The following is a 57,671-nucleotide window of genomic DNA, read 5'->3' on the forward strand; positions in this document are numbered from 1 at the left end:
ACTCAAATTCTGGAGGGGTTGCTGAGGTGGTTGCGGGAAAGCCTGGAATGGCACCGGTTGGCTCAGTGGTGCAAAAGCCTGCGGGGGAACCGATCCATACTGCTCCGGAGCCACAGGTGCCAGTTGATTTACCGGTTGGCCGATGTAGGTCTGAGGAACGAGGTGTGGCGTAAATTGCGGTGCGGCCTGGTAGGGCAGTAGGTGGTTGAGGCGCGCCAAGTTGTTAAGGAGTTGACCTTGTTGAGGCACGCCAATGTAGTTGCCAAGAGCAGGTGCGGCACGACTAATCAACTCACCGAGGAGACCTTGCGGTGGCAGTTGCGGAGCGGCTTGATAGGGTAAGAGCTGCCCTAGTTGGGCGGCTGCATTGATTAGCTGTGCCTGAGGGTTATTGATGTAATTGGCCAAAACTGGGGCCGCGCGGTTTATCAATTCGCTGAGATAGTTTTGGGGGGCAAACTGATGAGCGAACTGAGGTGGAATTTGTGGAGCAAGCTGTTGAGGAATGTGGGGCGCTAACTGTTGTGGAAGCTGCGGTGCGGCCTGGAAGGGCAGTACTTGGCCCAATCCGCCGAGTGCATTGATCAATTGACCTTGTGGTCCACCGACAATGCCACCAACTACCGGAGCTGCACGGCTAATAAACTCTCCCAGCAATCCTTGTGGTGCTAACTGTTGAAGCGGTAGGTATGGCTGGGGGGGAGTGAGTCCGACGACCGGATTAATCGGAGGTACGGCATAGTTTTGTGGTTGTCCAAAGATCCCTTGAGCATATGCATATGGTTGGTACATGAACGTACTCCTCGAGTAGACCAATGACGATAGGGGGCTATCGCCCAGGTTATTTCATGGTTTACGGGTGAGAATTTTGGAGCTTGATAGAGCCCCGTTTTTAGGGTCAGCCTGCTGATAATAAATCGGTAATGAGCTTTCGAGTTGTTGCATCTTGCGACGGACACTCAGCCGGCTGATCTGAGTATAGAGAAGCTTTTCAGAAGCACAGGGAAAGTTTGAAAAAAAATGGAGCGGGAAACAAAAAGGTAATGGGGGCGCAATTGTAGTCACCATTTTTCTTAAAATTTTGTAATTTTTCGAAAAGGAATATTTTTTAAAAAATAAAGTCTTACTCGGGATTTGCTACTTAAATGAGTGGTTAATATTCTTGTGGCGTGCAGGGTGCTGCTCCCTTGTATTGGTGTTAGGGCTCGGGAAAAGTCCCCTCGGGTGCCCGGTGAAAAATAACGGCACTTGTAGAAATATCCGTAAATAGCGAACTGGAATTTAAAGGTAGTTGTTTATATCGATGCCTTGGAAAGGTAACTTATAGAACTTATCAGTTCGCTTTTATGTAAGGGTCTACTTACTCAAAACATCGAAAAACGATATCTAGTAGCGTTTCAATGTAATTTGTTATGGCCTCGCGCTGTATGCCTCTCTTGGTTTTTTTTGCTCCAAGTTCTGATGTCCTCTGTGGAGAGCTTTGCATTTGTTTATACGTGTGCTCTCAAAACTAAAAGTACTTGATAGTCGTTGAAGATACGTAAATACAAGAAAGAGGATAGAAATAATATCGGTATTTCTTTGGCGACCACAGTTTGCCGTATACGTGAAGAGAGTTTCAGGGAGTGGCTAGATCGGTGGAAAGTGTTCGATCCCAGGGAGAACAAGGGATTGGTTGTTAGTTGGCAGACTAAATGGATGTGTCGGAGATTGGGGCAATTACTAGCAACCGTAAAGCTTGAATCTCCAGTGCAGAAAGAGGCGCTTGGAGCCGGGGAGGTCCAGCTATAATGCGGATTAGACTGCCTTTGAGGACAACTCAAAGACCAGTTGTGTCGGAAAAATGACCTATGATGACAATCGCGCCAAAAATTACTTGATCTTTGAAAAATCGATGAGTAGTATTCGCGGCCTCGGTGAGTAGCGCAGCCTGGTAGCGCACTTCGTTCGGGACGAAGGGGTCGGAGGTTCGAATCCTCTCTCACCGACCATACAAAAAGAAAAAGCCCGCTTTTAGCGGGCTTTTTTGTGTTTATGATTTCATTCCTGGCAGAGCTTTTACTCGAAAGGTTTACATGGGTAATTACAGAGCTGCCTTGAGGGTGTAGTCTCTTGGTTGTTTATCGGTATAAATAGTTAAGTCAGCCATATTCAAAGCCTCGTCGGTATTTCTGAAACCCATTCTTTATTTGTCCCCATCGCATCTGACTTTTGTAGTTTGCTTCCGCATTAGCCCCTGATTTGACGAAGTTGAATAGCAAGTGGTCTAAGGTGGGCCCCCAACAAGGTACAAGTAGGAGTTGCTTGCACTTTTTCCAGGTGCGATGTGCTGAGGGAAAGTAAGGGGCAATCTGAACGGCTTATCGTCAGCTCAAGCTAAAGAGTTCAGGCACAAAAAAGCCCGCTAAAAGCGGGCTTTGAAAATCTGGTCGGTGAGAGAGGATTCGAACCTCCGACCCCTTCGTCCCGAACGAAGTGCGCTACCAGGCTGCGCTACTCACCGTTTTTTGTTTCGCATCATTTGCGAAGGGGCGGCACTATAGCAGCAATTTTTCTGCTGTAAACCACTGATTTAATTTTTTATTTGTCGAATCAGTCCCTCTTGGCAGGTAGACGCTACCAGCGTTCCGTCGCGGGTGAAAATCTGGCCGCGGGTAAAGCCTCTGGCACCGGTTGCCGAAGGGCTATCCGTTACATAGAGAAGCCATTGATCCAGGCGGAAATCGCGGTGGAACCACATCGCGTGGTCAACGCTCGCGGGCATCAATTGGGGGTCGAATAAGGATATGTCGTGCGGTTGTAGGGAGGTACCCAGGAGTCCCATATCGGATGCATAGCAAAGTGCTGCTCGGTGCTCCATCGGGTCGTCCGACATCTCGCCCTCTGCCCGCAGCCAGAACATGCATTTGGCTTCGCGAGTTTCAGCGCCAAAGTAACTTTGTGGGTCGACCGGGCGAAAATCGATCATATAGCGCCGCTGATCGTACTGCGGGCTAACCAATCCAGCTTCCAGGGCCAGCTCCTGGGTGTTTTTCAGACTCTCAGGAGAGGGAATCTCGACACAAGGCAGGTCGGCCTGGTGGTCAAATCCGGGTTCCCGAATTTGGAAGGAGGCGGACATATTGAAGATCGCGCGCCCGCGCTGTTTGGCGACTACGCGACGAGTGGTAAAGCTACCGCCATCGCGGATTGGGTCTACTTCGTAGATCACCGGCAGCTCACTAGAGCCAGGGCGGAGGAAGTAGGCGTGCAGGGAGTGGGGTAGGCGATGCTCAACGGTACGAGTTGCTGCCATCAGTGCTTGGCCCAGAACTTGCCCGCCAAAAAGCACTTTACGATAATTTTCAACGTGATGACGACTGCGGAAGAGATTTCGATCCAGCTCTTCAACATCCAATAACTTACCTAATTTTTCCAACATAAGGGATTTTGCCCGTTACCTATTCCACTTAACAGAGTTTGCAGATGGGGAGCTTTGCGCTCTTAATCAAAAGGATAATAACAGCAAATCCCTTTAACCCCATTCATATTTTGAACGTTAGACTCATTTTGGTCACAGGTGCCTCCTCGTATAGCTATCCAGCTCTATCCCATACACTAGCTACTGATTTTCTCAGTCAAGTTGAAACTCTGTGCTATTGACTATTGCGACTTGTCGAATTCTTACTTATTTCTGTGGTATAAAGCGCCAATAGTTGTTGGGACAGTTGGACTAATTCGTTTGCAGCTATCCAACAAAGATTGAATAAAAGAAGTAGGAGATACCACAGGTGCCACACAACAATATTGATATACGTCCACCACTGAATTTCGGCAAGGTTGTCAGTCGGCACCGTACCGCAAAGGCTGTGGCTGGAGGGGTTGGCTCCGCTGCTTATTATGGGGTGTGGGGTGCACAGACGGCTACAGGTGCCACTCTAACCGGCCTGGCTACCGGTGCAGCGGCTGCGACTTCTGCGACGGGTATTGGTTTGGTTGTTGCTGGAACAGCATTGTCCATTGGTTACGCTGGTTTGGCGGCCCGATCCGCATACAAGACCAATAATCACCTCAATGCTCTAAAAAAAATCTACGAAAACAGGAAGTCGTATAGCTGTCCCTGTAAAGGATCGGTCGCCCACGACTATGTTTCTGGCCAAGTGCTTCCTTATATCATCGAACAGAAAAGCAAAAAGTTGCATCGCAAAATGGTTGAAGCGACTCCGGGAATCGCCTCAGTGGAATATGCGCGCAAGGCAGTAAAAAACCTGTACAAGCGTTCACAGGGTACGCTCGGTAAAAAACGTACCTTTGCTGCAGAGTGGTTGGCGCAGCATTTGATTTCTCATGATTGTGAATTAGCTAATGCGATTGTTGCAGAGCTCTACTCAGAGGAGGAAATGCTCTGGATTCGCACGCAGGACAACGATGTAGTCGCGCCTCTGTTGGAGCTAAAGCTGAAGTCCGTTTAATAGTGGCTTCTTGTGTTCTGGTGTAGTTCTTGATTTCATTCGGAAGTATTGGGGTAATGGACTACCCCGCAATCACTCAATCGTCGAATTTTATGTGTTATGTGCAATGCTTGGGCTCGCCAAGCGTCACCACATGCTAAAATAAAAGGTCTGCTCTCAGCTTAAAATTGGCTCATTTTGGGTAAATTTTGAGCAAAATGGCCTAATATTTTTAATATTAGGCAGTCTAATTCCCCGATTTACTTTTCCAACCGACTTGAATTGCCTATCATTCATGAATGAATAGTCAATTTCAGTCCCCATTTTTACGGGCAAAGAAGGTCGGAAGTATGGATAAGGCAAAAGAGAAGGTTCAGCGGTTCCGCGCGCGGGAGCAGCGTATCCTGGATGCGGCTCTGGAGCTTCTGTTGGAGCACGGTGAAGAGAAAGTCACGGTCGAACAGATTGCCGAGCGTGTGGATATCGGTAAGGGCACGATTTACAAGCACTTCATTTCCAAGACAGAAATCTACATGCGTTTGCTGATGGATTATGAAAAATCCCTCGCTGAACGTCTCAAGACCGCTGTAGCCCTGGCCGAGCAAGGTGATATCACCGCTCCAGCCCGCGCCTATTTTGAATCTCGTATGGCCGATCCTGGCAAAGATAGACTCTTCCAGCGCCTGGAGGAGAAGATTATCGCGTTGAACCTGGCTCCAGAAATGATTGCGGAGCTCCACAATATTCGTAATTCCAATGCCACCTCTCTCAATCGGGTCTTTGAGCGCCGTATGGAGCAGGGCATGCTGAAGAACGTTCCTGCATACTTCTATTACTCAACATACTGGGCGCTTGTGCAAGGGGCGGTAGAGCTTTATCACTCCAAGTCTTTTGCCAATGTAATAGAGGACAGGGAAGGTTTGATGGAGTTTATTATGGATGTGGGTGTGCATATCGGTGATATGTCCTCTCGCAAAACGCCAGAGGGAAGCCAGACAAGCCATCACAGCGATTCTGCGGGGTCCGCCCTTGGCTGAGCCCCTGTTCCAGCAGCTGCAAAAATTACAGGCTGAATTTCATGGGCATCCACCTGTAGAAAGGTGGAACCCAGAGCTTTGTGGGGACATGGATATGGTCATCAAATCTGATGGCCGTTGGATCCACGAGGGAACAGAGATTCGTCGTCATCCTCTTGTGAAACTGTTTGCCAGCATTTTGAAGCGTGAGGGGGATGAATACTTCCTTGTCACCCCTGTCGAAAAGCTGCGAATCACAGTGGAGGATGTTCCATTTGTAATCACTCAGGTGGCCCGCAACCCCGGAAGTACTCATCAGCAGCTACTTTTCACCACAAATGTGGGCGACGTTGTTGAGCTGTCGGAAGAGGGGCAGTGGCAACTGAGAGACTTTGGTGCTCCGCCGCAGCCAATCCCTTACCTGGAGATTCGAGGGGGGTTACAGGCTCGCGTTTCCCGTGATGTTTTTTACCAGTTGGTAGACTGGGCGCTTGAAGGGGGGCGCGATACCGATAAGCTTTTTGTGCAAAGTGACGGAAAAGATTTCCTGCTGGGTTCTTGTAATTAGATAGCTCCAGGTTCCTGCTGGCGGATTCCTCGCGCCTCAGCGCTGATTTGTAGCTGGGGCTTTAATTCATAGCCTTGCTCCTTACTGTTCAAGTTTAGAAAGTACTTGCTTGACCCTATAGCTCCTGACTTTACTCTCTCGACGAACTTTCCTTATTTATATCTTTGGTATCAAACTGTTTAGTGGATGCCACTATCGCTTCTGTATTTTGATTAGCACTATGGGATTTATACTTGATTGTGCCAGTGCTTGCTTGAATCCGGAAGACAGCCCGGGAATATACATGTCCGTACTATTTATTTATGGTGTTGCTGTATTTCATTTCTATTAAAAAAATAGTGTTTGAAATCTTATGGAAATATAAGTGTATTTGTTCTGAAAGAAATAAAATATTAATTCGATAATTTACGGAAATATCTAAATAAGTAACAAATCCGCAACAGTGCATTTCTAAACTTCCCTCCGTCCAAATCGCTACGGCGAAACAAAAAATATAGTTTTTATTAGCTTGGTTGTTGTCATTTATTTTTTTTAAAAATGGCGGAGTTGAAGCAATTAAAGTTTTGGATTGAAATTCCTATAGGGGGAAACATGAAGCGAGTACAGAATAAGCTCTTACTGGCAGCTGCGATTGCTGCGCTATTAGCGGGTTGTGACGGTGGCGGTGTGAGTATCGAGCCGGAAACAGTAGATAACTCGGTGGACAACTCGGTAGATAATTCAGTGACAAATCCTGGCGGAGGTTCCACTGATGAAAATCCATGTGCCACTATAGAAAGTTCAAGTGTACAAGGTGAATTTAGCGGTGGTAACTGCTATTACACAACTGATTTTGTTTCTGCTGCAAACCCATTAACTGAAGATTTATATCTCACTGCGCTGGATAGCAATGGAGCTCATGTCTTTAGCGGCAGTTTGTTTGTTGGAGAAAGTTACTCCAGCGATTCTGACCTAGCAGCAGCCGGTATTTCTGAGGGTGGTGACGGCGTAAAACTGGAAATTGAGGCGGGCGCCACTATCGCTTTTAAAGATAATTCAGCATTTATGGTTGTAAACCGTGGATCGCAAGTCTTTGCTCGCGGTACAGAAACAGCTCCCATCACTTTTACGTCAGAAACTGATGTTCTTGGCACTGTAGGTCCGGAGGATGTTTCACAGTGGGGTGGAATGGTTATTAATGGCTTTGGTGTAACGAACAAATGCCAATATACAGGTTCTATTGGTGGTGGTGATCTGACTCTTGATGGCGAGTGTCACGTAGCTGCTGAAGGATCCACTGATGACAATACCTCCTACTACGGCGGTGACAACAATGCCGATAACTCGGGAGAGCTTTTGTACGTTGTTGTCAAACACACAGGCGCAGAAGTTGCTAGTGGTGATGAGTTGAACGGAATTGCTTTTGATGCTGTAGGTAATGGCACAACGATCCGTAACCTTCAAACATACTCAACTTACGATGACGGTATCGAGTTCTTCGGTGGCGCTGTAGATGTCGAAAATTATGTTGCACTCTACGTTCGCGATGACTCCATTGATATTGATGAAGGTTATCGTGGAAGTATTACCAATGCTTTGGTGATTCAAAGTGAGACTGACGGCAATCACTGTATAGAGGCCGATGGCATCGGTTCATATAGTGATGGAGCTGATTATTCCACCTTGATCAGCCAGGGTCTCAACAGTCGACCAGTAATTGACGGGCTGACCTGTATTGTTTCCGCTCAAGAAGAGGGTACTCATGACCCCGGTGCAGGCTGGCGCCTGCGTGAGGGTATTTATCCAATGATCACTAATTCTATAGTTGTGGCCTCCTTCTTTGCTGATGAGACTGGCGTGGCCGGCGATAACTACTGCCTGCGTATTGAGAGCTCTCAAACTCGCGGCGAAGCATCTGCTGGGACTGAGGTGGCTCTGACTTCCAACATTTTCGCCTGTGAAGATCGCACTAAAACCGATGAAGACAGCTTCAATGTTGAGACTTGGGCTGTGGATAGCGGTAACCAATTTGCCACTATCTCCGGTGAAGTTAATCCAACCTCTAATGCCGATACTGACTTTGTTTTGCTCGGCGGTTCCCCTGCAATGTTCACAGTTGATGCATCTGCTCAAGTGATCGATGGCGTTGCACCTACGGTTTCTGCCGAACTGGGTCGTGCCTATTTGGGTGCGCTTGAGCAGGATGGTACCGATTGGACTCAGGGTTGGACTTACGGTCTTCACCAGGGTGATCGCGCTCAACCTCTCTGGTTTGAGTAATAGATCGAGGTAGCGGTTGGGGATGCTAATCCCAATCAATTAAGGCGCCGCCTTCGCTGATGGAGTCGGCGCCTTATTTGATTTAAGACCGTGATTCTTAGGAATGAAAAGAGGCCTGAGAGATGGTTAAGTGCGAAAGATTTCAAAGGGCGCCGCTTGTTTTGGCGGTAGCTGCGGGCTCCACATTTGCAGCTGGAGTGTATGCACAGGATGCTGAACTGGTTGATAGTGCCACTCCTGGGATTGAAGAGGTTGTAGTCCAGGGGCGGCTGAAGGACTCTGCTGAAGTCCTAATCAGCGAGCGCCTGGAGGAGGAGGTAGTTACGGATATCCTCGGGGCTGAGATGATCAGCAGGGTGGGGGACTCTACCGTAGCCGCAGCGCTGCGACGAGTATCCGGATTATCCCTGGTAAGTGACAAGTTCGTTTACGTAAGGGGCTTGGGTGAGCGATATTCAAGTACAACTCTCAATGGTTCGACGGTGCCATCCCCGGATCTGACCAGAAATGTCATCCCACTAGATCTATTCCCGACCTCTATCGTGGAATCGCTAGCGGTACAGAAGAGCTACTCAGTTGATAAGTCTGCCTCGTTTGGAGGTGGTAATGTCGATATCCGCACCAAAGGGATACCTGATGATCTGACTTACGCTATTGAAGTTGGTACGGGCACCAATAGTGAAGTCAATGGTGATGTGCTCAGCTACAGCGGTGGAGATGATGATATTTGGGGTGCTGATGATGGTACCAGGGCGATGCCGGGTGAGATATCTGCGGCACTGCAGCGCTTCAAGGGTAATATTTCAGTTGCGGATATCCGTGATACCTTGATTGCTGAGGGGAATGAGTATTCAAGTAACCAGGAGGCGGAAAAGGCGGCTCAAGCGCTAAATAGGGAGCTCGCCCTAAGCTTGAATCGTGATATTTCTATTAAAGAGGAATCTAGCGATCCTGACCAAGACTACAAGGCTAGTGTAGGGAATCGCTTCTACTACGGGGATGATTGGGAGTTCGGTTTCCTGGCTGGAGCCTCCTACAAGAGTAAGTGGAGGGAGAGTGAGCGCACTATTCGTGACTACGGTAACCCACAGGAGCAGGTTGACCGTCGAACCGAGTCTACTTACTCCGTAGATATCAGTGGAAATTTAAACCTAGGTATACGTTTTGCGGACGAGCATTCGGTTGAGAGTATCAGTTTGTATTTGAGGAATACGGACGATGAGACTTCAATCAGGGATTACTTTGACTCAAATCGTCTATTGTCTGATGGCGCTGGATCGAGAAATTATGACCTGAAGTATGAAGAGCGGGAGCTGGTGCTTCATCAAATAAAGGGAAGTCACTCTCTTGGTCCAGAAACAAAAGGCCTGCTGTCCGTCAGCTCCCTAAGTTGGGTGCCTGAGGATTTGGTGGTTGACTGGTTCTACTCCGATTCAACGGCGATGACAGATATCCCCAATCAGGTTGAGGTGATTGCTAACACCGAAACTGACCCTGAAACCGGAGAGGTTATTAACTCAACGGTGGATATTGCTTCGCGGAGTGCGAGCTTTCGATTTACCGAGCTGGAGGATGAGGTCCGAAACTACGGTTGGTCCGCAACATTGCCCGTTGAGTTTTCCTCGTCTTCGTTGGAGTTGAGTGGTGGGTTTGCTCGAATTGAGAAGGGGCGCTCCTATAAGCAAACTGAATTTGGATTGGATATCTTCAGTGTGGCTGACCCCTCAATTCTTGATGACCCTTTGAGTGATGTGTTTAGCGATACCAATATCACTAACGATGAAAATAACTTTGTTTTTGCCAAGTCTGGCAGTAACAAGCAAAGTTATTTGGCCGCTACTTCGACAGATGCGATCTACGGTAAGTTCGATTGGACTCTTGAGGAAACCTGGCGTATATCAGCCGGGGCCCGATGGGAGGACTATAGTCAAGCTGCTTTAGAGTGGAACCCCTATAGTTTCTCGCAAAGTGAGCCGCAGATTACGAATGACCCTGAAGAGTTGGCTGAAGCGGTATATACGGATGACGATATTTATCCATCATTATCCTTGACCTATATGGGGTCATTTTGGGCGGAGACATTCCAGTTGAGGTTCGGTGCATCCAAGACCGCTGTTCGGCCTGACTTGCGTGAAATTACCGACGCTATTTATATAGATCCGCACACTGATGATCAGATCAGGGGGAATTCGAGTGTTCGGCCGTCGGAGATCGACAACTACGATATTCGCGCAGAGTGGTTTTTTGATAGTGGCGATAGTCTGACCATTTCGGCTTTCTATAAGGATATTATTAACCCTATTGAATTCTTTGAAGCTGCCTCGAGTGATGACAATATTGCTCGGGAGATTATTAATGCTGAGTCTGGTGAGATTACCGGTATAGAAATAGAAGGTATGAAAAGCCTTGGTTTTATCTCTGACCCACTGGAGAGCTTCTTTTTGCAGGGTAATATTACTCTGCAAGACTCGGAAATTGTTGCCGGTAATGAGGCCGATGCACCGACGAATGATGTCCGCGAGATGACTGGTGCATCTGATTATGTTGTCAATATGCTGCTCGGTTTTGACAGTCCGGACGGGAACCATTCTGCCAGCTTGGTTTACAACGTATTTGGTGAGCGCCTTTACAAAGCGGGGCGAGATCCTCATCCCGATTCATTTGAGCAGCCATTCCACTCTCTGGATTTGACTTACTTCTGGTATCCAACTGATGAGGTGACGGTGAAGGCGAAAGTGCAGAACCTTTTGGGTGAAGCCATTGAAATTGAGAGGCAGGGCGTCACCGTTTTTGAAGAGGAGGTTGGGCAGACTTTCGCATTGAGCGCGCAGTACAAATTCTAGGGAGGTCAGCTGGCTGTGCCTTGGATTAAGTGCATGAAAATATGCGTTCTCAAGCAATAAAAAATGGCGCCATCGGCGCCATTTTTTATGTGTAGACCCAATTACATATTTGGATAATTGGGGCCGCCGGCACCTTCAGGGGTTACCCAGACAATATTTTGGGTTGGGTCCTTAATGTCACAGGTCTTACAGTGTACGCAGTTTTGAGCGTTGATCTGGAAGCGCTTACCGTTGGTGTCTTCAATAACCTCATAAACACCGGCAGGGCAGTAGCGCTGCGCGGGTTCATCGTAAATCGGCAGGTTGTGACTCAGCGGAACTTCTGGGTCCTTCAGGGTCAGGTGGCAAGGCTGGTCTTCTTCGTGGTTAGTATTGGAAATAAACACGGAAGATAGCTTGTCAAAACTGAGTACGCCGTCGGGCTTCGGATAGTCAATCTTTGCGCAGTCAGCAGCAGGCTTGAGCTGGGCGTGATCAGCCTTGGTGTCGCGCAGGGTCCAGGGAAGCTTGCCTTTAAAGATATTGATATCCACAAATGCATAGGCAGATCCCAGAATGTTGCCCCATTTGTGCTGGGCAGGGCCGAAGTTGCGCTGCATGTGCAGCTCTTTCCAGGCCCAGCTATCGCGATACTTGGTGGTGTAGTCGGTCAGCTCTTCGCTATTGCGCTCAGCGGCGAGGGCTTCAACTACAGACTCAGCCGCGATCATGCCGGATTTCATCGCGGTGTGATTGCCCTTGATCTTGGCAAAGTTCAGGGTGCCGGCGTTATCACCGATCAGCAGGCCGCCAGGGAAAGTCATTTTCGGCTGGGATTGAAGGCCACCTTTTGCTATGGCGCGGGCACCGTAGGCAACGCGCTCGCCACCTTCCAGGTACTGCTTGATTACCGGATGGTGTTTATAGCGCTGGAACTCGTCAAATGGACTCACATGGGGGTTGCTATAGGCGAGGTCAGTAATCAAGCCGACAACAACCTGGTTGTCTTCGAGGTGGTAAAGGAAGCCGCCACCGTGGGTGGAGCTTTGTTCCAGCGGCCAGCCAGCAGTGTGAACAACCAGGCCTTGCTGGTGTTTGTCCGCAGGGACTTTCCAAATCTCTTTAATACCGATGCCGTAGTGTTGTGGGTCGGCATCTTCGTCTAGCTTAAAGCGTTCGATCAGCTGCTTGCCCAGGTGACCGCGACAACCTTCAGCGAAGAGAGTGTATTTGGCATGCAGCTCCATGCCCGGCATGTAAGAGTCTTTTTGCTCTCCGTTCATGCCGATGCCCATATCGCCAGTAGCGATACCTTTTACAGAGCCATCTTCGTTGTACAAAATTTCAGCAGCGGCGAACCCAGGGAAGATTTCCACTCCCAGGCTTTCGGCTTGTTCTGCCAGCCAACGGCACAGGTTGCCGAGACTGATAATGTAGTTGCCCTCGTTGTGCATGGTGCTGGGCACAAACATGTTGGGGACTTTTATAGAGTTCTCTTCGCTGCGCAGGACGTAGATGTCGTCGCCTTTTACCTCAGTATTGAGGGGGGCTCCACGTTCTTTCCAGTCGGGGAAGAGTTCATTAAGGGCGGTGGGCTCAAATACAGCACCGGATAGGATGTGAGCTCCTACTTCTGAGCCTTTCTCCACGACACATACAGAGACGTCTTCATTGAGCTGACGAATACGACAGGCCGCGGCCAATCCAGCGGGGCCGGCACCCACGATCACTACATCGTATTCCATTGATTCGCGTTCCACGGCACTCTCCTCAGCAGTTGTATTCAACTTTTTTGCGGCCAATCCGGCCTTATCATTTATATTGCTGGCGGATTATATAGGCGTTTAATCAACCCTACCAATTGCATGACTATTCATTTGCTATGGCAAATGCGCTGTATTTCAACGGCTTACTGGGGGTGGATAGGTGGTTCTTATTCCCGGAAATAGATTTTGTGAATGGCAGGAGGGACTTCCATTTGACTATTGATTTTGCGCTATAGAACCGCCACCATACACGCCGTTCAAACACTTGTTTGACCAGAACACCGTATCCGTTCGCGACGTGAATTATCAGTCGCGGCTGTTAAAAAGCATATTTGAGACGGGATTTCCATGAAAGTTCTTGTAGCTGTGAAACGCGTTGTTGACTACAACGTCAAGGTTCGCCCCAAGGCGGACGGCTCTGACGTTGATACAGCCAACGTCAAAATGTCTATCAACCCCTTCTGCGAAATCGCAGTAGAAGAGGCGGTGCGCTTGAAGGAAAAAGGCGTTGTCAGCGAGATAGTCGCCGTTTCCATGGGCTCCAAGCAATGCCAAGAGCAAATCCGCACTGCACTGGCCCTGGGTGCCGACCGCGGTATCCTGGTTGAGACCGATGCTGAGCTGCAGCCTCTGGCAGTAGCCAAATGCCTGAAAGCGATTGTTGAGAAAGAAGAGCCTCAAATGGTAATTCTGGGCAAGCAGTCCATCGATGGCGATAACAACCAGACCGGCCAGATGCTGGGTGCTTTGACTGGCATGGGGCAGGGTACCTTCGCCTCTGAAGTTGCCGTAGAAGGCGACGCTGTTAAGGTAACTCGTGAAATTGACGGCGGCCTGCAGACTGTTGAACTGAAACTGCCTGCCATTGTTACTACTGACCTGCGCCTGAATGAGCCGCGTTACGCCTCCCTGCCTAACATCATGAAGGCAAAGCGTAAGCCTCTCGATACCACGACCCCGGATGAGCTGGGCGTTGATATTACTCCCCGCACCAAAACCCTGAAAGTTGAGCCGCCGGCTGAGCGTCAAGCAGGCATTAAGGTTGCTGACGTTGCTGAACTGGTAGAGAAACTGAAAAACGAGGCGAAGGTAATCTGATGAGCATTCTGGTTATTGCTGAACACGACAACGCCGAACTGAAGGGCGCTACGCTCAACACCATCGCTGCTGCCAAGGCTATTGGTGGTGATGTTGCTGTATTGGTTGCTGGATCTGGCTGCGGCCCTGTAGCGGAGGCTGCTGCTAAAGCTGAAGGCGTTTCCAAGGTACTGCTGGCAGATAATGCCGCTTACGAGCACCAGTTGGCTGAGAACGTTGCCAAGCTGGTAGCGGACTTGGGTAAAGACTACGGTCATATCCTGGCTCCAGCCACTACTACCGGTAAGAACATGCTGCCACGCGCTGCTGCGCTGCTGGATGTTCAGCCGATTTCCGACATCGTCGCTGTTGAAAGTGCAGATACTTTCAAGCGCCCGATTTATGCCGGTAACGTCATTGCCACTGTACAGAGCTCCGATGCCATCAAGGTAATCTCTGTACGTACCACTGCCTTTGACGCCGTGGCGGCTGAAGGTGGAAGTGCAGCGGTTGAATCTGTAGATATCGCGGATGACGCTGGTGTTTCCTCTTTTGTCGGCGAAGAGCTGGCTGTATCCGATCGTCCTGAGCTGACCGCTGCGAGCGTAGTCATTTCTGGTGGCCGCGGCATGCAGAATGGCGAAAACTTCGAAATGCTGTACAAGCTGGCCGACAAACTGGGGGCTGCAGTTGGTGCCTCCCGTGCTGCTGTGGATGCAGGTTTCGTACCTAACGATATGCAGGTTGGTCAAACCGGTAAGATCGTTGCCCCTGACCTGTATATTGCCGTTGGTATCTCCGGCGCGATCCAGCATTTGGCAGGTATGAAAGACTCCAAAGTTATCGTAGCCATCAATAAAGACGAAGAAGCACCGATCTTCTCCGTTGCTGACTACGGTCTGGTAGCTGACCTGTTTGAAGCTGTACCAGAGCTTGAAACAAAGCTGTAATGTCCGATTGCTATACTAGCGGGCATTGAAAAAGGCGGCGTCATGCCGCCTTTTTTCGTTTTTTGGTGACAACCTGCGGAACTAGTGTGCAATTTAAGGGACGAAATGAGGGTTTGCGGCGTTTAACTTGAAAGAGCGTTGCCTTTCCCGGGCTGAGGCAAGAAAATAGGCGTCAAAAACCAATAACCTCAGAAAGTTGAACTTGTATGTGGGTATGTTCATGTCCCCTCTAGCGCGAGCCGTTGGCTCAATTGGCAATAAGTTTGCCCAGGGCGAGTCGAGCAAAGGTCTCTCCCGTGGCACTATGGCGGCGTCAGCTATTGGCCTGTTGTGGTTGTCTGGCAATTTGTTTGCCTATGGCTCCCTATTGGTCCCAAGCGATCCTCAGGAATCCCTGCTCGCGGAGCGTAAAAGCCCGAGAGGTGCTCCTCCCCCCAGCGCTGCCAGTCTTCCAAGCACGCCGTTCTTTGGACGTGCTGAACCTAAAAAGGCTACAGAAGTCCCTGAAGTCGACCTCGAAAATATTCCTCTGACCCAGCTGAATATTGTTTTATCCGGTGTTTTTGACAGCTCCAATAAAACCAAAGCCAGTGCTCTGGTGTCGGAGAAAGGTAAACCCTCCAAGCGTTTGTATGTCGGTGATCGGCTTCCAGGTGGCGCCGAACTTTATTCTGTTGAGGTTGACCATGTGGTTCTTCGTCGTAATGGCAGGATGGAAAAACTGACATACCCAGAAGTGGACGGAAGGCCAAACGTACCATTGAGAGGCGTCAGCAGTTCCAGACAGAGAACGTCAAGTTCCAGCTCCTCCAGAAGAACTGCTCAAAGAGATGAGAACCAGCAGAACATTCGGGAGAGAATGGAGCAGCTGCGTGAATTGGCCCGCGAGCGTCGTGCTCAGCGTGAGCCTAAATAAAAACTATCTACCTAGATTGTTTTGATTTTTTGAACATTTACTAGAGCCAGATAAATAATGATGAAGATGTTTTATCGACGGCTGCTTGCGGTCGGATTGAGTTTTTTTGTTTGTACTGCAACGCTGGCTCAGGGCCCGGAGCGGGTTACCCTTTCTCTCGACAATGCAGACATTCGTGATCTGATCAATTGGGCTGCTGATTTCACTGGCAAAAATATTATTGTCCACCCGAATGTTAAGGGTAAGGTCACCGTAGTTGCCGGTGACCCAATGACACACAATGAAGCCTTTGATGTATTTATGTCGGTGCTTCAAGTCAATGGCTTTAGTTTGGTGGAACAGGGCGGAACCTGGAAAGTGGTTCCCGATGCGCTAGCCAAGCAGCAGGCGATACCTGTCGCCGATGAGACCACTCGAGCTCCCGCGGAATCCCTGGTTGTTCGCACGGTAAGGGTTGAGAATATTTCCGCTTCACAGCTGATTGCTATGTTGCGCCCGCTGATTCCGCAAACTGGGCACTTGGCTGCCTATGCTGATACCAACACTCTGATTATTGCTGACCGCGCTGCGAATATTGACCAAATTATTCGCCTGGTGAAGCAACTTGACCGTGCCGGTGCTATTGATATTGAAGTGGTGCCGTTGATGTTTGCTTCTGCGAAGGAAGTAAAGCAAGTTCTTACCGATCTACTTCAATCGAGTGGAGGCAAAGCGGGTAAGGAAGTGCAACCGCTGCGTATTTCTGTTGATGAACGCTCCAATAGTATTCTCCTGACCGGAGACCCTGTTACCCGCCAGCAGATTAAGACGGTAATAGGCCGTCTCGATGCACCGCTGGATGGCGAAGGCAACACCGCAGTTGTTTATATCCAGTATGCCAATGCAGCAGATCTGAAGCCTATCCTCGAGGGTATGAGCGGTAGCATCCAGAACACAGAGAAAGACCAGCAAGCGGCGAATATCGAAGTCAGCATTCAAGTTAACGAATCGCTCAACGCACTGGTGTTAACTGCTCCTCCAGCTCTCCTTGAAACTATGAAAGGTGTTATTGCCAGGTTGGACGTGCGCAGAGCGCAGGTTTTGATTGAGGCAATTATTGTAGAGGTAGTTGAAGGTACAGGTAGCGAACTGGGTATTAGTTGGATTGCTGGTTCCGGCAGTAATGCTGTTGCCGGTTGGAATAACCAGTTAGGTACGGATTCCGATGGGGAACCCAACCCATTTTCACTTCCTGTGACTGATTTGGTGGGAGCTGGGGCATTGCACCTGGGCTACCTCAGTGGCGGTGATATCCGTGCTGCGATTAATGCCGTAGCGTCAGAGAGCAATACCAATATCCTTTCTACACCAACAATTATGGCTTTGGATAATGAAGAAGCCGAGATTTTGGTGGGCCAGAACGTACCTTTTATTACCGGTGAACAGTTGCTGTCTGGTAGTAACGATGATCCGTTTACCACCATCCAGCGTGAGGATGTGGGTACCACTCTTAAAGTGATTCCCCGTGTGAATAACAACAATTCGGTAACTCTTGAGATCGAGCAAAAGGTTGAAAACGTTTTGTCTTCTGCTACGGCTGCAGCGGAAGGTGCGTCCGATATCGTTACCAGCAAGCGTGAGATCCGCACAAAAGTATTGATCGATGATGGCGCGATCCTGGTACTGGGTGGTTTGATGGAAGATCAGGTTAATGAAACCGTGTCCAAAGTGCCTCTCCTCGGTGATATTCCCGGCATTGGTCGCTTGTTCAGAAACACTGAGAAGAGTGTTAGCAAAACTAATCTGATGGTGTTTTTGCGTCCCAGAATCCTCAGTAGTCAAGTTGCTGGCTATGAGGAGACGCGCAAGCGCTACATGGATATGCAGCAGAAGCAAATATTCCTGAAAGACCGCACCAGCCTGATCTGGGATTGGCACCGCGGTGATGTACTACCTGACCTGATGCCGCCAACAGGCACCTACAACGAGAGCCCTGCGCCAGTAGATGGTTCTATAGATGGTGCTGCCATTGAATCAGTCGAAGAAGACGTGGATGTTGAGGTTGAGGTGTTGGAGGTAGAAGAAGCTAAATGACGGCTGAAACAGGAACAGGGACTCCAACAATTCGCCGCCTTCCTTACGCTTTCGCAAAGCGTCACAAGGTTCTGTTAACCGAGCAGGAAGGCAAACCCCTCTGCCAATATGTGGCGCCGCTGAGCCCATCAGCGGTTGCCGAAGTACAGCGCATCAGTGGTGCGGCTGTATCTTTGGAGGCTGTAGAGGAAGATGTTTTCCAGGGTGCTTTGCAGCGCCTGTATGAAAACAGGGAGGGTGGCAACCTCTCCGAAGTCGAAGGCCTGGGTGAAGACCTGGATCTTGCAGCGGTCGCCGATTCGCTGCCTGAGACTGAGGACTTGTTGGAACAGGAAGACGATGCACCTATCGTCAAATTGATCAACGCAATTTTTGCCGAATCGCTCAAGCAGGGCGCCTCGGATATTCATATTGAAACCTTTGAGAAGCGCCTCGTCGTGCGCTTCCGGGTCGATGGTGTACTTCGTGAAGTACTGCAACCCCGACGCGCTCTGGCTCCATTGCTGGTATCCCGTATTAAAGTAATGGCAAAACTGGATATCGCCGAGAAACGCGTGCCTCAAGATGGCCGGATCTCCCTTTTGATGGCTGGCCGAGAGGTAGATGTACGTGTCTCTACCATGCCGTCATCGGCGGGTGAGCGGGTGGTAATGCGTTTGCTGGATAAGCAAGCGGGCAAAATGGACCTGAGTAAGCTGGGGATGGCAGATCGCGACTTGCGCGTGATGACAGACCTGTTGGGACATCCCCACGGCATTATCCTGGTGACCGGACCAACGGGCTCCGGTAAAACCACCACCTTGTATGCTGGCCTCGGTAGTATCAATAACCGTGAGAAGAATATTCTGACGGTCGAGGACCCGGTGGAATACAACCTGGAAGGGGTTGGACAGACTCAGGTTAATACCAAAGCTGATATGACTTTCGCCCGAGGGCTTCGCGCGATCCTGCGTCAGGACCCGGATGTAGTGATGGTTGGTGAGATTCGAGACCTGGAGACTATGCAGATTGCAATCCAGGCGAGTTTGACCGGACACTTGGTACTTTCAACCCTGCACACCAACACCGCTTTGGGTTCGGTAACCCGTCTGGTGGACATGGGAATTGAACCCTTTCTGCTGTCGTCCAGCGTGATTGGTGTTCTTGCCCAGCGCCTGGTGCGAGTTCTGTGTCCTGAATGCAAGCAACCTCATGTGGCTGACAGCAGCGAGCGTGAGGTTTTGGGCGTCGGGCCTGAAGAGGAAGCCATCATCTATCGACCTAATGGCTGTGAAGAGTGTAATCACAGTGGCTATGTCGGTCGTATCGGTATCTATGAATTGGTGCCGCTCAACGAAGTGATGCGCCAATTGATCCACGATCGCGCTTCAGAGAGCAAGTTGGTTGCGGAAGCACGCAAGCTTGGCCCCAGCATCCGTGATGATGGCGTAGAGAAAGTACTAGCGGGTAGGACCTCCCTTGAGGAAGTACTACGAGTTACGCAGGAGTCCTGATTGTGGCAGCTTTTGAGTATACAGCGCTGGCAGCATCCGGCCGCAAGAGTCGCGGTACGCTCGAGGCGGATAGCGCGCGCGCTGCGCGGCAGCAACTGCGCGCGAAAGGCATGGTGCCCCTGGAAGTCAGTGCAGCTACCGAGAAAGAAGAGAAGGGCGGCGCCAGCTTTCTATCTGGTAGCCCTGGGCTGAGTGTTAAAAACCTGGCCCTGCTAACTCGGCAGATGTCCACCTTGCTTCGAGCGGGAATTCCCCTGGAAGAAACCCTTGGGGCCATTGCCAACCAGACACGCAACCAAAAAATCAAACGCGTGGTATTGGCTGTTCGGGGCAAAATTCTTGAAGGGCACAGTTTCGCCTTGGCCCTGAGCAGTTTTCCACGGGCATTCCCCAAACTCTATCGCGCTACGGTTGAAGCAGGGGAGCACTCTGGTCATTTGGATGCGGTGCTGGATCGCCTTGGTGACTATACGGAAGGGCAGCAGCAATTTCGGCAGAAGGTGCAGCTGGCTCTGATCTACCCAGTTGTTTTGGTATTTATCTGTGTATTGGTTGTAACCGGTTTGATGGTGTACGTGGTACCTGATGTTATCGAGGTATTTACCGGCACCGGGCAGGTTTTGCCGCTGGCTACCCGCATCCTGGTCTCCATGAGCGATTTTATTTCTGCCTGGGGCTGGCTGGTGCCGCCGGCACTTGGGGCGCTCATTTTTGGCGCTGTGATGATGCTGCGGCGCCCGGCAATTCGGTATCGTTTCCACCACCGTTTGCTGGAGCTGCCAATTATTGGCTGGATGATGCGAGGGACACAGAGTGCTCGCTATGTAGGGACCCTGGCGATTCTTACGGGCAGCAGTGTGCCGCTGGTTCAAGCCATGGGTATCGCCGGTGGAGTAATGACCAATACCTTCCTTAAAGACCGACTCGATGCGGCTCAAAAGAGCGTGCGCGAGGGCGGGAGCCTTCGTAAAGCCCTGGAAGATGTAGGCTATTTCCCACCGATGATGATCTATATGATCGCAAGTGGTGAATCCTCGGGCACTCTCGATGAAATGCTTCAGCGTGCGGCGGATTCGCAAGAGCAGGATTTGCAGGGTGCGGTAACTGCCTTTGTGAGCATCTTTGAACCTCTGATGCTGCTGATAATGGCTGCCATAGTGTTGTTCATCGTTATGGCTATTATGATGCCGATTCTGAGCATGAACGAATTGGTTGTTTAATGCTCAAATTAGATGTAGGTCAAAGAGAAATTGCGTAGCTGCTTCAGGAGGTTGGTATGAAATCCTTGCGCAACAGCGCCGGCTTTACACTGCTAGAGGCGTCGAAGATTCTTGTTGGGCTGGGAGCGGCAGTTTTGCTGGGCATGTTGCTGCTTTAGGCTGGGGAATCGTGTAATTTACTGATTTGGTGACTTTTAAATAATTGGGGTCACGAAGGGTATCGTGACCCTTGGGGTTCCCAGAGTTAGAGTGAACTAGGAGAGAAAAATGAAAACCCTACGTAAAAGTGGTGGCTTTACCCTGATTGAAATTATGGTGGTGATCGTAATTCTCGGGGTGCTTGGTGCACTGGTTGTACCTAATGTTCTTGGCAAGACCGGCGAAGCTCGAATGAAAGCGGCCAGGGTTGACCTGAAAGCTATCGAGACTGCACTAGACCTTTACCGCATGGATAACTTTGTCTACCCCAGCTCTGATCAGGGCCTGATGGCACTGGTATCCCGCCCATCCGGCTTCCCCGAAGCGAAGAACTGGACTGAGCCCTACCTGAAGAAAGCGCCAAAAGATCCCTGGGGCTATGAATATCAGTACATCAGCCCAGGCAGTGCCGGTGCCTACGACCTATTCACCCTCGGTGCCGATGGCAAAGCGGGCGGTGAGGGCGAAGCTGCTGATATCTACGTTACTGACCTGTAACACCTGAAATTTGCACTTGATGTATAGCATTGGTCGAAGCCGTGGCTTTACGCTGATCGAACTGTTGGTAGTGATTGTCATCATCGCCTCTCTGGCTGGCATGGCGACTCTATCGATGGGGAATTCCGGCGGGCGCGTGTGGCAAAAAGAAGCCCAGCGCTTGTCGGCCCTTTTGCAGTTGGTTGCGGATCGAGCCCTGATTGACAAAATGCATTACGGCGTTGTTTTTGAACAGGGCACTTATAGCGTGGTGCATTTTGAGCAAGAAACAATGACCTGGTTGCCGATAGATTCGGTTGCGTCGGGGAGGCGTGCTGCGCGTTTTGCCACCCATGAATTGCCGGAAATTGTTCGCCTTGAAGTGATAACTGAGGCGGAGCTGCCGTCGACAGAATCCACGGAATTTGCAGAAGAGACCAATGAAGATCGAGTCGTTCCGCAATTTGTTGCTCTCTCCAGTGGAGAGGTACTTCCCGTGGAAGTTGCCATGTACCTTGTTGAGAATGGCGACGACGTTCGAGGTGCGACTATTTCTTACACCAGCCTGAACGGATTGCAGCTAGAGTGGCAGGCCGATGAATTTTAAGAGAGCCCAGCGCGGTTTTACATTAGTAGAAGTCTTGATAGCCCTGGTTATTTTTGGGGTTATTGCCGCCAGTGTTCTGAAGGCAATGCAGCGTAGTGTTGGCCAGCAGCGGGTGATGGAGGATCGCCTCTCGGCAAACTGGGTTGCCCAACAAGTGCTCTCCCAAGTCCGCGTGCAAACTCCTTGGCCTCCTTTAGGGGAACAAACAGATCAGGTGGTCTTGGGGGAAAGGGAGTGGGAGGTTAGTGCCCGAGTGGAGGCCACCAGTAATGAGCGCTTGCGCCATATCATTATTGAAGTAGGCCACCTGGATGCTGAGTACCCAACTCTGACCCTGGATGCCTGGGCTGCGGAGGAGTAACTGATATGTCTTTGCGCCTTCCCAGCCAGTCGGGCTTTACCCTCATTGAAGTCCTCATAGTTTTAGTTCTTGTCGCCATTATCAGTGTCGGTTCCTTTTCGCTGTTGGGACTCTTTTTTGACACCGAAGAGATGGTGGACCAGAGGGCAGAGCAGCTACGTCGCTTTTCTATGGCGATGTACCGTATAGACAATGATTTTCGCCAGGTAACTGCCCGCGCTGTTAAGAATGCCTACAGCGGTTATGAGCATGCGTTACGTGGTGATGAAGATGAGTTGGAATTTACGCGCCTTGGTGCGGCAAATCTCACCGGGGAACCTCGGGGCGAGCTATTGCGTTTGAGTTATAGCATCGGATACGCCGAGGATCTTGAGATCGACTCCCTGACCACCGGCACTGGCCGGGAGGGCGAGGACGATATAGGTGGATTATTACTGCGCAGTCGCTGGCAGGTCTTGGATCGGTCTCCCGATTCTGTGCCCATCGCCGAGCCTCTGCTAATGGGAGTCGAAAGTTTAAGCCTTCAATACCTGGACCCAGACACTGATGCCTGGGTTGCCCAGTGGCCACCGATCAGCTCGGACGGTTCCCAAACAGAAGCGGATATACGGCTTCCGCAAGCTATTGAGTTTGTCATCGTTACCCGACAGTACGGGGAGGTCCGTCGCGTCTTCCAGATACTGGCAGCGGAAGACAGTTCCTCTGCTGACGACGATGATGATGACGGGCGTTAGGCGATGAAAGGTAGAAAAATGCCGAGGTCGCTGGCTCGTCAAAAAGGGGTGGCTCTGATTGTTGTACTGCTGGTGATGGTGATTGCCATCGCGGCGGTATCCCACGCTATCTTGCGCGATCAGATTGCGATTTCCCGCAGCGGTGCACTGTTGGCCAACACACAGTTGGCAGAGTTTGTTGAAGCGGCTGAGGCCTGGACACGGGTAGCGCTGTTGGAGGATTTCGAGGAAGACCAGGAAGAGGAGGAAACCGCAGACCATGCCTTGGAGGCCTGGGCATTCCCAGTTCTGCAGTTCAATCCTGATAATGGCAAAATTCGCATGAATATCAAAGACTTACATTCATGTTTTAACGTGAATAATTTGTCTGATAGCAGCGATAGTGATCAATTCGAGATCTTCCAGCGCCTGGTGAATAATGTTACCGGCAAGTCTGACCTGGCCAAGTCAATTGCAGATTGGGTGGACGATGGCGATACCCCGCGAACCTCGGGGACAGAGGATGACGGCTACCTGGGAAGGGAACTTGCCCACAGAACACCGGACATGATGATCACTGATATTACTGAGTTGTCATCGGTAGTAGATATGGAATTAGAGGACTGGGAGAAACTTGTGCCTTTCCTTTGTGCCCTCCCGGAGACAGGAACCCTGGTGAATATCAACACGGCTTCTGAGGAGTTAATCGAGGCGATTGAGCCTTCCGCAAGTGTTTCCAAATTGGTGCAACTTCGCGAGTCGGGCGGTTATATCAGTGACTCGAGTGAATATGCAGATTATGAAATCGCTAACTCGGGGCCTTTTACTTTTCAAAGCCAGCACTTTCTGGCGCGAATTGCTGTCCAACTCGGAAGCGATGGCGAATACAGGCAGTATTGGGAGTCCGCCCTGGTTCGGAATAGTACAGATGGCAAGGTTCGGGTGCGCCAGCGCCAGCGCCGGGCCTTTTCTGGTCAAATGATGCAGGAGTTGCTCGAGTACGAAAGCACTGAAGAGAGCGAATAGTTAGAAATTGTATGTTTAAAAAGAAAAGCATTAACGAGATTGAAGCCCCTACAGCGCCTCCTCAGTCGTCTCTTGTTCTGCTGCGGCTGAGCGAAACTGCTGACCTGACTCTGCGCCTGCATCAGTGGCAAGAGGGTAATTGGCAACAAGTAGCCTTGGATTCAGAATTTGCTCAGGCATTTAATCCCGAATTTGAAGTTGTCGAAGAGCAGCCTGAATTCCCTCAGCTCAACCTCCCTGAGGGAGCCAAAGCGCTACTGATGGTGCCTGGTAACTGGGTATGGAGCGGCCTCGAAACTATACCTAAGGCAGCTCGTCGCCAGGCAAGTGCCATTGGTTACATGGTTGAGGAGCATTTGGCCCAGGATGTCGAGGACTTACACTTTGCCTGCAGACCCCGCACCGGTGATCTCTGCAGCGTATACGCCATTGATGTTGAAAAAATAGAAGCGCTTCACTCCCAGTTGGAGCGGCTCCAGTGGCCGCTGGCTGCTGTAGTGCCGGAGTATGAATTACTTAGCTTGATCGAAGGTGACATTCGCCTGTGGCTGGATGGCGGCCAAGCGCATATCTGGAAAGATGCCGGGCAGGGTCTAACTGTTAATCGCGATTTTTTACAGCCTCTTCTTGGTTCGCTATTAGTTGATGAAGGTGATGAATCCGAAGGCGAAGATGATTCTGAAAGCGGCGAGCCGATCGATAACAAACAGGTAGTACTGCTGGGGGCTGGCGAGCAGGATGGGCTGCTGATTGCTGAGTTGGAATCCCAGTTTGGCGATGGCTTGCAGCTGAACCAGCGCTCAGCGGAAGAAGTCTTTATTGAACGGTTCAAGCTGGGGCTGCTAACAAACTTGCTAACTGGAGATTATCAGTTATCGAGTAATAAGAGCGCTGCGGCTTGGTGGATACGCCCGGCTAAAGCTGCTGCCGCTTGTTTTGTTATCCAGCTACTGTTTTTCGTCGGTGCCGGTGCTTTTTATCAGTGGAAGGGCAACCAGTCTGAAGAGCAGGCCCGGGCGATGTTTACGGAATTGTTCCCGAATACTCGTCCGTCTGCCCAGATGCGCCGACAGCTTGAAGGTTTTCTGAAAGGCGCGGGTAATCAGGGTGGTGCTTTCTCTACCCAGATGCAGCAGTTGAGTAAAGTCTGGATTGCTCACAAAGGGGGAGCATTAAAATTACAGTCCCTTCGTTTTGATGGCCAGCGTGGAGAAATGGTGTTGCAGCTTCAGGCAGAAAACCTGTCTGATCTCGATGCATTTGTCAGCAAGCTATCTGGCGGCGGGATCAAGGCGGACCTGTTAGGTGCGAACGAGTTGAAAAAAGGCGTTTCAGGCCGTATTCGCTTACGTTAGAGCCAGCGCTTTATATAAAGCAGCCAAGCGTAAGAAGAGATTGGTGGTAGCAATATAATGAAAGAACAGATCGAACAGTGGCGCCAGAAATGGCAGGCACTTCCGCCCAATGACCAGAGAGCCTTGGGTTTGCTGAGTATATTCGGAGCCGTAATTTTTATTGTTTATGGCCTGTACTCCCCGGCAAAGGGCTTCTTTGATGAGTCCCGTTTGCGAGCGGAAGAAAATCGTGAGCTGGTTAACTGGATGGAGGGCCAGCGCCCGACGCTGGAGCGAATAAAGCCCGCAGGCGGTGGTGCTGGTAGTGCTTCAGGTACTCTTTTGCAGCGCGTTACTGGTGCGGCCAAACAAAACCAGATTGTGATTAAGCGCTTTGAGCCTGAGGGTGAAAATCGTATCCGATTGTGGATTGAAGAAGTCCGTTATCAGGATTTGCAGCCCTGGTTGAATCGCCTAATGCAGGAGAAAATGGCTGTTCGCACGATTAATCTGGATGCCCTCGCCGATGAAGGTATGGTCTCCGCTCGATTGACGATCGAAGGCTAGTAACCTTCCTACTGATAGGCTCGAATATAGAATTCGGGCCTGCCTCTCCCTTTCACCTCTTAACCGCACTCCGTCATCGACGCTCCCAATCGTGTGTACCCTCACAGAAGGAGGGCGGTTTTAGGCGGAAATGTCATCTTTAGCCCTATACTGGTTTAGTAATGAGGAAAAAGGTGCCACTATGCTTTTTAAAGACATATCCACCAAGCATTTGGTAGAAGTGGCTGATATCGTCACACTTTCGAATCCCTACGAGCTGACTGTGGTGGGCCGTTATTTGTGGGGTGAAGAGATTCAGGACCCAGAAGTCTTCGATAAAACTGACTTATGCTTCCTCTCTGGTGAGCCACTTCCTAGATGCTGGCATGACAGCCGCTACCGGGATAAAGAGGTTCGCAGGCTTCGTTGCGGCACTCACGCTTCAGAGGATGGCGACTACTATCAAGGTGCTTGAATTTATAGTTTGACTAAATGGTACGATGGTCGACTAGATTTTGCCAATGACTTACCAGTTGCCCTCAAGCACTGTACAATGCGCGCCAATTTTTTAAGCGAATGCACGCATGACATTTGAGCAGTTTGAAGAGTATTCCCTGTGGTTGGGAATCGGTGCACTAATTCTATTTATGGTGTTTATTGTTTGGAACCTGGCAAAAGACTCCAAGGCTGGTAGATTTGGAACATTTATTCTGTTCCTCGCTCTGGGGCTTGGATTGCTGGGATTTCTAATAAAGACCGTTTTGGTTGAAGTACTCGGGATAGGCTAGGGAGCTTCAATGGCACCGGATACCCAGTCTCTCAGGGAAGGTCGCAATGTCTATATTTGATCGCCCTGAACTCAAGGTTCAAAAAGACAGACGTATTTGCCGCGCAACTGATATGCGTATCGCCAAATATACCCGGCGCGGCATGGTGCTCTCCCTTTTTGCATTTCTGATCGCAGCCTCTATTGGCGACATGCGCCTAGAAGCTCCGCGCCTGTTATTAACAATGGGAATCGGCCTGGTAGTACTAACCCTGATCAGGGGATACTACGTTTTTCGCTTCGACCACCTGTATGGCTCGGGGCCAAATCGTTGGCGCAATCGTTACTTTCTGTTCTCGATTATCGGCTCAGCCTGGTGGGGCATCACCTTATTTTACTTTGTCTATTTAATGGGGTTTGCCCCTGAGACCCACTTCCTGTGGATCTATTCGGTAATCTTTTGCTCCAGTGTCACTACCGTATTTTCCCCCTACCATCGTTTCCTGACTTGGTTCACCGCAACCTCATTACTGCCAGCAGCGCTAATGGCACTGTTCTCGGGCATGATCCTTGGGACCATCTACGGGACTCTCACCCTCGCTTTTATTTGGCTGACCGCCCACCAGGGCCGTCGCGAATCGGAGAACTATTGGGAGCGTCTGTCTGCGATGCAGGAGCTGCAACAGAGAGCGAGTAGCTTGGCTGCAGCCCGCAAACACTCTGAAGCTGCAGTTGAACTGACCAATGAGTTTATTGCCAATATCGGCCAGGAATTCCGCAGTCAGCTGTCTGACTCCCTCGGTGCTCTGGCACTACTGGAAGCTGAGCCATTAAACGAGCGACAGCGCGAATGGGTGGAGTTGGCCAAGGCCGCCAGTAGTCAGCAGCTAAAACTGGTTGATAATGTAGGGTTGTTTACCCGTGTGGCTAGGAAGGATATCCGATTGCGCCAGGGGCCCTTTAACCTGGTCAAGACAGTAGAAAAGTCATTCAAGTTTGCAGCGAGGGCGGCCCATAGTCAGGAATTGGAGTTCAACTTCCAGATTGATGACAACCTCCCTGTGATGGTGACAGGGGATAATCGCAAAACGGCCCAGCTGATTCGCAATCTGGTGGACTCCGCTACAGGCATTGCCCAGAGAGGCGAACTGTGGGGTGAGGTATCTTATAACCCGATTACCACAGTAGAGGGGCAACTCTCGATCACCTTAATGGATGATGGGCGTGGAGAAATTTTACCGGATGAGAGCGAGCTTTTCGGTGCCTTCTCCCGTATGGATACCACCCAGGTTACAACTGGCCTTGGGCTGTCGATAGCTAAAGGTTTAGCTGAAGCGATGGGCGGTTATCTACAGCTGCATTCAACGCCGGATGGCAACCGCTATCAGGTGGTGATCAAGTATTCTACAGAGCCAAATCAGCGAACCTATCTCACACCGGATAGGAAATTACAGGATATTGAAGTCCTGTTAATTCATCAGAAGGGCCTATTTATTTCAGGTTTGGTGCAGGTGCTGCGTTCTTTTGGGATGGATGTAAAGTCGATCCGCTGGTGTGAAGGTTGTGAGTGCGAAGTCCAGCAGCTGCTTCGCCAAGCGGTAGAACGCAACCAATTGGTAATGATGGCACCGGCAATGGGGGATTCGACTCTTTTCGACTCCATTACGCCTTTCTTTGAAGAGTCCCAAGGGGCAAATGATAAAGAGAGTCGCCTGGTATGCCTGGGCGGCTTTGGCCAGAAAAGTGAGTTCACTCATTTGCAGCAACTCTTACCATCGGCACAGTATCTGAGTCGACCGGTGACCCGTAAAGAACTGCACGATGCGTTAGTGGGATTACTGTTTGGCGGTGCGAAAAGAAGCTGTCGAAGAGTGGTTACCGGTGGGGCGGATCAGCCACGCCACTACTCTTTGTTGTTGGTGGAGGAGTCCAGGCCTCATCAGTGGGTGACTGAGGAGATGCTTCAGGCCCTGGGTTACCAGGTAGATATAGCAGTAGATGCGGATGATGCGTTAGTTCGCTTGTCTGAAGGCCATTATGATTTGGTGTTAGTGGATTGCCAGCAAAATACGGATCACAGTGCGCAGATTATCGAGATACTGCGTCGCTGGGAGTCCGAGCACCGCCCGGATGATCGCCTGCCTATTGTTGCTGTAACCAGTACTACTGAAGAGCAGTTTGAGGGCCGTTGCCTGGCAGCAGGTATGGATGATTTTCTGACCAAGCCTCTGAGTAAAGATCTTCTTCGGGAAACCTTGGCGCGTTGGCTGGGTAGCGCTTAGCTTACAGAGCTTGCCTTAATGCTGAGTAAAAAGCTGTAAGTAAATGCGGCTTTTTTTTTTCCAATCGCTCAACCTTTACGCCTTACTGCTTTTGAGGTGAAGAAGTTTAGCTCCAGAAAAGTAATTATCTCGGCAGCTATTGAAGGTAGAGAACTGGTTTCTGGAAAGACGAAACAAAAAAGGCCGCAGTAAACACTGCGGCCTTGCGGGGAAAGGTGGGATTAGAACTCGTAACGGATACCCATACGGGCGCTCCAAAGTGATGCTTCATTAACTCGGGTTTGCCCCGAAGTCTCATGAAAATCTTCAAAAACGTAGCGACCCTGATCATCAACACTGGCTGTTACTGCGGCTTGATAGCGTGGGAAGTCGGTCTGATACATTACGCCCCACTCATCATTTAGCAGGTTGCCCAGGTTCTCGATAACAAAGTATGCATTTACGCGATCTTCAGCGCGCCAACCTGGCAGCTCCTGATCAATACGCAAGTCGAACTTGGTCCACCAGTCGCTATTCAGAGAGTTGCGTTCCATGGTGCCGCTGTCCAGATCTTCTGATTCAACCCATGCAAAGAACTCTTCGGCACTAAAGCCATCCGCAAATACTACATTGGCGTCATCTGTTCCAGTAGGTACGTATAGAAGCGCGTTGTCTCGACCAACAACACCTGACAGGTTGTTCCCCTTAAATGTATAGCTATAGGGCAAGCCTTCGTTAGCGCTACCGAACAGGGTGAAGCGCGTTTCGTAACCTGCAAAAAACTCTTGGGCGTAATCGAGCTTGAGAGTAAAGCGGTGCGGTACTACATAGTTGGAAGTGGCCGTACCTGGGTTCTCGGCGTCAGTAGTCGCGATAGTGGTGTAGTTGGAGTAGGCCACAGAGCTGGTCATCGGATTGACGTCTTCAGCTTCGGTGAAAGCATAACCAACTGCCACATTCAGTCCAAAGTCGAAAGATTTGCTCAGGCCAAGGGAGAGCACGCTGGAGAAACCAGAGTCCCCATCCACGTTGGTAAGCATAAAGTCTCCGCTACGGTCATTGGAGCTGTCATAAATTGCGCGACCATCTACGGTGGTGCCAGCCTGTTCAAGCGAGATATCTTGAACAATGGCGGCATCCTGGTAGTCACTGTACAGGTAATCGGCAGACAGTAAGTAGCCAGATTCAAATTCATAGCTAGCACCAATTGCATACTTCCAGACAGATGGGATTTCGAAATCCGGGTCCATCAGGTTTACGCCGCCCGGGTAACCATCACCGCTGGCAACCTGATCGTAGAGGGACTGGGGGATATCGTAGATAGGATTGCCGCTGCCAGTCCAATCCATATCAAAGAGGGAGGTGCCAGATCTATCCTGAGCCTCGACCTGTAATACGCCATTATTGGAATAATTGTTGGAAATCCAAACGTTGGGGTTGCCACCGGAGTAGAGTCCGACACCACCGTGAACCTCTAGGCTGTCATCGACGTTCCAGCTTAGACCCAAGCGCGGTTGCAACAGGTCCAGGCCGTCCATGGTGTGCTGGTTAGAGAAGCCGTAGGCTGCAGTAATATCAGAATTTTCCACCGGCTTATCATCACTGCTATAGCGGTCATAGCGCAAGCCAGCTACAACGGTCAGGTCCACGTCTGCAAAAGTGTATTCGTCTTGAATATATAAAGTATCAATGTCGTAGGCGAACTCTGCAGCAGCATCCAGAATATTATTGGTGCCGGTCGCATTTTCGTAGGTGATACGGCTAGGGGTGCCCGCTTCGAAGTCTTCTACACTGCTGAAGCGATACTCACCGGCGGCTTCCTGAATAAACAGGTTGTATACATCGAAGTTCTCGTGCTCGTAGCCGGCAGTCAGGTTGTGCTCACCCAGAAGAAGCTTGCCTGCAAGTTTAAAGGTTAGGTTATCGTAGCTGAGCTTGTTCGCATGACGGGAGTCGTCAGCACCCAGATAAACGGTTGCTTCAGAGGGAATGCCATCCCCGTTGTGATCGTTAGAAGTATAAATTTGCACTTCACCGAAGTCGGTGCCGCCGAGTGACAGCTGGCGATTATCTAGTTCAGAGTAACCAACCTTTATTTCAGTAGAAAAAATGTCACTCCAGTCAGAGAACATTTGTGCAACGTAAGAATTCAGCTCCGCACCGCGCTCGTAGTAGTGGTTGGAAAGCTCCAATTCGACGTCATCGCTATCAGATTCGGCGATAGAGAATCCATCGTTATAGTTGTAGGTGAACGATGCTCGGTGATAGTCAGATATATTCCAATCGAACTTAACCAGGAGTTTCTCGTCTTCCTCTGGCAAGCTGGACGGAAGGCTACCGGGGTTGTAGTCGTATACTTCGTTGGAGATACGGATAATCTCATCCAGTTGCTCTTGGGATACACCCAGAACCTCAGTAGCCGCGCCGCTGCCGGCAGGGCCGCGGTAGAAGTTGGCTACACCTTCCAGTTTTTCGTAGGCAGCAAAGAAAAACAGCTTGTCTTCAACAATGGCACCGCCCAGGGTGGCGTTGTAACGTTTCTCATCAAAGCTGGGATTGGGAATATCATCCCCTTCGAGAGAGTCACCACGGAAGCCGTCATCAGTGTAATCATAGAAGAAAGAGCCGTGCCACTCGTTGGTACCGGACTTGGTAACAGCGTTGATATTACATGCGCTAAAGCCACCGTACTGTACATCAAAAGGTGCAAGCTCTACGGCTACCTGGTCTATGGCGTCGTATGAGAAAGGCATACGCTCAGTGGGATAGCCATTGCTGTTCAAGCCGAAGTTGTCGTTCATGCGAACGCCATCAACAGTCAGGCTGTTGAAGCGCGGGTTTGATCCGCCGCATTGAATGGAGTCTACGTTCGCTTCATCAATGTAAACGCGGGGGTCGAGGCGTAGGAGGTCTTTAATATCGCGGTTTACAGAAGGTGCGCTCGCCAGATCATCACTATTAAAGTGAGAAGATGGGCCGACAGCCAAGCGAGAATTGGTTATGGCTTGGCCAATTACGCTCACTTCTTCCAGGTTGGAGTTGTCTAAAGTTAAGGTTAGCGGCAGGGTATCGCCTACAGACAGGTAGATATTTTCTAATACCCGATTACCTTCGTCGGACTCTATAGTTACAGTGTAAGGTCCACCTACACGTAAGCCACTTAGGTTGAACTGGCCGGAATCGCTCACCTCTACAACCCGACGACTGTTTGAGGGGGTGTGAACTACCGTTACCTTGGCATCGCTAATTGTTTGCCCATTGCTACCGGTAATAGATCCGCGGATACCCGCTGCGGTTTCTTGTGCATAAGATACCTGCGCCATACTAGCTGCAGAGATAATCGCCGCGGATAACAATACGCGCGGGAACAGAGAAGGTTTCATAGCGTTTTCCTGGTCTAAAGAATTGCCAACTCAAGTGGCCCAAGTAATTATCGAGTTTTGCTCTTGCAACTTAGGTTCCAAGTTCCAATGGAGACTGTTATGTGATTTTTATTGGGTACTGTCTAAGAGCTGAAGCGATTATGTAGTGCACATATAAATAAATTATTACAGCCGTGAACTTGTCACATACTGGCGTTAAAGTACGCAGCAAATTCACTCTGGCGGACATGCCCAATGAGCATACGATTGATAATTGCCCGTATAGCAGTTGCATTATTTGGACTCACAGCTATGACACAAGCACACGCTTGGGGAGATGATGGTCACAGGGTCGTTGGAGAAATTGCATGGCATTACCTGGACCCGGAGGTAGCCGCCGAAATAGAGTTGCTCCTTGATGAAGTCGGTGAGCCGCACCTAGCTGAATCCACAACTTGGGCTGATCGAATTAGGTCTGATGAGACTTATAACTGGGCTGCGCCGCTTCACTATATAAACTTGTCTCGAGACTGGTCTGCTTATGTTGAGGAGCGGGATTGCCCAGCTGCAGGATGCATATTGAAGGCGATTCAAAGATATCAGGAAGTATTGGCCGATCGCTCGCGCACCAAGACGGAGCGTGCAGAAGCACTGATGTTTATTGCCCACTTTGTTGGCGACCTTCATCAGCCATTACATACCGGATTATTTTCAGATAAAGGGGGTAATGATGTGGAAGTCCAATTCTATGGGGTCGAAACGAATTTACACGCGCTCTGGGACATCCATATGGTCGCCCGTTTGTTTTTAGACTGGCAAGATTATGCTCAGGAGCAAACGGATAAAATTAGTGCGGCTGAGAGGCAGATCTGGCAGTCTACCTCGGCCGAAGTTTGGGCCCAGGAGTCTCATCACTTAGCCCATGGTCTCGCCTATACCAGCGAAACACAACTTGGGGAAAAGTACTTTCTGCGCTGTCAGGACTCCCTTGAAAAGCGTTTGCAGCAGGGGGGAGTTCGCCTGGCCTCTGTTCTAAACAGTGCACTTGGTAACCCTGCGATCGATGTGGCTAATAAGTAAATTCTTTCTTGGGGCTCGCCTCAGTCTACGCTATTGATGTGGTGAGCCAAAAGTGAAGTTTCAAAATCAGTCGAATTATCCTCTTTTATCTTTGTTCTCTTGATGTCTATTGGCTAATTAATTGGAATGTCATCAATTTGTCCGATAATCAGTCGGTAATTGCCTAGAACTGTAGATATGTAAAGTTATCTATTTCGAAAGATAGCTGAAATTTGCAATCATTATCCCCATTTAAATATTTGCTCAAGTAAGTAGGGGGGGAGTGAAATCTTTAGCTCAAGTAGCTCGTGAGTAATGCGATTGAGCAGGTTGGAGAGGGAAAGTTAAAGGCGATTGTGGATGAGAGAAAGGATCTTTAGAGTAGCTTCCCCTCAGCCTTTTGAGTCTTCCTTGTACAGGTATGCCTATAAAAGGAATCCTTTATGCGGGAGTTTTTAGTATGTGAGTTCTCTTATGGTCGTTGTTTTGTAATTTCCTAATAATTTTCATGATTCAACTATACTTGGTAATAAGCAAATAATATCTAATAACTGCTTTATATCCTTTCATATCTTGAGTTTTATTGTGGACCCATTGGGTTGTTTGCGATTCTCTGATAAATTTTAGAGGATACATGACTCCTATTTTACTTTGCCTCTCAGTTACCCCTTCTCTTCAGCTTGAAATATTTCCCGTGTTGACACGGTGGTACCAGATTTGGTATCAAATAATCTCGAGTTATATAGAAAGTCTGTCAATTTTCATTAGGTCCTGAGTAATAAATATAATAATTCAGTGGCTTTAGCGATGAATTGAAAGAGTTCTTGATTTGTCAAAATATTAAATAACAATTTTGGCAAAAAAATTCATAGTCGTTATGGAGGATGTGGGCGATGAGCGGAAGAGGTTTTAATCCTAGGGCGTGTGGAGGATACTTTGCAGGTATTTGTTTTGTATCCAGTTTGAGGTCATACGGTTCTCTTTTTTCCAGGTTTTACGCGCAGTGGTGGAATAATGGTGGAGTGGAAAGTTCTCTGGGTAGAACATGGAATGGCCACACGGCATTAATATCAGGTCACAATGGTGTTATCGATACTATTGTAGGTTGGGACCCCAACAGTTCTTGGGATGCATTTAAAGGCTCAGTGGGCGGGCGTCACAATAGTATGAGGCCTATTGCTGGTCGTTGGCGTGATGACACAGGGATGAATGCAGACCCAACAGCTCAGTATTATGGCCTGCAAGTTAGCCAGACACAGCATGGTAATTTCAGAGATTTTTTGCAGCAAGATCTTTTGGGTACCCAGGGTTTCGGGCCCCACCTCAATAATATTGGAGTCTCATACCATTATGCATTTGCCCCAGGAAAGTGGATGGAGCGTTTGAGTTCCCTGGAAGGGAATAATAATGGTCAGCTGCAAGTCATTTCCAACTGTTCAGATGCTGCCTTCCATGTGCTTGCAAGCTTTCTTTATGAGTGGCGAAAGGCAAATCTGGTAACCGAACTGGCATCTTTTATGAATAATGGGGATGAGAAAAATAAAAATATGTCCCAGGGACGCTTGATGCAGTGGTCAAGCCAGATGGGGCCGTAGAACAAATATACTTATCTGGTTGATGGGTGGTGTAACCGAATTAAAGTTACACCACCCAATTGTTAAGCAAGAGGTTAGTCTTAATAAATTATTTTTTGCGTAAGCCAAGTAATCAATAATTTGTTAGGCTGAAAGCTGGATCTAGGGAACTTCAATTCCCTTAGAGGCGGTCCATATTCTATACCACTGCTCTCTACTCAAATTGAGTTTCAAGCTTTTTATCGCCGACTGAACGCGCTCAATTTTTCCCGACCCCATAATTGCTAGGGGCTTGGAGGGAAAGCGTCGTACCCACGCATAGATTACCTGGTCAATACTGGCTGCCCCGATTTCCTCCTTGATATCTTCCAGGGTGATTCGTAACCGTGTTGCTTGGGTGCTTGATCCACTAAAAATTTCCCCTCCAGCTAAGCAGGACCAAGCCATAGGATGAATTCTATATTGCTGCAGTTGATCCAGAGTTCCATCCTCCGCAGCGCTAAAATTGATAGGATTAATCTCGACCTGATTTGTCACCAGTGGTGAGCTCAGGCGGGACTGCAACAAATCAAATTGCTGGGAGGTAAAGTTGGAAACGCCGAAATGTAATACCTTACCGGACTTCTGCAGTTCGGCGAATGTGGTGGCAATTTCATCTGCATCCATCAAAACATCAGGTCGGTGAAGAAGCAGGATGTCGATGTGCTCTACACCGAGGTGGGCTAAGGAGTTATTAACCGAGTGCTGAATATGTTCAGCACTGGAGTCATAGTACTTAACTTTCCTGTTTGGATATTTTTCAGAAAGCAATTTGATATTGCATTTGGTGACAATCTCGATGTGATTGCGAATAGATCTATCCAGCTTAAGGGCCTCGCCGAATAACTGTTCGCAGGAGTAATCCCCGTAAATATCAGCATGATCTACGGTGGTAACCCCTTTATCTATATGTTGCTTTAGGAATGTCAGGCGCTCCTGAGGGCTTAAATTCCAATCACTCACACGCCAGTAGCCTTGGACCAACTCTGACAGTTCTGGTCCTTTTGGAGAAGCTAGCACTCTATTAACCACTGAATACCTACCTGATCGAAAAGCATTAGGGTATTCCTGTTCCTGTTGATACTCAACGCCTAAAGTAGAAGGGTAGGCAGCCCAATGTCGCCATCGGTGTCATAAATGTCATTGAGTCATGTTGATCGTTGAGCTAGCTGACAACTGAAACCGGAGCAACTTTAGAGTCATTTCTCAATGCCCTGATGTTCTGAGGATCACTAAAGAGGCTTGGGCTTTTATCTTCACAGGAGCACCGCATGGTCAGTACCGAGGAAAAAGTTTCCGGCTGGTTGATAATTACTTACTCAATTTTGATGTTGTTGATATCCAGCGCAATATTGTTATTCCTATACGCAGTTTTTGGAAGTTCAATTTTGAGTATGCCATTCAATATATTCAGTCTAATGGGCTTGATGATAATACTGTTTGCGTCTTTGAATATTTTGGGGGTCTTTGCTGGCATTGCTGTCCTTTTGGATAAAAGGTATGCCCCAGAGTTAGCTTTAATATTTTCAACAGTGAGTGTGCTAAATGTTCCGCTGGGCACTTTGGTCGGCGGTTTTTATTTATGGCTATATATTCGTAAATATAAATAGCTCTTTTTGATGTTTGCAAAGCCTGTCTACTGTTAACAAGAGTCATTTTATCTCTGTAATAAATGCTGATCTTAACTTCGAGATGTACATAGGCTTTAGTTCTCTAAGTGGTACGCAAATAAATTACGATAGAAATAATTGAGAACAGGCAACTCAAGTAGTTGTTTTAGCAGTCATCATGATTAACAATAGTGCCAGCGATATGTACACGATAGCTTTGGCAATAGCCAAAAAGAAATAAACAACAATAATGTAGTAGGTGTACGCATATGGAACTGGAAGTCTTGCGCCGGAGCTTTAAGCTCTTGTCTCTTTTTTTGGTACTAAATGTCATTCAAGGATGTTCTGAGCCTCCACAGGATAGTGAAAAAAGCCGGGCAATGTTGACCCAAAGAGCGCTGTCTCTTGCGCCCGCTGATCCGGAAATCGCTGAAATATATACTCGCACTTGCCGCAGCTGTCACAGCACTGGCGCCAGCGCCGCACCCCTTACCGGAGATTTAGCCAACTGGAAGCCCCGTATGGAGAAGGGGATGGATGTGTTGGTGGAAAATGCGATCAATGGGTTCCAGGGTATGCCGCCACTAGGCCTTTGTTTTGAGTGCTCCCCCGAGCAGTTTGAACAGTTGATTGTCTTTATGGCTACAGCGGAGTAAAGGATATGGGGTTCAATCGTCGCCAGTTTATTAATTCTATCGCGATCGGCTCCGCATCATTAGCGGCCGCGCCCATCTCATCAGTTGCACGTACCTTATTGCAAGCTGCAGCCCCACCGACAAAAAAAGCGGGTGTTCGATGGCGGAACTGGTCTGGTTCACAAGAGTGTCTGCCGGCCCATCGTCTGGCACCCAAAGATATTCCTGCACTGCAAACGATAATTGCGGAAGCGCAAGGTACGGTCAGGGCGGTAGGTGCGGGTCACTCCTTCACTGCACTGGTACCCACTGACGATACAATTATTTCATTGGGCCGTATTACTGGCGTCGCCGACCACGATTCCGACAAGGTCCAGGCGACAATCTACGCTGGCACCCGTGTAGCAGACATTGGCCAACCCTTAGAGGATATCGGTCAAGCGCTGATTAACCAACCAGATATCGATGAGCAGACTTTAGGTGGTTGCCTGGCAACCGCGACCCATGGAACAGGTGCAGGCTTGGGTTGTATGTCCAGCTATGCAACGGGTATGGAACTGGTGACCGCAGGAGGGGATACGCTCTGGTGTGATGGTGAGCAAAACCCCGAGGTGTTCGCGGCAGCGCAAGTATCCCTTGGCAGCCTGGGTATGGTGACCAAGGTGCGTATGCAGAACCAGCCCAGCTACCGTTTGCGTCGTGAATCTTGGGTAGCGCCCCTGGAAGAGGTGTTGGATCAGGCTCCAGCACTGGCAGAGGCCAATCGGAACTTTGAATTTTACTATATCCCGTTTTCTGGGATGTGCATGGCTGATTCCCACCAGCCGACCACAGAGGAAATCTTCTCTACGGAGCGGGAAGATACTAATGAAGCAGTAATGACCCTGAAATCTGTGCGGGACTGGCTGGGTTGGTCACCGAAGTTGCGTCAGTTTGCGCTGCAAAATGCGATGGAAGATATCGAGAGGGAAGTCGTTGTCGAGTCCTCCTGGCGGAATTACGCCAGTGAGCGAAACGTACGTTTCAATGAAATGGAGTATCACTTGCCCCGCGAGGACGGTTTGAAAGCCTTCGCGGAAATACGTCGAACGATTGAGGAAAATAACCTGGATGTTTTCTTCCCTATCGAGGTGCGTTTCGTTAAAGCTGACGATATCTGGCTGAGTCCGTTTTATAAGCAAGATTCCGTGTCCATCGCCATACACCGCTACTTTGAAGAGGACCACCTACCGCTATTTCAGGCCATTGAGCCCATTATGCGCAAATATGGGGGCCGCCCGCACTGGGGCAAGTTAAACAAGCTACAAGGCTCGGACTTTGCCGAGCTCTACCCTCAGTGGCAGGATTTTCTTGAGGTTCGCCGAGAGCTGGACCCCAGTGGTAAGTTCTTAAACCCCTATCTGAAAACGCTTTTTACCTGAGCAACGCTGCTCAGCAGTGAACCCTCAAAGAGGAAAGCACAATGGATATCAAGCGACGAAAGCTAATACTAGGTGGGGTCGCGTTAGGAGCGGTGGCAGGTGTCGCCGTTCTTCGCCCTAAAGCGCAAGGGCAGGGAGGGCACAGCGAATACTTCTCCAGTGTTTCTAAAGCTCTGGATCATGCCGGCTTTTCTGGTCCCACCTTAGTCGTAGACCTGGAAAATCTGCAAAAGAACGCCGATATATTAGCCGGCCACCTCAGAGGTCACTATGACTACCGGGTAGTGGCTAAATCCTTGCCCTCGCTAAACCTGCTGGATGCTATTACTCAGCGAACAAATACCAATCGCATCATGGTATTCCAGCTGCCATTTCTACAGCAGCTGGTTAAATCTCATCCAGCGAGTGATATTTTACTGGGTAAACCTCTCCCGATTGCTGCGGCAAAGGCCTTTTATTTTGGCACTAGGGCGGAGCATTTTGATCCTACGCGGCAGTTACAGTGGCTGGTTGACAGCCCCCGCAGACTTAATCAATACGCCGATCTGGCGCGATCGCTCAAACAATCCTTGCGAATTAATATCGAGATTGATGTAGGCCTACACCGGGGTGGCATTGCCAGTGCGGAAGATCTCTCCACGATGCTTGGTATCATTCAGCGGGAACCCTATTTGGAATTTTCCGGTTTTATGGGTTACGACGCCCACGCCGCAAAAATGCCAGGTGTTCTCGGTGGACCTGAAAAGGCAATCACTCGGGGGTTGGATATTTACCAAAGCAGGGTGGAGCAAGCTAAGATCCAGCTTGGAAGTGCATTCCCGAAGGCGGCCACTTTGAACGCTGCCGGTAGCCCAACCTACCAACTGTACAAATCCCGAGCAGACCGGGCTCCCTGTAACGAGATTGCCGCTGGCTCGTGCCTGGTTAAACCGGTGGGCTTTGATATTCCCACTCTGTCTGATCATTTACCAGCGGCGTATATCGCAAGTCCGGTATTGAAGAAATTGTCACAGACACAGATACCCGGCATAGAAGGGCTCACCGGACCCTTTAGTTGGTTGAACCCAAATCGGGAGCAAAGCTTCTTTATATCTGGCGGCTATTGGAAGGCGGAGCCAGAATCACCAAAAGGTCTATCGATCAACCCCATCTATGGCCGCTCCAGCAACCAAGAAATGCTGAATGGCTCAAAAAAGGTACTGCTGAATGAAGACGACTGGGTCTTTCTCCGGCCCACACAGAGTGAGTCCGTGTTCCTGCAGTTTGGTGATATTGCGGTCTATAGCAAAGGCGAGATAGTGGATCTCTGGCCGGTAATGAGTAATTCCTGAGGATTCAACCCCTGCTACGGGGTAAGTACAAATTTGTTTAATAGATGTACTGACCTTAGTGGCGGGCAAACAACAAGTCTTGGAGATATTGATGATCTATGAAGTTGTTTTGGTGTTAAACACGATTTGGTTTCTGATGGGATTTAACGTTTTCTCTTTGAGAAACCATATATTTGCGAAGTTACTGGTACCCAGGGAACAAAGGGATACCCCCGTATTTAATATCTTGGCAGAATCGGGAAAATTTCTGGGTGGTTTTAACCTGTCGTTGGCGCTACTCAATATCCTACTGCTAATCAGCCCCTCAGTATTTGCTACGGAGGTACAACGCGCTACGTTGCTGCTGGTGTTTGCTGTCACTCACGGAACACAGTTTATTTACAATGTCCCGGTAGCCCTACAAAACCGAAAAGGTGAAGGGCCGTGGCAAGTTAAAGGGGTGATGCGTTTTATTTTTATCACTGACTTTATAATGATGTCACTGAATCTAATAGCCGCACTTTGGATACTCCTCTAAATTTAAACCCTATGAAATTCGGTCACGATGCTTGTTGTGGCCGATAATGATCAGCATGCCAGATCAGTTGTGAGGATGTCATTGTTAAAGTCGATGGGCGAACTTTAATTTCTACAGAAAATGTCGGCGTATAATGTCTCTATGGCAGTTATTGGGTCAAACTAAATAGGTACCCAATGATGTGTCGGCGGTGCTTATATTGGTTTTCGCCGGACAAAATTTAAGTCATTTCTTACGGCGCAGTACACTGGTGATTGTGTGCTCAGGATTGCTGATATTATATTCAGGGCATGGGAGGGATTGTTAGTCCCCCCCCCCTAATTTAACTATTTGCTTGTCTGATTTCAGGCAGATAATTTCCCTCGCTTTCCAAGTTTATAAGTTGACAACTAGTTGCTAACGGAATTTCCTCAATTATAGGGGCGACATAATGTACTTTAGAGTTAGTTCTGCGGGGTATGATATTTCAGGTGATATTGAATGGTTTGCGAGCTCTAAGCCTTTCAATCCTCCACAAGGGATTGTGCATAGATCACTGCATAACCAAGCAGGAGTTATAGGTCCATTGCCAGGGGATATGGCTCGCTCCGCAATGGGGCTAATTAGCGGTGATTTGGGAGCAATAATTGGGGATCGAGATTCTGGGCTGGGGCGCAGTTGGGAGAGACTTCACCTAATTGGAGTAAGCGCGGGTATTTTACATGAACGCCGATACTCTAATTACAATACGATCATTGGCAGTCATGGCCTCAATACTGCGATGATCCCCTTTGAGGGTATTGCGAACTGGGTCTTAAATCAAAATCGTAAATTTTTCTATATTGTCAATGTGGACAAACAAAAAGTACTTAACTTTACGGATCGAAATGGAAACGTCAGAGTAGAATCTGTACCCACGAAGCTCCGTCAGGCCATCACATATACATCGGAGCTGGACCCTAATATTTGGATTACTATACGGCAAGAACACCATGACTCTCGGACAGCAAGTTTAGCTGATAATCAAGCTATTGATTACAGTGCAAGTATTACTGATGAGCTGAAAATGAAGAAAAGTAATTGGGAGCGTATTCGGGGTCGAATAGCCGCTATTGATCAACAGATTATAGATTGCCAAAATAATGCTCGCTGGAATCTGATAGACCTTTGACTTCTTGCTGATAACTATTTTGAAAACAATAAACTGATTATATTGTTTGTGACTAATTATGGTAATTTGGCGAATTAAGGTGGCCTGATTCTCAAGGGATTAACTAGATTAATGAATTAGTATAAAAGGGATTTATATATTGCTTCACTGCGCTTATCCAAGTAACCGATAAATAGCGAGCTAAATGCCGATATTTTAATGGTCACCCTTAGAGTCACCTTCTTTGGCTTAAGTGTTGAGCAACATGCGATTCAGTAGCGTGATAGGATAACTAATAAGGGCCGCTTACTAGACTCAGTAGGTATCTAAAATAAACCACCCAAGTAACACTTAAATTGGGTATGTAAATACCTCAGGCATATTAGGCATAATAAAATGACCAAATATCAACAATATGTTAATATTTTCATGAATTCCTAGAATGCTTATAGGTAGCCTACGAGCATCTGGTAGTAATTGAGATGGATAAGGGCTGGCGATGTCGTACGATCCTGTGACCTGGTTCAGGATATCGAAAAGCTCATCCATGAAGTATCATTTGGGTTTATTGAGTATGAGAATTCTAAAGATTTTGGTCATATCGGGCTCGATTCTGTTCACTGGTTGTACAGTTTTTCTTGGAGAGCCGGACACTAGAGTTAAGCGATTTGGTGATTGGGAGCTTTGCACAAAGCTGGCCGATAAAACTTTTAAATATCATTCTCAATGGCACTGGGCTATAGCCAATGAGATTAAGGCTAGGGACCTGGGGGCTTCACAGCGATGTAAGTCAACGTATACCGCAAGGATGAATCGTTTTACAGCTAGGAGCGTGATTAAGTCTGTTTCATTTGAAGATGCCTTGAACCATAATTTTGAGTAATTCCAATACATGCCAGCTATCAAGCGTCCTTTATTTGTAGTTGACGATGGCTGGCAATACCTGCCACATGGACTTGTGTACCTCTTTCAAATCAAGTTACTTAAAGCTTGATTGGATAGTATTATCAAGTCTTATACTGGGGAGTAGGGCTGTATTGTTGTTTCAACAGCACCCAGTAATAGCTTCTTAGGCAGTAGGAAAAACATGACCCGGATGGCATAGCTGTGCCGGGCCTTTAAGTTATCAATTGACGACGGGTCAGATTTATCCTTTCATTTATTCAGGCCTATAGCTTGATTTCATGGTGCTGTGCAGGTAGAAGCCATCTTTCTAGTGATTGACAAGCTTGCTTTGGTATTCTGCTTTACGCTAGTTTGATTAGCAATGGATAGAATGGTTGATCTATATATTCACTAGGAAAGTCTTTTTTCGCTTTTACTTATTCCAGTAATGGGTTAGTTATGTGCATTTAATCAATTATCGTTGGATGCTAATCATATTTTATGAGTAGGGTTTCAGAGGTGTTCTGGTAAGGTTGCACTTTGATGTTATGAGGCTTGAATTTACTATTTACCTTTGAAGTAATTCAACTCGACTCTTTTTCCTATATCTTTGACATATAACTGTGAGACTCTTCACAAAAGGTAGTGTGCCACCTAATGGTACTTCAGCTCATTTGCCTAAGAATATAGTTGATATGGTGATTACATCGATGTTTAAGCATGCTCGGTTAGTTCCTCTATTTGTTGCCTTGCTTTCCAATATGGCGGTTGGAGAGCAAGTAAATGATATCCAGAGTATTAAAAGTAATGACACAAATTTGTATGTGGAAGTTGCAGGGCAAGATGAAGGCAAGCCTTTGTTGCTATTTTTACATGGCGGGCCTGGGGATGTGGAGTTGGGGTTGGTTCCATTTCAGGTAAAAATTGGGAAAACTCTGGAAGATGATTATTTAGTTGCCTATATGCATCAAAGAGGGGCAGGGAAATCCCCTGAAGTTAAGGAAGATACCTTAACGATTGATAATAATATTGAGGATGTGCGCAATGTAGTTAATTTTCTCCGGACCCATTATAAAAAAGACAAGTTTACTCTGGTTGGCCATTCATGGGGTGGTGCTTTAGCTGCTCTTTATGCAGGAAAATATCCAGAAGAAATAGCTAGCATAGTATTTATTTCCTCATTCCAAAATGGAAAGGTTCAGTCTAAAACAAGCCTTGATGCAACCCTAAAATGGGTAATGCAGGAAAATAATGAACATGCAATGCACGAATTGAAGCAATATCAAGAGAACCCAGGAGAGAACCATCTTTTACTCGCAAAGTGGGCAAGTAGGGCGAATGATGGTATCGCAAACGGGGTGGATATTCATGGCTTTATAGCAGATCAAAAGATAAATGAGCAGTTTCCTGGGTGGCAACAGAAACGGGGAAGCTTGGCAGATAAAATGGAAAGGGAGCTTCAGGCGTTAAATGTTAATGCTGAAGTCGATAGCTTGGAGATTCCAGCATTATTCATGGTAGGTGAAAAGGATACAATAACCACTCCTTCTCAAGTTAAAGATGATTTTGCGCGATATCGTGGGCCAAAGTGCCTCACTATACTTGAAGACAGCCATCATCTTCCATTTTTTGATGCCGATGAAGAACTTGGTGAAACCTTACTGCAGTTCTTAGAGAGTGGTCGTTGCTCGAAAACAGTTATTTAGCTAACTAGATATATATAGTGCATTTTTTATCAGAGTTAGACACCTGATATAAGAGTTATGTTAATTCTGCATTCTCTTTCAATGTATTGATCGACACCCTCATTATACTGATGAGGGTGCTCACAAGTCTAAAGGGGGAGTAGGCATTATTTGATATCTAGGTCACCCATCTCGGTGTTGATGGCATTTAGGGGAATTTATTCAATAGTATAGAAATTGATAGGGGATCTACTACCAAGAGGGAGTTTCGCTAACTCATTCTAATACTGGTAATGCAGTTTCCATTATGGGGGCAATGGGGGCAGCCGCGACGATTTTTTCGTGCGGCTCTATTCGAGTAGATTTCGGGGCTGAGCTTAGATTGTTTGTTGCAAGAATTATGTGATTTCGAAAAAAGCCCAGCAGCTCATCCTTACGACCGATATTTTGTGTAGAAAATGCCCACTGGTCGTTTCCATCTCTCACCCCGAATACCCGTGCACAAGTATCGTAGTATGAGGTACCAAGTTTTGCTTGCTTTTTCTTGAAGCTTGCTCCTTTTCTACCCCCTTTGGGGCCACCTATTGAGAGTCTCCTCTCCTTGGTTGCATCGGGAGTTTTCACCATCTTCTCCAACTCATCTCTTTGTTCGCTCCCCTTGATGGTCCCCCCTGGGAAACATCACCTGCAACATGGATAACCGTTACACTTTTGCTTTGGTCGTCATGGTACTTGAAGGTCATTCGACAATTGCTGAGATGGGAGGTGAAGAAGTATGGGGGGCTTTTACTATCTAGAGTTACAGGCACAGCTTGTTGTCGAGCCCAGGTGAGGTATGTTGCTTTCTTGCCAGAATCTCCGCTTTTTACCATCATGATTTTATTGGGTTTTACAAATTCAAAATCAAACTCAGTTTCGTAGGCTCCTGCTTTGTTGTCGAAGGCCTCCGTATTAAAATCAAGTTCATAGGTTTTGAAGGCTGATTCAATGTCTTTTTCTAATAGGCTGATGAAGTCTTCATAACTTGGCATGGCTCAATCCTTATGTCGCCGGCTGTTCTGATATAAGCGGTTTGACTTGGTTTTATCAGTGCTAACTCCTCCATTTAGTTATTCATAGTTAAAGGTACTTTTGGCATGATTTCTACTTTTCAAACTAGCATGCCTATCAATATGCCTCCAAATAAATCTAAGGGAAGCTTGAAGCAGATCAATTTTTAGTTTTATGAGGTCTTTATATGTCCACAGGGTGCGGGATATAAGCTTGTAGCCGAATATAAATTTTTCGAACAATAAAGAGGGTGGAGTGCTTTTTTTAACGGCAGATTTGTTCAAGCTAGTATTATTGGCCCATATAATTTAAGTAGCAATGCGAAAAATTTTGATATTCTTCTATCGTTCATTCAAATTTTCATAGATAAAGTCTACGCAAAGCTTTATTTTGGGAATTTGGTATTTAGTACGCTCATACAAAAGAAATACTCCCAGATCGCCACCGGGGCTGACTGAGACTTTACCCTCGCAAGGTACCTGTACAAGCTCCCCTGTATCTAGATAGTTACAAATACTCCACGAAGGTACGCAGAACATACCGCGGTGATTGAGGGCGGCTGCTGTTAATGCTTTACCGTTATTGCTGATAACTTTTGGAGTCAACTTCAGGGGCTCCCAGTGCTCGTCATTGAGTATGTACCACTCAATAACGCCACGAGGCCCCCGGTATTGCAAGGTAGCAATTGACTCAATCGCCGACTTGTTTAAGGGCAAGCTATACTCCAACTTGTCGATAAACTGCGGTGTAGCCACGAGGGTGAACTCATTATCCGATAGGCGTTTGGCAATAACATGCTCATCCGGTGCAAACCCTCCGCGAATCGCAATATCAACGGGATCTTTCCCTAACTGGGACAGGTCATCGTTATAGGTTAAGTCGAATACGATATTGGGGTAACGTTGGGCAAACTTCTCAAGAAGGGGGGTTAAATGCTGCTCTCCATAAGTTGGGAGGCAGCTGATACGTATCAGACCGTTGGGCGCTTCAAATGTCTGGCTAACCAGTTCATCAGCCTGTTCAAGCTGGCGAATTGCTTTACTTATCATCGAATAGTAGAGCTTGCCGAGCTCAGTAACCTTGACTTGGCGGGTACTGCGTTGCAGTAACTCCACTCCTAAGGACTGCTCCAGATCTTTTACGCGGCGGGAGATTGATGAAGCGGGAACCTCAAATTCCTCAGCAACTGCAGTAAAGCTATTCAGTTCTACCACCCGCTTGAAGTAACGCAATGCTCTGATTTTGTCCATAATCAACTTCTAACTGTTTGTCATCGGCTCAAAATATCCCCCATTATTGCCAAAATGACAAAAGACTTATACCTATTACCACCTTTTTTTATGGTCGCAGTATGGGCACTATCGCTTTCAATGTTTGTTGAACCGATTGTTAGGATGACCAATGAAAGCTTTGAAAATGACTCGCTATGGGGATATTGATAGCAGCCTGGAGTTTCAGTCAGCTGAGGTTCCCACCCCCAAGGCTGGTGAAGTTTTGCTTCGGGTGCATGCGGCTAGCGTAAATCCAGTTGATAACATGATGGTGCGGGGGGAGCTTAAATCGGTACGAAAGGAAGTATTTCCGGTTGGTATTGGCCGGGATGTCAGTGGTGAAGTTGTAGCAGTGGGGGATAATGTTGCTGGATACAGTGTAGGAGACCTGGTGTTTTCCAGGGTGGGGGAGGATCATGTGGGCACTATTGCAGAATATCTCACCGTTAGTGTTTCCCACCTGGCTGCAAAGCCCGAAAACTTGTCACACAGTGAAGCGGCGGGTATTCCGCTTGTTGGGCTGACCTCCTATCAGTCTTTGATCAAAGTTGCGGGCTTGAAGTCCGGAGAGAAAGTGCTGATACATGCAGGCTCAGGTGGTGTTGGCTCTATGGCGATCCAATTGGCGAAGTCTGTAGGCGCCTATGTGGTGACTACAACAAGTAGCGCGAATGTGGAGTGGGTGAAAGCACTCGGTGCCGACCTTGTTATTGATTATAAAAAAGATGACTACCGGCGATTACTATCTGATATGGATGTCGTATTCGATACTTTGGGTGGTCAGTATGCTTTGGATGCATTTCAGGTCCTGAAAATCGGTGGGCGTGTTGTCTCAGTTAAAGGGGCTTTAGATCCGCAGACAGCTGAAGAGCTTGGGCTAGGTTGGTTGCTCCGCAAGCTATTGGCGCTTAAGTCGCGAAAGCTGATGAAGGCCGCGAAGGAAAAGTCCGCGCTCTATAGAATGGTTATTATGGAAGCTAGTGGAGAGCATCTGAGTGAGCTAGGAAATTTGTACCAACAGAAGATACTATCCCCGGTGATAGACAAGATCTATTCTTTAGAGCAAGGCAAAGAAGCTTTCTCATATCTCGCTTTGGGACGCGCAAAAGGCAAAGTGATTATATCTGTTAGAGCCAGTTAATTAAGAGTTGAAACGATCAATAGTGCCAGTGTTGCCTTGAAATATAGTGGCGTGCTGGCTGTTGTTTTACACTTTGCGTCTGCCTCATCTTTGAGGTTGCACTTGAGAAATTGGCATGACAAAGCTCGTGGAGATGACACACATAAGTTCAGTTGACTTTCAGAAGGATTGATATATTGCTCTAAAGAATTACGATTTGACTTAGATAGAGAATATATATGATAGTGTGTTGATGATATACGAAATAGAATGACTCTAGTACATGGCGAAATAGACCTATTAACTGCAATTACTAATGTCGGGCTGGCTCTGGTCGCATTTATTGGCGCCCTTTATTTGTTGGTGTTTGTAAGGAGGAAGCAGTGGAAAAGAAGTATTTGGCTTATTTTTTTCACTATCATGTTCATAGCCTCATTAGTGGCAGCTATCTATCACGGGTTTGAAATCCCTCCATATTTTCGAGTTTGTTTATGGTATGGAGTGCTTGTTTTACTTGGTTTACTAATTTCTTCTTTTGTTCTTGCGGTTAGCGTAGATTTGGTGAATGAAGGTTTTTCCAAGCGGGCTATTTTTCCAGTATTATTTATTTTTCTGATAGTTTTTGTTTTCTCGTTTTCACTTAAAGATAAAATTTTTGCCTTTGCTGTTTATCAGTTTTTAATCAGTGCAGTGGCTTTTATAGGGTATTCTATATTAGCCTTAAGGAGACAAAGCTCACCGCGTGGCAGTTGGTTTATGGCACTTGGCTCGATAGTTAGTATTGTTGCAATGGCTGTCCAGTTAGATGGAAGTTTATCAGTCAGTATCATTTGGGACCTTAATCACAATATTATCTATCATTTTGTCCAAGCGTTTGGTGTTGTACTCTTTATTTTGGGTTTACGTAGATTCTACTCGGAGAAATAGTAGGCGAATTGCCGATAGAATATAGTTTTCGGAAGTGGGAAAGAAATAGGAATGAACCTGAGAAATCAACCTGACAGTTACGGTTCAGTAGCCAAGTGGCTACATTGGTTAACGGCCTTATTGTTTTTGGGTTCCTATATTTCAGTCTACTACCGCCAGTGGTTTACCCAAGAGGAAACACCGGCGAATTGGACTGCCTTGCAGTTACATCTATCTATTGGTGTCACCATTGGGGTGATCGTCATCCTAAGAATCGTATGGCGTCTCACTAATCCGCCACCGCCATTAGAACCAGGTAGCTCCCTGGAACATTTGGCCGCTCATACCGGTCATGCTCTTCTCTACTTGATTATGATCGTCGCTCCGCTAACAGGGTATATCGGAACAGGTGTGGATACGGATTACTTTTTCCTGTTTGACATTCCTAAGTTTGAGAGTACCCAAGCCTTTGTGGCGATAGTTCAGGATCGGATGGGGATGACATTCGAACAGTTTGAGAAGCCGGTCGATTTTATCCATAAAGAGATCCTGGGAGAGTGGGTGGTCTGGATCTTAATCCTGGGGCATGTAATGGCCGCTCTATATCACCACTACATCAAAAAGGATCGGACTTTGCTAAGAATGACCCTGACTAAAAAGTCATAATTCTTGCGATGGTTTTGGCAGAAAGTAGTGGCAATTAGGCATTGAGTGCCAAATCCAGACATTTTAATCTCGAGTTTTTGCAGCTTCTGTGGAGCTGTGCACTTGGACTTGAGGTGGGTGTTGTATGAGGTATTTGGTCCTTGCTTTGATTCTATTTCAAATGGGGTGCATACCTGAGTCCAAACTGTATCGAATCGTGCAGGTCGAAATGGTCCCTCAGCCTACTTGCCAGCCTTTGCTGGCAAGTAGCACTCATACTGCTATCGGATCAGCTCCTACTTAAGCTGCCAACCTCCTGCCTGAGCCCCGGTTTTGTGTCTGGGCAAACCCAGTGAAACCAGTGCGGTTAACAGAAGAAAAGCACTGGAAATAAGCAGGCAAGCCACCAACCCCTGAGTTTGGAATACCCACCCCGAGAGCAGTGTCCCGAGCAATCGCCCAGCGGCATTTGCCATATAGTAGAAGCCCACATCCATAGAGACGCCATCTTCCCGAGCATAGGCAACTATCAAGTAGCTGTGTAAAGATGAGTTTACGGCGAAGAGTACAGCAAACATCAAAAGTCCACCCAGTACGGCGAGCTGTGGGTCCACCCCTTTGTGTAATGCGATTGCGATTAATGCGGGCACTGCAGTGAGCGCTATTGCCCAGAATAGTGCGGTTCGACCATCCGGAGCCTGGGCTGAACGTGCCGTCGTGACCTTTGGGGCCTGGGTTTGCACTATGCCGTATCCTATCACCCAGGATGCCAGGAAGGCACCTACCTGCCAATGGCTCCAACCGAACTGGCTGGCAAGGAAAATCGGTAGGGCAATAACAAACCAAACATCCCGGGAAGCAAACAAGAGTAAGCGCGCGGCTGACAATATGTTGACTGCGGGACTCTTGGAAAAGATATCTCTGAATCGGCTTTTTGCTTTGGCTTTCCCTAAGTCCCGCTTAAGAAACTTGAGACTCAATATCCAAACTATTCCAAGAGCTAGGGCCATTGATGCAATCGCGCCTTGAAAGCCAAGTGCGGCGAGTAGGGCACCGCCGAGAAAGAAGCCCAAGCCTTTTAGCGCGTTTTTCGAACCGGTAAGAAGGGCGACCCATCGATATAAGGTGCCACTGGCCTGATCGGGCACCAGTAACTTGATTGAGCTCTTTGCACTCATTTTATTCAGGTCTTTGGCGATACCGGAAAGGGCTTGTGCAGCCATAACCAAGGGGACCGAGAGATATTGACTGGGTGCCAGCAGCATGGAAAGAGCAATTACCTGTAAGGCCAGCCCCAAATTCATGGTCCGATTGAGTCCAATCCGGGCACCGAGCCAGCCGCCGACAAGATTAGTGACTACGCCAAAGAATTCGTAGAAAAGGAAAAGCAAGGCTATTTGCAAAGGGCTGTAGCCGAGTCCGTGAAAGTGCAGCAGCACCAGCATGCGCAGAGCGCCGTCAGTCAAAGTAAACGCCCAGTAATTGCCTGTTACCAGCAGGTATTGGCGCACTGGCGACGATAAATTGTGAAGAAACTGCATGATCTTGTTCTGTGTACTGCTACTTACTAAAAGCGGGAGGAAAAAATACGAGCTCATGGAGAGGAGTCCCCCTCAGGTGCAGAGCGTTCTTTCCTTCTGGCCCCGTTGTACTTTGGCTGCTTAGCCCATGGTGCCAATCATTCGAGCCAATTCCGCTGTGCGGTTGGCGTAACCCCATTCATTGTCATACCAAGCGTAAACTTTTACCTGGGTGCTGTTAACGACCATGGTCGATAGGGCATCGATAATGCTCGATCTGGGATCGGTTTTGTAATCCACGGAAACGAGGGGCCTTTCCTCATAGCCGAGGATATCTTTTAGTTTACCCTCTGCAGCTTCCTTAAATAACTGGTTTACTGCCTCTGGGGTAGTGGCGGTTTCCACTTCGAAAACACAATCGGTAATGGATGCGTTGGCGAGGGGAACACGAACTGCGTGGCCGTTTAGGCGGCCGGACAACTCTGGAAAGATGGTGGCAATAGCTGTAGCTGAACCTGTTGTTGTGGGAATCAGGCTGGCACCACAGGCGCGGGCTCTGCGCAGATCTCCATGGGGTGCGTCGAGGATGGTCTGGGTATTGGTGATATCGTGGATTGTGGTGATTGAGCCGTGCCGGATACCCAGGTTTTCGTGAATAACTTTTACTACTGGAGCAAGACAATTAGTCGTACAGGAAGCGGCGGTAATAATCCGGTGTTTGTCCGGCTGGTATATATGTTGATTCACTCCAAGGACAATGTTCGGTACTCCAGCCTCTTTAACTGGTGCAGAGACCAACACCTTCTTTACCCCTTGATCCAGGTAGGGTTGAAGAAGTTCGGTAGTTTTCATTTTACCGGAGGCCTCTACTACCAGATCACAGTCTTTCCAATTGGTCTCTGCAATAGCGGTATTGCGGCTACAGGTTATTGTTTTGCCATCAACCTGAATTGTGTCATTAACGGCTTTCGCCTCTCTGTGCCAGCGCCCGTGTACAGAGTCAAAGTTGAGCAGGTGGGCGAGTGTGGCTGCGTCACCGGCAGGATCATTAATCTGGACAAACTCAACTTCAGGCCAATCCCAAGCCGCGCGCAGTACCAGCCGGCCAATTCGGCCAAATCCATTGATCCCAATTTTGATGGTCATTGTTAATTTTGCTCCGTTTCTGCCAGGCACATATGAAAAATCATATATATCTGGATAGTTTAAATCTTAGGTCGGCAGGCGGTATCAGCAGCACAGACTTGTGCGCTCTGGCCGGTCTCCCATTTGAATCAGGTTGTTGAGGTCTTCGGTAATAAAGTGCTGGTTCGCCTGTAAGGTGTCGAACAGTACAGACTTTGCCCAGGCATTTAAGTCCGGGTTGATTCGGTAAAACACCCACTGCCCCTGGCGGCGGTCTTGGAGCAGGTCTGAACTTCTCAGCAAGGCGAGGTGCCTGGAAATTTTCGGCTGGCTCAATTCGAGGGCTGCCGTTAGCTCGCATACGCAAAGCTCTTCCTCATGGGCAATAAGGAGCAGTGTGCGTAGCCGCGTATCATCGGCCAGGCATTTGTAAAACTGTACTGGGTTCATGCTGCTCTTTTTCGTAAATCCGCCTCGGCTTGGGCCAAGACCAGTAGTTTGATGCGAGTGCTCAACTCACGTGCCGTGGTGTAAAAAGGGCAGAAGCAGTGTCGCTTTGTCGGTTCCTTAAAATTCCAGGCAATCATCTTGTCAACTTTGGGGGAGGGTACGTATTCTTCCCGGCTTTTGTCGCAAAGTGTGATGACCAGGTCAAAAGGTTGGTCAGCTACATCTTCTACAACTTTGGGAATGAGACCCTCTGTTGAAACCCCCAGTCGCTCCAGTGCTTGCAGAGCGCGTGGGTCCACTGTATGGACATTGGTTCCAGCGCCAACGGCTTCGTATGAGTTGCCTCCAAAATGCCGCAACAGTGCCTCAGCCATCAGTGAGCGGGCAGAGTCCCCGGCGCAAACAAACAGAACACGCCTTTTCATTGGAGGGCTCCATTTGGCTTTTTAACAATTATATATGGAAAACCATATATTCATAGCCTTAAAAATAGCCCACTGAACCAGCGGGCTATAACCTGCGCTTAGAGTTTAAACTCGGCCCATACAGGCGCGTGGTCTGATGGGCGTTCCATAGCCCGAATATCGTAGTCCACGCCAGTCCCGACACATTTTTCCAGAAGAGGGTTGGTGGCGAGAATCAAGTCGATACGCAGGCCGCGTCTGGGCTCGCGATCGAACCCACGGCTGCGGTAGTCGAACCAGCTGAATACATCGTCTGTTTCTGGGTTTTGTGCGCGGAAGGTGTCGGTGAGCCCCCAGCCTTCAATTTTTTGAAGCCACTCGCGTTCTTCTGGAAGGAAGCTGCATTTGCCATCGCGCAGCCAGCGCTTGCGATTGGGTTCACCAATACCAATATCCTGGTCGCTGGGTGAAATATTCATATCGCCGATAACCAATACAGGCGCTTCCGGCTTACACGTGGTTTGCAGGTAGGTGTCCAGGTCGGCGTAGTACTTTTGCTTTGCCGGGAATTTAACCGGGTGCTCGCGATTTTCACCTTGCGGGAAATAGCCATTGATAACCGTGAGGGGCTCAGGACCACCGATATCAAACTTGCCGGCAACCATACGGCGCTGGGCGTCGCTGGCATCGGTTGGGAAACCGTATTCGCGATCAATAAAAGGCAAGCGTGAGAGCAGGGCAACGCCGTAGTGTGTTTTTTGACCAAAATAAATTAGCTCATAGCCCAGGTCTTTTATCGCATCTACTGGAAAATCTTCGTCGGTGACTTTGGTTTCCTGTAGGCCGATGATATCGGGCTGATGGTTGTCTACCAGGGCCTGCATCTGGTGCAGGCGAGTGCGAATACTATTGACGTTAAAGGAAACAACCTTCATCTCTTCCCCCAAAATAAAAAAGGTCGGGCTAGCCCGACCTAAGAGTTAGTTCGCGGACCGGGCGCAAGCCGCGCCCAGTGCCTATCAGTATTTAGAAGTTGGCAACTTGGGGCGGGGCCTTGCTGGCCTTATCGGCCAGGCCGATAAAGTCCGCCATTATATAGCCCGCTTCATTCAAAATTGGATCTTTTTCCAACTTGATCTCTACAGGACCACCAATGTTAGCCACCTCTTCAGATTCGCTTTCTTCGTATGCCTCAAAGTTCTCGTAGGGTTCAAGGCCTTTAGCTTTGCGGCGACGGTTTTCCATATCCAGCAATCGCTGATTAACGGACTTGCGCTCATTCTCTCTAGTTGATTCGTTGAGAGAGACATACTTCTTGTCAGCCCGCTCGGCGTCGAACTTGAACTGATCGCGCAGGAAAACAAAATCTGGATCTGTTTCCGTGCGCTTGTTGTGCTTGGTGATCAAGTTCGGGATCAGCATCTTCAAGTTGAAATACTTCGCATGAGGCACAGCGTGGATACGGTCCCAGGGCAGGGCAGTATCGTAAGCACTTTCACCGACATTTTCGGCATCAATCAACTGTGGCATATCGATGTCCGGCTTCACACCCGCGTGCTGTGTGCTGTCTCCGGAAACCCGGTAGAACTTGGACTGGGTAATTTTCAACTGGCCCTCCTTCAGGGGAGCCATAGTTTGCACAGTACCCTTACCAAAGGATTGGTTGCCCACTACCAGGCCGCGGTTGTAATCCTGGATTGCACCGGCAAAAATCTCGGATGCAGAGGCGGATAAGCGATTAATCAATACCATCAGCGGCCCGCGGTACATGGCGCGGGAGCGCGAGCGATTGTGGCGGGAAATCTGCTCGTTGGCATGACGGATCTGCACAACAGGGCCCTGATCAATAAACAGGTCTGTGAGCATGGTGGCTTCTTGCAGTGAACCACCGCCGTTGTTGCGAAGATCCAGAATAATACCGTCAACCTTCTCCTCTTTAAGTTCACTCAGCAGACGGGCAACGTCTCGCGTGGTGCTCTTATAGTTGGGGTCGCGGCGGCGATAGGCATCAAAGTCGATATAGAAGGTCGGCAGGTTAATCACACCGATCTTGTAATTCTTGCTGCCGTCAGAGAATTCAAACACTGCCTTCTTGGCCGCCTGATCTTCAAGCTTCACTTTGCTGCGCTTGATCAAGATAGTCTTATGAGTGCCGTCACCACCAGTGGGGATGGTTTCCAGGCGAACATAGGTACCGGCCTTGCCGCGAATCAAGTCGACAACATCATCCAGGCGCCAGCCCACTACATCGACCATTTCGCCTTCTTTATCCTGGCCAACACCCACGATTTTATCGTTGGGCTTGATCTTGCCAGTGCGATCGGCTGGACCACCGTGTACCAGGCGAGCAACTTTGGTGTATTCCTCGTCTGCCTGCAGCACAGCACCGATACCCTCCAAGGAGAGGGACATGCTCATATTAAAGTTTTCCAATGAGCGCGGTGACAGGTAGTTGCTGTGTGGATCGTAGAGACGAGTCAGTGAATTCATATAGAGCTCAAATACGTCGTCGCTCTTCTGCTGCTCGAGGCGCTTCTTTTGACCTTTGTAACGGCGCACAAGAAGGTCTTGAATTTCCTCATCGGTCTTACCGGTAAGGCGAAGATTCAGGATGCTGCTCTTTAAGCGCTTGCGCCACAGTTCATCTGCTGCGCTGATCGAGTTGGGCCACTGGCTTTCCTCTCGATCCAGCTCAAGGGTCTCTTCCCGAGAAAAGTCATAGGCGGGCAGGCCTTTCTCTAGTTGAGACAGGATGTTATCTAGCCGATCCCCCATACGCAGGCGGAAACGGTTGTAGATACTGAACCCAGCGGTGACATCTCCAGCGCGAAGCTGGTCATCCATTTCCGCTTCCCACGCGCGGAATTCGTTGATATCAGAGGCGAGGAAGTAACTTTTAGTGGGGTCGAGTGCATCGATATACTCGTTCCACAAGTTCTCGGACATTTCGTCGCCGATTTTGATTTTGTTGTAGTGCAGCATTTCAAGCTTGCTGACTATCTCTTGTGCAGTACCACCTTGACCCTCTTCGGGGGCTATTCGCTCTGGCTCTGCCAGAACACTTGTGGAAAGAAGGCCAATGACCAAGAAGCCGGAAAAGTAAGCGGCGATCCGATTGGTAAGCATAGGGAGTCTCTTTATACGTCCTACTTCATAGGCGTCCGGCCCTTATGGCTCGGCGACCTATAGCTTAGGACAAGTATAAAGGCTGAAAGCTCCAAAGGGCATGAAATACCTCTAATCAGAGATGGATCTTTTTCTTTAACACTGTATTTAGCAAAATAGCTTTCCTATTGAGTGTGAAATTGAGGCATTTTTTCTCGTTTTGAAGGCTTGAGTATGTATGGTCATCATAACTATTGTGTAACTGCAACTGTAAAAAAGCATTAAAAACAAGAACTTTGACTAATAGGTCAGCACCACTTTGATGACTTTGAAGGCTTTTAGGGTCATGAAGTTGCACCAGTTACCACTTTATTAATTCGAGTGAGCGCTCCTCGGCTAGAAGTGTTGCTCCAATAATCAATGTGACCGCAAAAATGGTGTTTTGATTTCGGAGCAATAGGCGAATATCGGGCGAGTGCCAGTATCTGAATCTGCGAATCGTGTTTTTACCACTTGGTCCAAACAGTGGTAACATGGCCAGTAGATTTGTTTGAGGTGAGGTGCTTATGCCGTGGGAGAAAAGTTTCGATGTCGATAGCGCAGTCGATAAAGCGACGGAAGCTTTTTGGAAGAAAGGCTTTGAAGCGACTTCTCTGGCCGACCTGCTCAAAGCTACTGGGCTGACTAAAGGGAGCTTTTATAATGCCTTTGGCAGTAAGAAGCAGCTTTTTACCCTGAGTTTACTCAAGTATGAGAGAGAGCAGCGGCGCGACGTAATGGCCCGGCTTGAGTCGTTGGAAGATCCTATCGGCGCTATCAGTCAGCTTTTCGACTCCCTAATTGAACAAAGCCTTGCAGATCCGGAAAAGAAGGGCTGCTTTTTGGTTAATACCGCACTCGATATGCCTAACCTGGATAGCGATATTGGGGATGCTGTAAAAAAGGGCTTGCGGGATACTGAGTCATTTTTTGCAAGGCAGGTTCGCCTGGGGATAGAGAAAGGTGTGATATCTGATCGAGTAGACCCGGAAGTCTGCGCCAATAGTTTACTGACTCTTTTAGTCGGCTTGCGAGTGTTGGCACGTGGAGTTTTTAATAAGGAAAGCCTCTCCAGAATTAAGGTACAGGCATTAGACTTGCTGCGTTGACTTGATCTTTCTTCTGGCGTTGAAAGCTCTTCGTAGGGCCTTGGCGCCGTCCTCTCGGTTGCCAGGGCTGCACTGTGATTTCCCTCTCCTGGCCTCCATTAATCCTTCCTGTCAATTTTTGCATTGGATAGGGCTTCATATTTTTTCTGTTCATTCTCAGTAGGCATTAATGCATAGCAAATAGTTATATAAATAATCTTTACCGATCGGTACAAACTCATTAGCATTGTTTGTAGCAATCGGTACATACAGTTTACAGGGGTGTCTCCCCTTATTTTTTAACCAGGTTTGGACCGATCGCTACAAACAAGTGAAACTATCTAGTTAGGAAAAATATGATGGCTACTTTCAAGACTCACACGATTGAATCCGCTCCTGTTGCTGCTCAGCCTCTTCTTGCAGGCGCTAAGAAATCGATGGGCTTTGTGCCCAATCTATTCGCAACTATGTCAGAGGCCCCCGCATTACTTGAGGGTTATACGACCTTGGCGGGAATTTTCGATAAAACCAATCTTTCCGAGACAGAGCGCCAAATCATCTTAATGACAAACAACCGCCTGAACGGGTGTCGTTACTGTATGGCTGCTCACACATCCATTTCCCAAATGGCCGGTGTTGAAGCGGAAATAATTGAAGCATTGCGTAGTAACACACCGATTGCAGATGAAAAGCTTGAGGCATTACGTACATTTGCTGCGGTAGTGAATGAAAGCCGTGGCTGGCCGTCAGAGGAACAAGTTAGCGCTTTCCTTGCTGCTGGCTACACGCAGCAGAGCGTACTGGAAGTGGTTCTAGGTACCG

Annotated in this window: 50 protein-coding genes and 2 tRNA genes (2 of these 52 running past the window's edge); 37 read left to right on the forward strand and 15 right to left on the reverse strand. The window is 48.4% G+C overall.

The window, feature by feature from the left end; genetic code table 11:
* A protein-coding gene (locus ACJJI8_RS17055; RefSeq protein ID WP_444917061.1) for a hypothetical protein crosses the window boundary here: on the reverse strand, positions 1–792 show its 5' portion. It extends 78 nt beyond the left edge of the window; 792 of the gene's 870 nt are visible here — the first part of the coding sequence; its start codon is at positions 790–792; the stop codon falls past the left edge of the window.
* A 738-nt stretch (positions 793–1,530) separates the two neighbouring features.
* Here ACJJI8_RS17055 and ACJJI8_RS17060 point away from each other — a divergent pair.
* The gene (locus ACJJI8_RS17060; protein WP_444933123.1) at positions 1,531–1,791 is read left to right on the forward strand and encodes a hypothetical protein; all 261 of its coding nucleotides are present in this window, start codon (positions 1,531–1,533) and stop codon (positions 1,789–1,791) included.
* Positions 1,792–1,914: 123 nt separating this feature from the next.
* A tRNA-Pro gene (locus ACJJI8_RS17065) sits at positions 1,915–1,991 on the forward strand.
* Positions 1,992–2,426: 435 nt separating this feature from the next.
* Here the strand turns inward: ACJJI8_RS17065 and ACJJI8_RS17070 are convergent.
* Positions 2,427–2,503 (reverse strand) — tRNA-Pro (locus ACJJI8_RS17070).
* A gap of 69 nt (positions 2,504–2,572) precedes the next feature.
* Positions 2,573–3,421 carry an acyl-CoA thioesterase gene (locus ACJJI8_RS17075; RefSeq protein ID WP_282932695.1) on the reverse strand — a complete coding sequence of 283 codons (849 nt, stop codon included), beginning with the start codon at positions 3,419–3,421 and terminating at the stop codon, positions 2,573–2,575.
* Positions 3,422–3,770: 349 nt separating this feature from the next.
* Here ACJJI8_RS17075 and ACJJI8_RS17080 point away from each other — a divergent pair, with 349 nt between their 5' ends.
* From ACJJI8_RS17080 to ACJJI8_RS17100, 5 genes are all read left to right on the forward strand, one after another.
* Complete coding sequence (locus tag ACJJI8_RS17080; RefSeq protein ID WP_413665686.1) at positions 3,771–4,451, forward strand: hypothetical protein; 681 nt, start codon at positions 3,771–3,773, stop codon at positions 4,449–4,451.
* A 329-nt stretch (positions 4,452–4,780) separates the two neighbouring features.
* Positions 4,781–5,467 carry a TetR/AcrR family transcriptional regulator gene (locus ACJJI8_RS17085; protein WP_282932697.1) on the forward strand — a complete coding sequence of 229 codons (687 nt, stop codon included), beginning with the start codon at positions 4,781–4,783 and terminating at the stop codon, positions 5,465–5,467.
* The gene (locus ACJJI8_RS17090) at positions 5,460–6,014 is read left to right on the forward strand and encodes a DUF1285 domain-containing protein (protein ID WP_444912985.1); all 555 of its coding nucleotides are present in this window, start codon (positions 5,460–5,462) and stop codon (positions 6,012–6,014) included. The genes ACJJI8_RS17085 and ACJJI8_RS17090 overlap by 8 nt, the downstream gene beginning before the upstream one ends.
* Before the next feature lie 591 nt (positions 6,015–6,605).
* A complete protein-coding gene (locus tag ACJJI8_RS17095; protein WP_444913694.1) occupies positions 6,606–8,273 on the forward strand; it encodes a beta-helix domain-containing protein in 1,668 nt (555 codons plus the stop codon).
* Positions 8,274–8,395: 122 nt separating this feature from the next.
* Positions 8,396–11,116 (forward strand): TonB-dependent receptor domain-containing protein, encoded by a 2,721-nt coding sequence (locus ACJJI8_RS17100; protein WP_444933124.1) that lies wholly within the window; start codon positions 8,396–8,398, stop codon positions 11,114–11,116.
* 101 nt (positions 11,117–11,217) lie between these two features.
* On the opposite strand, the gene ACJJI8_RS17105 is transcribed toward ACJJI8_RS17100, so the two are convergent.
* Positions 11,218–12,855, reverse strand: coding sequence for an electron transfer flavoprotein-ubiquinone oxidoreductase (locus ACJJI8_RS17105; RefSeq protein ID WP_444933125.1), 1,638 nt, complete (start codon positions 12,853–12,855; stop codon positions 11,218–11,220).
* Between the two features lie 354 nt (positions 12,856–13,209).
* Here ACJJI8_RS17105 and ACJJI8_RS17110 point away from each other — a divergent pair, with 354 nt between their 5' ends.
* From ACJJI8_RS17110 to ACJJI8_RS17185, 16 genes are all read left to right on the forward strand, one after another.
* Positions 13,210–13,959 carry an electron transfer flavoprotein subunit beta/FixA family protein gene (locus tag ACJJI8_RS17110; RefSeq protein ID WP_282932702.1) on the forward strand — a complete coding sequence of 250 codons (750 nt, stop codon included), beginning with the start codon at positions 13,210–13,212 and terminating at the stop codon, positions 13,957–13,959.
* Positions 13,959–14,888 (forward strand): electron transfer flavoprotein subunit alpha/FixB family protein, encoded by a 930-nt coding sequence (locus ACJJI8_RS17115; protein WP_413665691.1) that lies wholly within the window; start codon positions 13,959–13,961, stop codon positions 14,886–14,888. The genes ACJJI8_RS17110 and ACJJI8_RS17115 overlap by 1 nt, the downstream gene beginning before the upstream one ends.
* 220 nt (positions 14,889–15,108) lie before the next feature.
* Positions 15,109–15,804 (forward strand): type II secretion system protein N, encoded by a 696-nt coding sequence (locus ACJJI8_RS17120; RefSeq protein WP_413665692.1) that lies wholly within the window; start codon positions 15,109–15,111, stop codon positions 15,802–15,804.
* Positions 15,805–15,861: 57 nt separating this feature from the next.
* Positions 15,862–17,877: a type II secretion system secretin GspD gene (gspD, locus tag ACJJI8_RS17125; protein WP_413665693.1), complete on the forward strand. Its 2,016-nt coding sequence runs from the start codon at positions 15,862–15,864 to the stop codon at positions 17,875–17,877.
* A complete protein-coding gene (gene gspE / locus ACJJI8_RS17130; RefSeq protein ID WP_444913696.1) occupies positions 17,874–19,370 on the forward strand; it encodes a type II secretion system ATPase GspE in 1,497 nt (498 codons plus the stop codon). Before gspD ends, gspE begins: the two co-directional genes overlap by 4 nt.
* Before the next feature lie 2 nt (positions 19,371–19,372).
* The gene (gene gspF, locus ACJJI8_RS17135; protein WP_413665695.1) at positions 19,373–20,590 is read left to right on the forward strand and encodes a type II secretion system inner membrane protein GspF; all 1,218 of its coding nucleotides are present in this window, start codon (positions 19,373–19,375) and stop codon (positions 20,588–20,590) included.
* A gap of 267 nt (positions 20,591–20,857) precedes the next feature.
* Positions 20,858–21,286, forward strand: a complete 429-nt coding sequence (gene gspG / locus ACJJI8_RS17140; protein WP_282932708.1) for a type II secretion system major pseudopilin GspG — start codon at positions 20,858–20,860, stop codon at positions 21,284–21,286.
* Between the two features lie 19 nt (positions 21,287–21,305).
* The gene (gene gspH, locus ACJJI8_RS17145) at positions 21,306–21,872 is read left to right on the forward strand and encodes a type II secretion system minor pseudopilin GspH (RefSeq protein ID WP_413665863.1); all 567 of its coding nucleotides are present in this window, start codon (positions 21,306–21,308) and stop codon (positions 21,870–21,872) included.
* A complete protein-coding gene (gene gspI / locus ACJJI8_RS17150; RefSeq protein WP_444933126.1) occupies positions 21,862–22,233 on the forward strand; it encodes a type II secretion system minor pseudopilin GspI in 372 nt (123 codons plus the stop codon). The genes gspH and gspI overlap by 11 nt, the downstream gene beginning before the upstream one ends.
* A 5-nt stretch (positions 22,234–22,238) precedes the next feature.
* Entirely contained in the window at positions 22,239–22,967 is a 729-nt protein-coding gene (locus ACJJI8_RS17155) for a type II secretion system protein GspJ (protein WP_444933127.1), read from the forward strand.
* Between the two features lie 3 nt (positions 22,968–22,970).
* Positions 22,971–23,972 carry a type II secretion system minor pseudopilin GspK gene (gene gspK, locus ACJJI8_RS17160; RefSeq protein WP_444927724.1) on the forward strand — a complete coding sequence of 334 codons (1,002 nt, stop codon included), beginning with the start codon at positions 22,971–22,973 and terminating at the stop codon, positions 23,970–23,972.
* Positions 23,973–23,983: 11 nt separating this feature from the next.
* Positions 23,984–25,327: a type II secretion system protein GspL gene (gene gspL / locus ACJJI8_RS17165; RefSeq protein WP_444913699.1), complete on the forward strand. Its 1,344-nt coding sequence runs from the start codon at positions 23,984–23,986 to the stop codon at positions 25,325–25,327.
* Between the two features lie 57 nt (positions 25,328–25,384).
* The gene (locus ACJJI8_RS17170; protein WP_444897209.1) at positions 25,385–25,873 is read left to right on the forward strand and encodes a type II secretion system protein M; all 489 of its coding nucleotides are present in this window, start codon (positions 25,385–25,387) and stop codon (positions 25,871–25,873) included.
* A 181-nt stretch (positions 25,874–26,054) separates the two neighbouring features.
* Positions 26,055–26,327, forward strand: a complete 273-nt coding sequence (locus ACJJI8_RS17175) for an acetyltransferase (RefSeq protein WP_282932716.1) — start codon at positions 26,055–26,057, stop codon at positions 26,325–26,327.
* Positions 26,328–26,436: 109 nt separating this feature from the next.
* Positions 26,437–26,640, forward strand: a complete 204-nt coding sequence (locus ACJJI8_RS17180) for a DUF2788 domain-containing protein (RefSeq protein WP_282932717.1) — start codon at positions 26,437–26,439, stop codon at positions 26,638–26,640.
* A gap of 46 nt (positions 26,641–26,686) precedes the next feature.
* The gene (locus tag ACJJI8_RS17185) at positions 26,687–28,900 is read left to right on the forward strand and encodes a hybrid sensor histidine kinase/response regulator (RefSeq protein WP_444933128.1); all 2,214 of its coding nucleotides are present in this window, start codon (positions 26,687–26,689) and stop codon (positions 28,898–28,900) included.
* A 221-nt stretch (positions 28,901–29,121) separates the two neighbouring features.
* Here the strand turns inward: ACJJI8_RS17185 and ACJJI8_RS17190 are convergent, their stop codons facing one another.
* Positions 29,122–32,262, reverse strand: coding sequence for a TonB-dependent receptor (locus tag ACJJI8_RS17190; RefSeq protein ID WP_444913701.1), 3,141 nt, complete (start codon positions 32,260–32,262; stop codon positions 29,122–29,124).
* Positions 32,263–32,553: 291 nt separating this feature from the next.
* Between ACJJI8_RS17190 and ACJJI8_RS17195 the strand changes: the two genes are divergently transcribed.
* Both ACJJI8_RS17195 and ACJJI8_RS17200 read left to right on the forward strand, forming a co-directional pair.
* Positions 32,554–33,321 (forward strand): S1/P1 nuclease, encoded by a 768-nt coding sequence (locus ACJJI8_RS17195; RefSeq protein WP_444908389.1) that lies wholly within the window; start codon positions 32,554–32,556, stop codon positions 33,319–33,321.
* 1,001 nt (positions 33,322–34,322) lie between these two features.
* The gene (locus ACJJI8_RS17200; protein ID WP_413665704.1) at positions 34,323–34,895 is read left to right on the forward strand and encodes a hypothetical protein; all 573 of its coding nucleotides are present in this window, start codon (positions 34,323–34,325) and stop codon (positions 34,893–34,895) included.
* Positions 34,896–35,036: 141 nt separating this feature from the next.
* Here ACJJI8_RS17200 and ACJJI8_RS17205 read toward each other — a convergent pair whose 3' ends face one another.
* Entirely contained in the window at positions 35,037–35,945 is a 909-nt protein-coding gene (locus ACJJI8_RS17205) for an aldo/keto reductase (protein WP_444933129.1), read from the reverse strand.
* Positions 35,946–36,184: 239 nt separating this feature from the next.
* On the opposite strand from ACJJI8_RS17205, the gene ACJJI8_RS17210 reads away from it, so the two are divergent.
* The 7 genes from ACJJI8_RS17210 to ACJJI8_RS17240 all read left to right on the forward strand — a co-directional run bounded on the left by ACJJI8_RS17210 (position 36,185) and on the right by ACJJI8_RS17240 (position 44,147).
* Positions 36,185–36,523: a hypothetical protein gene (locus ACJJI8_RS17210; protein WP_444913704.1), complete on the forward strand. Its 339-nt coding sequence runs from the start codon at positions 36,185–36,187 to the stop codon at positions 36,521–36,523.
* 269 nt (positions 36,524–36,792) lie between these two features.
* Positions 36,793–37,179 carry a c-type cytochrome gene (locus tag ACJJI8_RS17215; RefSeq protein ID WP_444913705.1) on the forward strand — a complete coding sequence of 129 codons (387 nt, stop codon included), beginning with the start codon at positions 36,793–36,795 and terminating at the stop codon, positions 37,177–37,179.
* Between the two features lie 5 nt (positions 37,180–37,184).
* The gene (locus ACJJI8_RS17220) at positions 37,185–38,579 is read left to right on the forward strand and encodes an FAD-linked oxidoreductase, L-gulonolactone oxidase family (RefSeq protein WP_444913706.1); all 1,395 of its coding nucleotides are present in this window, start codon (positions 37,185–37,187) and stop codon (positions 38,577–38,579) included.
* A 41-nt stretch (positions 38,580–38,620) separates the two neighbouring features.
* Positions 38,621–39,910, forward strand: coding sequence for a DSD1 family PLP-dependent enzyme (locus ACJJI8_RS17225; protein WP_444933130.1), 1,290 nt, complete (start codon positions 38,621–38,623; stop codon positions 39,908–39,910).
* A 91-nt stretch (positions 39,911–40,001) separates the two neighbouring features.
* On the forward strand, positions 40,002–40,427 hold the full coding sequence (locus ACJJI8_RS17230) for a hypothetical protein (RefSeq protein WP_413665710.1): 426 nt from the start codon (positions 40,002–40,004) through the stop codon (positions 40,425–40,427).
* A gap of 430 nt (positions 40,428–40,857) precedes the next feature.
* A complete protein-coding gene (locus ACJJI8_RS17235) occupies positions 40,858–41,577 on the forward strand; it encodes a hypothetical protein (protein WP_444933131.1) in 720 nt (239 codons plus the stop codon).
* A 1,574-nt stretch (positions 41,578–43,151) separates the two neighbouring features.
* Positions 43,152–44,147 carry an alpha/beta fold hydrolase gene (locus tag ACJJI8_RS17240; RefSeq protein WP_444933132.1) on the forward strand — a complete coding sequence of 332 codons (996 nt, stop codon included), beginning with the start codon at positions 43,152–43,154 and terminating at the stop codon, positions 44,145–44,147.
* 255 nt (positions 44,148–44,402) lie between these two features.
* On the opposite strand, the gene ACJJI8_RS17245 is transcribed toward ACJJI8_RS17240, so the two are convergent.
* The 3 genes from ACJJI8_RS17245 to ACJJI8_RS17255 all read right to left on the reverse strand — a co-directional run bounded on the left by ACJJI8_RS17245 (position 44,403) and on the right by ACJJI8_RS17255 (position 46,426).
* Entirely contained in the window at positions 44,403–44,762 is a 360-nt protein-coding gene (locus ACJJI8_RS17245; protein WP_444933133.1) for a hypothetical protein, read from the reverse strand.
* A complete protein-coding gene (locus ACJJI8_RS17250) occupies positions 44,747–45,157 on the reverse strand; it encodes a hypothetical protein (protein ID WP_444933134.1) in 411 nt (136 codons plus the stop codon). Before ACJJI8_RS17250 ends, ACJJI8_RS17245 begins: the two co-directional genes overlap by 16 nt.
* 360 nt (positions 45,158–45,517) lie before the next feature.
* On the reverse strand, positions 45,518–46,426 hold the full coding sequence (locus ACJJI8_RS17255; RefSeq protein WP_444913004.1) for a LysR family transcriptional regulator: 909 nt from the start codon (positions 46,424–46,426) through the stop codon (positions 45,518–45,520).
* 151 nt (positions 46,427–46,577) lie between these two features.
* Between ACJJI8_RS17255 and ACJJI8_RS17260 the strand changes: the two genes are divergently transcribed.
* From ACJJI8_RS17260 to ACJJI8_RS17270, 3 genes are all read left to right on the forward strand, one after another.
* Entirely contained in the window at positions 46,578–47,588 is a 1,011-nt protein-coding gene (locus ACJJI8_RS17260; RefSeq protein WP_444933135.1) for an NADP-dependent oxidoreductase, read from the forward strand.
* A 249-nt stretch (positions 47,589–47,837) separates the two neighbouring features.
* On the forward strand, positions 47,838–48,494 hold the full coding sequence (locus ACJJI8_RS17265; RefSeq protein ID WP_444897225.1) for a DUF6962 family protein: 657 nt from the start codon (positions 47,838–47,840) through the stop codon (positions 48,492–48,494).
* Positions 48,495–48,545: 51 nt separating this feature from the next.
* Positions 48,546–49,139 carry a cytochrome b gene (locus ACJJI8_RS17270; RefSeq protein ID WP_444933136.1) on the forward strand — a complete coding sequence of 198 codons (594 nt, stop codon included), beginning with the start codon at positions 48,546–48,548 and terminating at the stop codon, positions 49,137–49,139.
* Positions 49,140–49,414: 275 nt separating this feature from the next.
* On the opposite strand, the gene arsJ is transcribed toward ACJJI8_RS17270, so the two are convergent.
* The 6 genes from arsJ to ACJJI8_RS17300 form a co-directional block, all read right to left on the reverse strand.
* The gene (arsJ, locus tag ACJJI8_RS17275; RefSeq protein ID WP_444933137.1) at positions 49,415–50,659 is read right to left on the reverse strand and encodes an organoarsenical effux MFS transporter ArsJ; all 1,245 of its coding nucleotides are present in this window, start codon (positions 50,657–50,659) and stop codon (positions 49,415–49,417) included.
* 120 nt (positions 50,660–50,779) lie between these two features.
* Complete coding sequence (locus ACJJI8_RS17280; protein ID WP_444933138.1) at positions 50,780–51,784, reverse strand: ArsJ-associated glyceraldehyde-3-phosphate dehydrogenase; 1,005 nt, start codon at positions 51,782–51,784, stop codon at positions 50,780–50,782.
* 84 nt (positions 51,785–51,868) lie between these two features.
* On the reverse strand, positions 51,869–52,213 hold the full coding sequence (locus tag ACJJI8_RS17285; protein WP_282932732.1) for a metalloregulator ArsR/SmtB family transcription factor: 345 nt from the start codon (positions 52,211–52,213) through the stop codon (positions 51,869–51,871).
* Complete coding sequence (locus ACJJI8_RS17290; RefSeq protein WP_444908373.1) at positions 52,210–52,638, reverse strand: arsenate reductase ArsC; 429 nt, start codon at positions 52,636–52,638, stop codon at positions 52,210–52,212. The genes ACJJI8_RS17285 and ACJJI8_RS17290 overlap by 4 nt, the downstream gene beginning before the upstream one ends.
* A gap of 98 nt (positions 52,639–52,736) precedes the next feature.
* Positions 52,737–53,552, reverse strand: coding sequence for an exodeoxyribonuclease III (xthA, locus tag ACJJI8_RS17295; RefSeq protein ID WP_413665722.1), 816 nt, complete (start codon positions 53,550–53,552; stop codon positions 52,737–52,739).
* Positions 53,553–53,643: 91 nt separating this feature from the next.
* The gene (locus ACJJI8_RS17300) at positions 53,644–55,743 is read right to left on the reverse strand and encodes a carboxy terminal-processing peptidase (protein WP_444933139.1); all 2,100 of its coding nucleotides are present in this window, start codon (positions 55,741–55,743) and stop codon (positions 53,644–53,646) included.
* Positions 55,744–56,288: 545 nt separating this feature from the next.
* Between ACJJI8_RS17300 and ACJJI8_RS17305 the strand changes: the two genes are divergently transcribed.
* Both ACJJI8_RS17305 and ACJJI8_RS17310 read left to right on the forward strand, forming a co-directional pair.
* Positions 56,289–56,870, forward strand: a complete 582-nt coding sequence (locus ACJJI8_RS17305; RefSeq protein WP_413665724.1) for a TetR/AcrR family transcriptional regulator — start codon at positions 56,289–56,291, stop codon at positions 56,868–56,870.
* A 338-nt stretch (positions 56,871–57,208) separates the two neighbouring features.
* A protein-coding gene (locus ACJJI8_RS17310; RefSeq protein ID WP_444933140.1) for a carboxymuconolactone decarboxylase family protein crosses the window boundary here: on the forward strand, positions 57,209–57,671 show its 5' portion. Its footprint extends 104 nt past the window's final position; the window shows 463 of its 567 coding nt (coding positions 1–463); the start codon lies at positions 57,209–57,211; its stop codon lies off the right edge, out of view.

The sequence above is a fragment of the Microbulbifer maximicatervae (SeqCode) genome, from assembly GCF_052467695.1.

What these genes read in the sequence shown, in the direction of transcription:
- ACJJI8_RS17075 (WP_282932695.1), bottom strand. Translation starts at nt 3,421, where the DNA reads ATGTTGGAAAAATTAGGTAAGTTATTGGATGTTGAAGAGCTGGATCGA.
- ACJJI8_RS17085 (WP_282932697.1), top strand. Translation starts at nt 4,781, where the DNA reads ATGGATAAGGCAAAAGAGAAGGTTCAGCGGTTCCGCGCGCGGGAGCAG.
- ACJJI8_RS17095 (WP_444913694.1), top strand. Translation starts at nt 6,606, where the DNA reads ATGAAGCGAGTACAGAATAAGCTCTTACTGGCAGCTGCGATTGCTGCG.
- ACJJI8_RS17100 (WP_444933124.1), top strand. Translation starts at nt 8,396, where the DNA reads ATGGTTAAGTGCGAAAGATTTCAAAGGGCGCCGCTTGTTTTGGCGGTA.
- ACJJI8_RS17110 (WP_282932702.1), top strand. Translation starts at nt 13,210, where the DNA reads ATGAAAGTTCTTGTAGCTGTGAAACGCGTTGTTGACTACAACGTCAAG.
- ACJJI8_RS17115 (WP_413665691.1), top strand. Translation starts at nt 13,959, where the DNA reads ATGAGCATTCTGGTTATTGCTGAACACGACAACGCCGAACTGAAGGGC.
- ACJJI8_RS17120 (WP_413665692.1), top strand. Translation starts at nt 15,109, where the DNA reads ATGTCCCCTCTAGCGCGAGCCGTTGGCTCAATTGGCAATAAGTTTGCC.
- gspD (WP_413665693.1), top strand. Translation starts at nt 15,862, where the DNA reads ATGATGAAGATGTTTTATCGACGGCTGCTTGCGGTCGGATTGAGTTTT.
- gspE (WP_444913696.1), top strand. Translation starts at nt 17,874, where the DNA reads ATGACGGCTGAAACAGGAACAGGGACTCCAACAATTCGCCGCCTTCCT.
- gspG (WP_282932708.1), top strand. Translation starts at nt 20,858, where the DNA reads ATGAAAACCCTACGTAAAAGTGGTGGCTTTACCCTGATTGAAATTATG.
- gspH (WP_413665863.1), top strand. Translation starts at nt 21,306, where the DNA reads ATGTATAGCATTGGTCGAAGCCGTGGCTTTACGCTGATCGAACTGTTG.
- gspI (WP_444933126.1), top strand. Translation starts at nt 21,862, where the DNA reads ATGAATTTTAAGAGAGCCCAGCGCGGTTTTACATTAGTAGAAGTCTTG.
- ACJJI8_RS17155 (WP_444933127.1), top strand. Translation starts at nt 22,239, where the DNA reads ATGTCTTTGCGCCTTCCCAGCCAGTCGGGCTTTACCCTCATTGAAGTC.
- gspK (WP_444927724.1), top strand. Translation starts at nt 22,971, where the DNA reads ATGAAAGGTAGAAAAATGCCGAGGTCGCTGGCTCGTCAAAAAGGGGTG.
- gspL (WP_444913699.1), top strand. Translation starts at nt 23,984, where the DNA reads ATGTTTAAAAAGAAAAGCATTAACGAGATTGAAGCCCCTACAGCGCCT.
- ACJJI8_RS17170 (WP_444897209.1), top strand. Translation starts at nt 25,385, where the DNA reads ATGAAAGAACAGATCGAACAGTGGCGCCAGAAATGGCAGGCACTTCCG.
- ACJJI8_RS17175 (WP_282932716.1), top strand. Translation starts at nt 26,055, where the DNA reads ATGCTTTTTAAAGACATATCCACCAAGCATTTGGTAGAAGTGGCTGAT.
- ACJJI8_RS17180 (WP_282932717.1), top strand. Translation starts at nt 26,437, where the DNA reads ATGACATTTGAGCAGTTTGAAGAGTATTCCCTGTGGTTGGGAATCGGT.
- ACJJI8_RS17185 (WP_444933128.1), top strand. Translation starts at nt 26,687, where the DNA reads ATGTCTATATTTGATCGCCCTGAACTCAAGGTTCAAAAAGACAGACGT.
- ACJJI8_RS17190 (WP_444913701.1), bottom strand. Translation starts at nt 32,262, where the DNA reads ATGAAACCTTCTCTGTTCCCGCGCGTATTGTTATCCGCGGCGATTATC.
- ACJJI8_RS17195 (WP_444908389.1), top strand. Translation starts at nt 32,554, where the DNA reads ATGACACAAGCACACGCTTGGGGAGATGATGGTCACAGGGTCGTTGGA.
- ACJJI8_RS17210 (WP_444913704.1), top strand. Translation starts at nt 36,185, where the DNA reads ATGGTCAGTACCGAGGAAAAAGTTTCCGGCTGGTTGATAATTACTTAC.
- ACJJI8_RS17215 (WP_444913705.1), top strand. Translation starts at nt 36,793, where the DNA reads ATGGAACTGGAAGTCTTGCGCCGGAGCTTTAAGCTCTTGTCTCTTTTT.
- ACJJI8_RS17220 (WP_444913706.1), top strand. Translation starts at nt 37,185, where the DNA reads ATGGGGTTCAATCGTCGCCAGTTTATTAATTCTATCGCGATCGGCTCC.
- ACJJI8_RS17225 (WP_444933130.1), top strand. Translation starts at nt 38,621, where the DNA reads ATGGATATCAAGCGACGAAAGCTAATACTAGGTGGGGTCGCGTTAGGA.
- ACJJI8_RS17230 (WP_413665710.1), top strand. Translation starts at nt 40,002, where the DNA reads ATGATCTATGAAGTTGTTTTGGTGTTAAACACGATTTGGTTTCTGATG.
- ACJJI8_RS17235 (WP_444933131.1), top strand. Translation starts at nt 40,858, where the DNA reads ATGTACTTTAGAGTTAGTTCTGCGGGGTATGATATTTCAGGTGATATT.
- ACJJI8_RS17240 (WP_444933132.1), top strand. Translation starts at nt 43,152, where the DNA reads ATGTTTAAGCATGCTCGGTTAGTTCCTCTATTTGTTGCCTTGCTTTCC.
- ACJJI8_RS17250 (WP_444933134.1), bottom strand. Translation starts at nt 45,157, where the DNA reads ATGCCAAGTTATGAAGACTTCATCAGCCTATTAGAAAAAGACATTGAA.
- ACJJI8_RS17255 (WP_444913004.1), bottom strand. Translation starts at nt 46,426, where the DNA reads ATGGACAAAATCAGAGCATTGCGTTACTTCAAGCGGGTGGTAGAACTG.
- ACJJI8_RS17260 (WP_444933135.1), top strand. Translation starts at nt 46,578, where the DNA reads ATGAAAGCTTTGAAAATGACTCGCTATGGGGATATTGATAGCAGCCTG.
- ACJJI8_RS17265 (WP_444897225.1), top strand. Translation starts at nt 47,838, where the DNA reads ATGACTCTAGTACATGGCGAAATAGACCTATTAACTGCAATTACTAAT.
- ACJJI8_RS17270 (WP_444933136.1), top strand. Translation starts at nt 48,546, where the DNA reads ATGAACCTGAGAAATCAACCTGACAGTTACGGTTCAGTAGCCAAGTGG.
- arsJ (WP_444933137.1), bottom strand. Translation starts at nt 50,659, where the DNA reads ATGCAGTTTCTTCACAATTTATCGTCGCCAGTGCGCCAATACCTGCTG.
- ACJJI8_RS17280 (WP_444933138.1), bottom strand. Translation starts at nt 51,784, where the DNA reads ATGACCATCAAAATTGGGATCAATGGATTTGGCCGAATTGGCCGGCTG.
- ACJJI8_RS17285 (WP_282932732.1), bottom strand. Translation starts at nt 52,213, where the DNA reads ATGAACCCAGTACAGTTTTACAAATGCCTGGCCGATGATACGCGGCTA.
- ACJJI8_RS17290 (WP_444908373.1), bottom strand. Translation starts at nt 52,638, where the DNA reads ATGAAAAGGCGTGTTCTGTTTGTTTGCGCCGGGGACTCTGCCCGCTCA.
- xthA (WP_413665722.1), bottom strand. Translation starts at nt 53,552, where the DNA reads ATGAAGGTTGTTTCCTTTAACGTCAATAGTATTCGCACTCGCCTGCAC.
- ACJJI8_RS17300 (WP_444933139.1), bottom strand. Translation starts at nt 55,743, where the DNA reads ATGCTTACCAATCGGATCGCCGCTTACTTTTCCGGCTTCTTGGTCATT.
- ACJJI8_RS17305 (WP_413665724.1), top strand. Translation starts at nt 56,289, where the DNA reads ATGCCGTGGGAGAAAAGTTTCGATGTCGATAGCGCAGTCGATAAAGCG.